Source organism: Acetivibrio ethanolgignens, assembly GCF_001461035.1.
In the GTDB taxonomy this organism is placed as follows: Bacteria; Bacillota; Clostridia; order Lachnospirales; family Lachnospiraceae; genus Velocimicrobium; species Velocimicrobium ethanolgignens.
Map to the genome: position 1 here is coordinate 1 of NZ_LNAM01000057.1, position 57,671 is coordinate 57,671.

Here is a 57,671-nt window from a genome sequence, read left to right on the forward strand (position 1 = left end):
CTTTCTTGGTCATGTGAAATCAGCCCCTTTGCGAAAAGTTTTTATTCCTCAAAGCTGATTATAAACAAGACAAGGTTGACGATATGATAATTTTAAGGTAAAATATATACATACTTTTGGAAAAAATTACAAAGGTGTAGTTGGTAAATTTATTTTTTTAGGAGGGAAAAAATGAAAAAGAAAATTGCGATGCTGCTCATATGCACAATGGTAGCTGGTGTGCTTACCGCATGTGGCGGCGGGGACACAACTTCTGCCGATACAAAGGCAGAAACAGAGACAAGCAGTGAGGCTGAACAGGGGAAACAGGAGGTAGAAGACATTACTTTAACAGTATGGGGACCACAGGAAGACCAGGTGGATGATAATAGTTTCCTTCAGGTTGCTGCAAAACAATTCGGAGAAGCACATCCTGAATGGAATATTACATGGGAATTTGGTGTATGCTCTGAAGGTGATGCAGGGAAAAATGTTACACAGGATCCGACAGCCGCGGCAGATGTTTATATGTTTGCCAATGACCAATTAGGTACTTTAATTGAGGCTAATGCCATCGCAAAGCTTGGTGGTGATACATTAGAAGAGGTAAAAGCTACCAACTCTGAAACTATGGTGAAATCTGTTTCCGATGCAGAAGGTAATGTTTACGGTGTACCTTTCACTGGGAACACATGGTTCCTATACTATGATAAATCCGTATATAGTGAAGAAGATATTAAATCTCTTGATACTATGATGGATAAGGGCACAGTTGCATTCCCTGTTACAAATACATGGTATCTTCCGGCATTCTATTTCGCAGTAGGCGGAACAATGTTCGGTGATGGTACAGATGGTGCTGCAGGAATTACCTTTGGCGGCGAACAGGGTGCAAAAGCTACTACATATATTGCAGAAGCAATTGCCAGTGGAAAGCTGATTGATGATGCCAGTGGTGAAGGTCTTGACGGACTTCGCAATGGTACTGTAGCAGCTATTTTTTCAGGTACATGGGATGCGGCCAATGTAGCAGAAGCTCTTGGTGAAAACTACGGTGCAGCTTCCCTTCCATGCATTACCATTGATGGCAAAGAATTACAGCTGAAATCCTTCTCCGGTTCTAAGGCATATGGTGTAAACCCTAATTCCAAAAACATGAAAGCGGCGTATGCTTTAGCAGCCTGGTTAGGCTCTTCTGATATGCAGGCACTTCATTATGAGCTTCGTAATGGTGGTGTAGTTCCGTGTAATACAGCACTCCTTGCTACTGATGAATTTGTAGGCAATCCTGCTGCCCTTGCACAGGACGCTACAATTGCAAACACATCTATTCTTCAGCCATCTATCTCTGAAATGGGTGCTTACTGGTCAAATGCAGAGTCCATGGGTAAAGGTCTTGCAAATAATGAAATTACTGCAAAAAATGCAGCAGAAAAGACCGAGCTCTGGAACGAAGCTATTAACAATACTGGGCTGTAATTTGGACGGATACGTTTAGAGAGAAGGCACTGGCGGTGGTTAGATAGTTCTGACTGCCGCCTTTTTAAATAGAGAAGGGAGTTGATGGTGTGGTAAAGAAACAACTGAAAAAAAAGACGCCTGCTCTTTCGAAAAAGGTGAATCCTGATTCGCTAATCAGTGCGTTAAAAAATGGTAATCCAATTGTCTGGCTTTCCTGTCTGATTATGGGACTTGGAAATATTGCTATGGGACAGCTAATTAAGGGCTTCCTGTTTCTGGCAATTGAAATTGCTGTAATTTACTTTTTAGTAATGTCAAATGGTGGATTTTATTGGATTTCCATGCTTCCAAGCCTGGGAGACCGCCCTATGCAGGAAATATGGAATGATGACAAGGGGATTTATGAATATATTCAAGGGGATAATTCCCAATTAATTCTGCTTTATGGAATTGCGTCTATTTGCATTATTATTGTATTTATCATTATTTGGCGGACGTCTGTGTGCAGCGGCTATAAAGCATTAGACAGCAAGAGGAACCAAAAACATATACCGGGATTTATGGAAGATGTGAAGTCTCTTTTTGATGAAAATGTGCATAAGCTTTTAATGGCAACACCATTTACCTGTCTGCTTATTTTTACAATTCTGCCTCTTTTGTACATGATTTGTATGGCTTTTACGAACTATTCTAAAGAAGGCGATCATCTGGTGTTGTTTGATTGGGTGGGCCTTCAGAACTTTGAAATTTTGTTTTCTGCAAACTCTACGGTGGGTAAGCAATTTTGGAGTGTTCTTGGCTGGACGATTGTGTGGGCGATTTTTGCAACGTTCTTAAACTTTATTTTCGGAACACTTATGGCAATGGTTATTAACCGTAAGTCTATTAAATTGAAAGGCTTGTGGAGAGGCTGTCTTTCTATGACTATCGCTGTGCCGCAGTTCGTTTCACTGATGGTGATCCGTTCCATGATGCAGCCGGAAGGGATCATCAACCGTATGCTGATGAATAATGGTTATTCTAAGCTTCCGTTCCTGACAGATGCTACATGGGCGAGAGTTATGGTTATTATTGTTAATCTGTGGATTGGTATTCCATATACCATTATGCAGGTAACAGGTATTTTACAGAATATTCCTGAGGAGCAGTATGAGTCCTCACGTATTGATGGAGCAAATGTGGTGCAGCAGTTTGTACATATTACACTGCCTTATATGCTGTTTGTGCTGACACCTTATCTGATTACACAGTTTACTGGAAATATTAATAACTTTAATGTCATTTATCTCTTGACAAGAGGTGAGCCTGTAGCGGTAGGAAATACAGCGGGTGCGACAGACCTTCTGGTAACGTGGCTGTATAAGCTTTCAGTAGACCAGCAAAAATATAACATTGGTGCTGTAATCGGTATTTTTACCTTTATTGTGTTGACTGTTATTTCTTTAATCACGTATCGAAACAGCGGTTCTTACAAAGATGAGGAGGTATTAAAATAATGGCTAAAATGAAAAAAGGCGGAATGCGTCAGAAAAGAATGGCAGGAGATATCGCAATTTATATTTTTCTGATAATTGTTTGTATTATATGGATGCTTCCTTTCTTATGGCTTGTTATGCAATCCTTCCGGGATGGAAAGGGGCAGTTTATCAGTACCTTCCTGCCAACACAGTATACGTTAAATAATTATAAAGCACTATTTACAGAATTTAGTGTTATGAATTTCCCAAGAATGTTTATGAATACTTTTGTGATTGCATGCTTTACCTGCGTGATTAGTACCTTTTTTGTATTGTCTGTAGCGTATTGTACCAGCCGCTTGAAATGGAAAATGCGTAAGCCTTATATGAATATGGCGATGATTTTAAATCTGTTCCCGGGCTTTATGACCATGATAGCCGTATACTTTATTTTAAAGGCATTGGGAATGACGGAAGGTAACAAAATTCCATTGGCGCTGATTATTGTTTTCTCAGCAGGTGCCGGAACGCAGTTTTATGTTATGAAGGGGTATATGGATACTATTCCAAAGGCATTGGATGAAGCAGCAGCTTTGGATGGATGTACAAGATGGAAGATTTTTACAAAGATTACCCTGCCCCTTAGTAAGCCGATGATTGTATATCAGATTATTACTTCCTTTATGACACCATGGATAGATTTCGTATTTGCAAAGGTTATTGTTCGTACAGAATCAAAATATTTTACGGTATCCATAGGTTTGTGGAATATGTTAGAAAAGGAATATGTGGACACATGGTTTGTACGTTTCTGTGCAGGTGCGGTTCTGGTTTCCATTCCAATTGCAATCCTGTTTATGGTTACCCAGCGATTCTATAGAGAAGCAATGGGTGGAGCCGTTAAGGGGTAATATTTATGGATAAGCAAAGGGCTTTAAGGAAAAAAGGACTGGATAGAGGCGAGATTTTTCTTTTGGGAATGATATTTCTTACCCTTGGACTGCTTGGGAGAGGCCTTCTTCAGAACAGGGTCCTGGGAATTGGTACAATTTCGAATCAGGAGCTTTTACAGTCAATGGAGGATAACCGTCATATTATGTGGCTGGCATCGGGAGCACTTTTTTTACAAGGGATAGAGACCTGTGCTGTACCGATTTTTGCACTTCTCAGTATAGAAAAGATTCTGCATGCAGAAGATTTGAAGTATGATATGCTTTGGGTGCTAGGCGTAGCAATGCTTAGTGAAATACCTTATCATCTTGTCCTGGGAGGAAAAATCCTAGGCTGGGAAAAGAAAAATCCCGTATTTGGAATTTTCTTTGGTTTGCTTATGCTTTGGTTTTACCAACAATATCAGAAAAAGTCACTGAAGAATATAGTAGTTAGGATTACTCTGACTCTGGCGGCAGCTGGCTGGTGTTTGATGTTTCGCATAGAGCACGGAGGATGTCTTATATTTCTTATCTCTGTTTTTTGGATTTTTAAGGAAAAGCCAGCCTATCGGAATCTGGCTACCGCCCTGGCAGCAGCACTATGTAGCCTTGTTTCTCCATTTTTCTTAGTCTCCCCTATGGGCGTTATGGTAAATTATTTTTATAATGGGGAAGAGGGGAATTTGAATAGAAAGGTAAGGTATTTGGCATATCCGATGCTGTTGCTGGTTGTGTGGGTAATAGGTAAAGGAATTGATTAAAAATGAAAAAATATGTATTTGGCAGACAGGATTTTTCGAATCTACGAAGAGCACAGGAGAATTGCTTTTTGCTCACCAATGGTTTGGGAGGCTATTCTTCTGTGACAGCAGCAGCTTCTGTATTACGGTGTGATCAGGGAATTCTTGTGGCAGCAGCCAAGGCGCCCAATGAGAGAATTACCAAGGTGCATCGGATGAGAGAATCATTGCAGATGGGAGAAGAGAAAAGGATATTATCTACGCAGGAGTTTGCAGATGAAACACCGAAGGAAGAGGGGTTTCGATATATTTCCTATGTTTCCTATGAAAGAGTTCCGAGCTGGAATTACCATATAGAGGGAGTTTCCGTAAAAAAGATATTGGCTATAGGACGGGAAAAGAATACAGTAGCAGTGCTTTACACGTTAGAAAATCGTTCCCCGGATATAGCAGTGTTCTGTGTGGAGCCCTTCTTAAAATTTGCACCCAAGGAAGAAGCATTGCAGGAAGAAAAAGAGATTTCCTACAGGAAGGGAAGGGTGACAGACGGAAAGTATTCCATGTTTGTTCGAACGAATGGAAGAATAGAAGAGAAGGAAACATTTTGGCAGCTACTTTCCTATCCAGAGGATGAGAAGGATGGAAGACCGGGAAAGGGATTGTGTGCCTGTTGTTTTTCAATTTTGAAAGAAGTAAAGCCGCAGGAGATTGTAAGTCTGGAAATAGTATTTTCTGTAGAGGAGCTTCCACTTTCCGGTGAAGAAATCCTAAAGGAAACGGTTAGATACCAGGAAAGCCTTGAGGAAGCTCTGAAATTTTCAGATCCTGTTGCCAGAGAATTAGCAATCCGTGGTGATGATTTTATAGTCAGAAGAGATTCTACGAAGGGAAAGACAATTTTGGCTGGCTATCCTTTGTTTAGTGATTGGGGAAGAGATACCATGATTGCACTTCCAGGGTTGACCCTTTCTACAGGCAGATTTGAAGAGGCAAAAAGTATTTTAAAAACCTTTTTGACCTATGAAAGAGACGGCCTTATTCCGAATCTTTTTCCGGAAGGGGGAGAGGAGCCTCTATATAATACAGCCGACGCAGCACTTTTACTTCTTGACTGTATATGGCAGTATTATATAAAAACTGGAGATAAAGCCTTTGTAAAAGACGCATGGAGGAAAATGGAGCATATTATTGCCTGCTATCGCCAGGGAACCCATCATGGGATTCGGATGGATGAGGATGGTCTTATTTTTGCAGGAGAGGGCTTAGACCAGGTGACATGGATGGATGTGTGTGTGGAGGGGATACTTCCTACACCCCGGCATGGAAAGCCGGTAGAAATCAATGCTTACTGGTATAATGCACTGCGAATCATGGATACACTGGCAGCAGAATTTGGGTTTGAAAAAAAAGATTATCTGGAATTATCTGAAAAGGTGAGGCATTCTTTTAGAGAGAAATTTTTTATACAAGAAAGAGGGTATTTAAGGGATGTTTTGTGTGGAGGGAGAGCAGAAGAGCAGCTACGCTGCAATCAGCTTTGGGCGGTAGCTCAAAGCTTTACCATGCTTACGCCAGAGCAGGAGAAAAGTGTAATTGATACGGTGTATCAAAGACTTTATACCTCCTGTGGAATCAGAACTCTGGCAATAGAGGATCCGGAATTTCGCGAAGCTTATAGTGGAGTGCAAAAGGAGCGTGATATGGCATACCACCAGGGAACGGTATGGATATACCCTATGGGGGCATATTATCTTTCTTATCTTAAGGTACATGGATATTCTAAGGAGGCCGCCAGATATGTAAAAGAACAGTTAAATGCACTAGTTCCTATGTTAATACAGGGATGTGTCGGACAGCTTCCGGAAATCTATGATGGTAAATTTCCTGTGGATGGGAAGGGGTGCTTTGCACAGGCATGGAGTGTGGGAGAAATGCTGCGGGTTTATGAGAAACTGGAAGAGATCCAAAAAGATTCACTTGAAATATCTTCGTCCTTATGAAGCGTAAATGTCCTATTGCGTTTGGAAAGCATAAAAAAGGGTTGCCGATTTAAGAATTTTTGTTCGTTAAAGCGGCAACTCTTTTTAAAATCGTTATCAGCTATTTTAACTAATTTTTCTTCAAGTTAATTGGGCCCTTTGTCCCTTAGCTCCGCGTTTTCGATTGCGGATTTTTTTTGCATTGAGGATTTTACCGTCCCATAGGAAGGTTTCGGTATCCGCTGGAAGGCAGGTAGAAAAGGCAACGAAATCTTCCTTTTCCAATGTAATGGCTTTGACACCGCGGCTGGTCTTTTTGAGCTCTGATACCTCCTCCAGAGGAAACCCCAGGGAAAGGTGGCTTTGGGTAATTAAAATAACCTTGCAGTTACCGGAAAGAATGTCACTGGCAGAAAGCTGTGTAATACCTGCAATTTCATCTTCCTTATCAAGCTTGGTAGAGGCAATGACAGAACGGTTAGTTTCAAATTCAGCACCGGATACCAGCTTGATAAAGCCATTCTTTGTAGTAAATAAAAGCTGACTTTCAAAAAGCGCTTCAAAGGAGGAATAAAGAAGGATATCCTCCTTATCCACCTTGCATAGTGTATGAATTAGTGTACCCTTATCCTTAATCTTACAGCGTGGGATAGAAGAGGCCTTGACCTGGTACATATTACCCTGGGCTGTAAACAGACAGAGGCGGTCGGTATTTTGCATCGTTACAATGTGAGCATATTCCTTAAGGGTATCCTCGTTGACACGGGAAAGGGAAGGTGTATCTAAGGATTTGGTATAGCCGAAGCGGTCGATTAATATATTAATCTCCTCAATCTTTACCTCTTCCACATAGGCTGTATTTTCAATGTTCGTAAGCTGTGTTCGTCTTGGATAGGAAAATTGTTTTTTGTATTCCTTTAAGCGGAGCTTAATCTGTCTATGAAGCTCTTTTTTATCACCAAGAATTTTTTCATATTCCGCAATCGCAGCAGTCAGGGAATCTCCTTCCTCATGAAGCTTTAAAATTTCCAGACCAATTAATTTGGAAAGGGGCATAGAGAGGATGGCATCTGCCTGACGTTCAGTGAAATTCATCCGGGTAGCCTCCAGCTTGGACTCATAGGATTTAAAATGGATATCCGTGATATTTCCTTCTGTTAAGCATGCCTTCGCCTGCTTAACGGAAGAGCTTCCACGGAGAATTTCAATAATCAGGTCAATAACATCCGTTGCCCGGATAAGACCATCGACGATTTCCAACCGGTTTCGGGCTTTTTTTAGCTGATATTCGTATTCCTTTGTATAAAGAATCTCCTGGAAACCGATAAATTCACGGAGCATAGCTGGAAGGCTGAAGGTAATCGGCTGCTGTTCCTTGACAGCAAGGAGATTAACACTGTAGGTATCCTCCATAGTGGTTTTTTTATACAGGCCATTTAAGAGGTTTTCTACATCACGGTCTTTTTTTACTTCAATTACAATGCGGATACCCTCCTTGGAGGACTCGTCCCGCACATCGTAGATTTCATCGAAAACCTTGTCTTTCATCAGTGCAGAGAGGCTTTCTACCAGCTTGGTTTTGTTGCCGGCGGTAGTATAAGGAATCTCGGTGATAATAATATTGGTTCTACCATAGTCTCCTTTTTCAAGCTCTGTTTTAGCACGGATTTTAAGGCGACCCTCGCCGATGGCATAAATATCCTTGATTGCCTCTTCATTGACGATAATGCCACCAGTTGGAAAATCCGGACCCGGAATATAGTGCATCAGCTTTTCCAGAGAAATATCGGGATTATCCAGACAGGCAATAGCACCGTCGATGACCTCGCCCGGATTATGAGGAGGAATGTTGGTTGCCATGCCTACAGCGATACCGGTAGTTCCGTTAATCAAAAGATTTGGAAGCATAGAAGGCAGCACTGCCGGTTCCTGCTCGCTTTCATCAAAGTTTGGAAGAAATTCCACCAGCCCCTTATCCAGGTGGGAAAGCATGGTCATGGCAGCAGAGGAAAGACGGGCTTCGGTATATCGCATGGCAGCTGCACCATCACCGTCGATGGAGCCGAAGTTTCCATGACCGTCTACTAAAGGCAGTGAAAGAGAGTAATCCTCGGTCATATGCACCAGGGCATCGTAGATGGAGCTGTCACCATGAGGATGATATTTACCCATGGTATCGCCGACGATTCTGGCACTTTTACGGTGTGGCTTGTCCGGAGACAGTCCCAGCTCGTTCATTGCAAAAAGGATTCTTCTTTGGACCGGCTTTAAACCATCCCGCACATCCGGCAGGGCTCTGGCGATAATAACGCTCATGGCATAATCGCGGTAAGAGGTTTTCATTTCCTCTGAAAAATCCAGCTGTATAATATTTTCCTGTGTCTTACTCATAGCTTATCCTTTCTAAATATCAAGTCTTGCGTACTTTGCTTCCTCCATAATAAACTGACGTCTAGGAGGGACATTGCTGCTCATCAAAGTGGTAGTAATCTCATCAGCCTCTACGGTGTCGCTGATGGATACCTGAGCGAGAATACGGGTTTCCGGATTCAGCGTAGTTTCCCAGAGCTGCTCGGCATCCATTTCACCAAGCCCTTTGTAACGCTGCACGTTTAATATTTTATTTCCCGGTATCTTTTTAAACTTTTCCAGCTCAAAATCATTGAAAATGTACCGGGCTTCTTTTTTCTTTTTCTTCTTGTCGGTGGCTTCGTATTCCACCCGGTAAAGTGGTGGAAGACCACGGTAAATCTTACCTTCGTTAATCAGCTCCGGCATAAACCGGTAGAAGAAGGTTAAAAGCAGAGTGCTGATGTGGGCTCCGTCGACATCGGCATCGGTCAGAATAATAATCTTATCATAGCGGAGCTTATTGATATCAAAATCATCTCCGATACCACAGCCGAAGGAGGCAATCATGGATTTGATTTCATTATTTAAAAGTATTTTTTCCAGAGTAGCCTTTTCCACATTAAGAATTTTTCCACGCAGCGGAAGAACAGCCTGAGTACGGCGGTTTCTGGCAGTTTTTACCGTACCTCCCGCAGAATCACCCTCGACAATGTAAACCTCACATTCCTCCGGCTTCTTAGAAGAACAGGATGCCAGCTTGCTTCGGGTATCTACATCATTTAATTGCTTTAATACGGCATTTCTTGCCTTATCACCGGCCTTTCTGGCATTGTAGGATTTCATGGAATTATCCAGGATTTTCTTTAATTCTTCTACGTTTTTATCGAAGTATCGTTGTACCTCCTGGGTAAATACATCCTCTACTGCACTTTTGGCATCGGTGTTGCCAAGCTTGGTTTTGGTCTGACCTTCAAACTGCGGATCCGGGTGCTTGATAGAAACAATGGCTACCAGCCCATTACGGATGTCTTTGCCATCAAAGTTTTCGTCCTTTTCCTTTAGAACACCCAGCTCTCTTGCGTACTGGTTCATAACGCGGGTCAGGGCTGTTTTAAAGCCGGTAACCAGAGTGCCGCCGTCTACAACGTTGATACGGTTGCAGTACGCATTAATCTGCTCGGAAAAGCTGGTGGTATATTGAAAGGCCAGTTCTACCTCAATATCACCGCTTTTTCCCTCGGCATAGACTACTTCACTGTGAAGAAGCTCTGCATCACGGTTTAAGTAAGCAACGAAGCTTTTAATACCATCGACTTCATGATAGGTAATGTCCTCTTCATTTATTTCATCGACAAAATGAAGAGAAAGATTCTTATTTAAAAAAGCCATTTCCTTTAATTTCTTTTTGATGGTTTCCGGCTTAAATTCTGTGGTTTCAAAAATAGTGTCATCCGGGTAAAAGGTTACCTTGGTTCCGGTGTCAGATTTATTGCATTTCCCCACAACAGGCAAAAGACCATTTTCCAGCTTCACGGTCGGATGACCGCCATTTTCGTATTCATCACGGTAGATATGTCCGTCTCTTCGTATTTCGACAATCATTTTGGTAGAAAGGGCATTTACAACGGATGCACCTACACCGTGAAGACCGCCGGATACCTTATAGGCACTGCCACCAAATTTGCCTCCGGCGTGCAGGATCGTGTAAACCACCCGGACAGTAGGTATTTTTTTTGTCGGGTGGATATCCACCGGGACTCCACGGCCATAATCGCGAATGGTAATGCCGCCGTCCCTTTGCAGGGTAATATCTATCTGGGAGCAGAAGCCGGCAAGATGCTCATCGATGCCATTATCCAAAATCTCCCATATTAAATGATGAAGACCGCGACTGCCAGTGCTTCCGATATACATACCAGGGCGCTTGCGGACAGCCTCCAGTCCCTCCAGAACTACAATTTGACTTCCGGTATACTGTTCCATATTCTTCCTCCATAGCTTTATACCATTAAAAATAATCACTTTTTGAAGTATAACATAATTGGAAAAAATACGCAAACGCAAGAAAAAAATCTTGCATTGATAAGAATTTAGTGCTATAGTAACACCTAAAAAAGAATTGAAAAAGGAGGACATCATGAAGACACCATTTGTAACCTTAGAGCAGGTAAAAGAAATTACAAAGACCTATCCAACGCCTTTCCATCTTTACGATGAAAAGGGCATCCGGGAGAATGCGCGAAAGCTTAACCAGGCCTTTGCCTGGAACAAGGGATTTAGGGAGTACTTTGCAGTCAAGGCAACGCCCAATCCATTTCTGCTCAAAATATTAAAGGAAGAAGGGTGTGGAGCAGACTGTTCCTCCTTAACGGAGCTGATGCTTTCTGAGGCAGTAGGTCTTACCGGACATGATATTATGTTTTCTTCCAATGTAACACCGCCGGAGGAATATAAAAAGGCCTATGAGCTGGGAGCGTACATAAATCTGGATGACTATACCCATATTGATTTTCTGGAGAAGCTGACCGGTATTCCGGAGACAATTTTCTGCCGGTATAACCCGGGCGGCGTCTTTGGCATGGGAACGGATATTATGGATACACCGGGAGAAGCAAAATATGGCTTTAAAAAGAACCAGCTTTTAGAAGGTTTTCTTCGCCTTAAAAGAATGGGGGCAAAGCATTTTGGAGTACATTCTTTCCTGGCAAGTAATACAGTATCCAATGACTATTATCCGGAGCTGGCACGGATTTTATTCGAGCTGGCAGTAGAAATTAAAGAAAAGACCGGCATAAGCCTTGAGTATATCAATCTTTCCGGTGGCATTGGTGTACCGTATTATCCGGATCAGAAGCCAAATGATATTATGGTTATTGGTGAAGGGGTAAGAGAAAAATTCGAGGAGATTTTAGTGCCGGCAGGACTTGGAAATATTGCATTGTTTACTGAGCTTGGACGTTTTATGCTGGCACCCTATGGCTGTCTGGTAGCCCGGGCAATTCATGAAAAGCATACCTACAGAGAATATATTGGTCTGGATGCCTGTGCAGTAGACCTGATGCGTCCAGCTATGTATGGAGCATATCATCATATTACCGTGCTTGGAAAGGAAAATGAGCCTTGTGAGCATTTTTATGATGTAACCGGCTCTCTTTGCGAAAATAATGATAAGTTTGCAGTAGAGCGAATGCTGCCGGAAATTAACGTAGGAGATTACCTTGTGCTTCACGATACTGGTGCCCATGGCTATGCAATGGGATACAATTATAATGGAAAGCTAAAGCATGCAGAGCTGCTTTTAAAGGAGGATGGCAGTGTACAGCTGATTCGCCGCCCGGAGACGCCAAAGGATTATTTTGCTACCTTTGATTTCTGCGATGTATTAAAGGATATAAAATACTAAATAGGAATTGCAAAAAGAGGAAACATATGATAATATATAAACACAAGTTTATAAAATAAACAAAAGCTTAAATAGGGAGGCGAGAATATGACAGGACGCGAGGAGGAAATCTTTGAATGGATTAAAGAGAATCCGATGATTTCCCAGCAGGAGATAGCTGACCGTGCCAACATTACCCGTTCTTCCGTAGCTGTCCATATTTCCAATCTGATGAAAAAGGGAAAGATAAAGGGAAAGGGCTATGTAGTCTCTGAGGAAAGCTATATTACGGTTATTGGCGGGGCCAATATGGATATATCGGGAACGCCGGCATCATCGCTTTTGATGGGAGACAGTAATCCTGGACGTATCAGCATCAGCCGTGGAGGCGTTGGGCGTAATATTGCAGAAAATCTCTGCCGCCTGGGTGAGCAGGTGGAATTCATTACGGTTCTGGGGGATGACCTCTATGGACAGGAAATTATGCGAAGCTGCCGGGAGCTGGGGATTGGGATGAAACATACCCTGGTAGCACCGGGAGAAAATACATCCACCTATCTTTGTGTGAATAATGAAAAGGGAGAGATGGAGGTTGCGGTCAATGAAATGGATTTGTACCGACTTCTGACTCCTGAATATCTGGAGACAAAGCTGCCTGTAATTAACCGGGGAGAGCTTCTGGTGATTGACGCGAACCTGACAGAGGAGGCAATTTTATTTCTTGCCAGGCATTGCAGCGTACCGATTCTGGCAGAGCCGGTATCAGCAGCAAAGACAAGGAAGCTGCTTCCGGTATTGGATAAGCTTTATGGAATTAAGCCAAACCGCCTGGAGTTAGAAACCCTGACCGGAATTATGATTAATTCGGAGGAAAGCCTTAAAAAAGCTTCACAGGAGCTTTTGAAAAAGGGTGTTAAGGAGGCCTATATTTCTCTAAGTAATAAGGGTGTACTTTCAGTAGACGCAGAAGAAACTTTACAGCTTCCATGTATGGAATGCAAGGTGGTCAACAGTACCGGCTGTGGTGATGCTTTTATGGCGGCAGCAGCCTGGGCGACAGTGAGAGGCTTAAGTCTTGAGGAAAAGACCAGAGCGGGTCTGGCAGCTTCGGCTATCTGCATTGAAGCAGAGGGAGCAATCAGCACCTGGCTGAAGGAAGAAACCTTAGTAAGTAAGATACAGGAAAATAAATAGGGCTTGCACAAAGAATGTGCGGAAATGGAGGAAAATATGAATTTAGAAAAGTATTTAAGCGTATCGGAAGAAGTAAAGCAGGCACTGGCTGAAGGAAAGCCGGTAGTAGCACTGGAGTCTACCATCATTTCTCATGGTATGCCATATCCAAAGAATGTAGAGACTGCCCTTGAGGTAGAGAGAATTGTACGGGAAAACGGAGCTATTCCTGCAACGATCGCTATTATTCAGGGAAAGATGACAGTTGGTATTTCCAGGGAGCAGATTGAATATCTGGGTAAAAAGGGACTTTCTGTACCTAAAGCAAGCCGCCGTGACCTTCCGGTGCTTTTATCCAAGGGAATGGATGGAGCAACTACTGTTGCAACTACTATGATTGCAGCCTCTCTGGCTGGTGTTAAGATATTTGCTACCGGCGGTATCGGTGGTGTTCACAGAGGTGCAGAGACTACCATGGATATCAGTGCTGATTTAGAGGAACTGGCTATGACAGATGTAGCTGTTGTATGTGCCGGCTGCAAGTCTATCCTGGATATCGGCCTTACCTTAGAGTATCTGGAAACCAAAGGAGTTACCGTTATTGGATATGGTACAGAGGAGCTTCCTGCCTTCTATACCATCCACAGCGGCTTTAAGGCAGATTACCGTCTGGATACTCCGGAAGAAGTGGCGAAAGCCTTCCATGCAAAGCAGGATTGTGGCTTAAAGGGAGGTATGCTGATTGGTAATCCGATTCCAGAGCAGTATGCTATGGACTTAGATTACATTAATTCTAACATCGATGCAGCAGTTAAAGAATGTGAGGAGCTTGGTATCAAGGGTAAGGATACGACACCATTCTTATTAGACAAGATTCAGAAGCTGACTGGTGGAAGCAGTCTGGAGGCTAATATTCAGCTGGTATATAATAATGCAGCAGTCGGAGCTAAGATTGCAAAGGCTTATGCAGAAGCAAAATAAAATTAAGAAGGGGCTGTAAAAACAGCCTTGAAATGAGGTCTTTGCTCACAATTGTGGACAAAGACCTTTGTTTCGATCAGACGATGATCTATCCTGAGGATATGTCAGACTAAATATCAGTGACATTACGCAAAAGCCATCAGGCACAGTATCTTGTGAGTGAGAGCACAGGAGAGTGTCAGGTGGCTTTTTTACGCGTTGTATTTTTGGCATGCAGTCAAAACGAAGACCAGTGTTTCGGTGTTGCAGACGAAGCCAAAAGGGTGTATAATTACATAGAAAAGGCATTTGTCAGAGCGATTAGAAAGCAATCGGGTAAATCGCAGCCTCATGGCTTTCTTTTTGCTCTGGCCATCAACAATCAACAACAAAAGGAGGAACCTAGAAATGAAACGTAAAAGTTTACTGACCAAATCTCTGACACTGGGACTTGCCCTAGCAACCGCGGCGGCATCGATGAGCACACCCGGCGGACTTGTGGTGCCGGTGACGGCGTATGCACAGGAGGACACGCAGAACACGCCTACAAATGATTCTGATTCTACGGCAGACAAAAAAGAGCTTACCGGAACTGTAAAACTTGAAGGAACAATGACTGTCGGAGAGACATTGACGGTGACTGTAGAGGGTGGCGATGCCAGCAGTGAAGGATATGAATATTTCTGGTATAGAGTGGGGATTGCGGACGGAAAGGAGCTGTCAGCAGGAGATATTCATGGCGCAGAAAATAATAAATATACATTACAAGTAGCCGATGCCGGATGTAAAATCTGGGTAGGGGTTCGACATAAGGATCGTAGCGGATTTTTGGATAAGAAGACAGATGAGATAGTCGCATTGAAGGAGTGCAAGATTTCTTTAGGCGAAGCGGCAAGCGTTTTCGGTGAGGTTACAGAGCCTTATGGAAAGAAGTCACTTGCGGTCACCATCCCCGAAGCGGCAAAATCTGAGCCGGTTGAGTATAGTGTAGACGGAGGGAAAACATGGGAAGATCTTTCCGTTGCTTCAGACTCAGGCAAAGCGTCTATTCCTTTGGCAAATAAGGCGTATCTTACTGAGACCATTTGGGTTCGCGTAAAACAGAATAATACCACAGGAACAGCAGCAAGCGCTCCTGTAAAATATGCGAAGCCTATCAGAGCTACTCTGATACTGGGTATATCAATTGATAATGCGTTGAAGTACGGGGAAGAAATTACTGCGAAGGTAGAATTCATCTACGAGGAACAGAAGGATGCTGCACTCAAGTATCAGTTTTATTATGTGAAGAATGGACAGACTACTCCGATTGGAGCTGCAAGCTCGACAGCTACTCTCAAATTGGACAAGGCAGACTATATTGGTGCTAAGATCAAAGTGAAAGTGACAGCGGAGGGCTATGATGGCCAGGCTGAACTCACGACAAATGCGACTGTGGGAAAGGCAGATGCGCGTCCGGTCGCTGATCCTTCTATTGAAAGCAAAGAGCAAAAGGATGAAACCTACACTTACACGCTGACAGCTATGGACGGTGCAGGCGCAAAGTATGCAGTGATAGAAGGTACTTATGCAACTGTTCAGGAAGCGCAAACTGCTCAAAAGCATATTCAATGGAAGAATGAGAGGGCATTTGACGGCTTAGAAGCAAACAAAGCTTACACGTTCTTCGTCACCTATGATCAGCAAGATACTACACATGAGCTGAGCGAGATCAAGTACCTGAATGTCACAGTAGATAAGCTCAAGCATCCTGCACTGACGTTAAAGGTGACAGTTGAGCCAGAGGGTGGAGACGGAGATAAGAAGGTTACTATTGGGAAAGTAGATGGTGCGGAGTATAGCTTTGAAGGCGATGAAGCCGATAAGTATAAGGGAGGAGACTCTGACAATGAGCGTACTTTCAAGAAAGATGAGATTGATACAAATCCTATCATCACCGTTGCCATCCGCTATAAGGTCGATGAGAGGTATGAGGCAACTGCTTCGCTGAAACGGACGTTCGATCTGAGAAAGGAGATACAGGAGGCTCCGAATGCTGCAGGAGTCACATTTTTGCTAAATGCAGACAAGACAAAGTACATGCTCAGGATCGCAGACCCTAATGATCTGAATGGTGCAGCAGCAGAGTATAGTCTTGATGGTCAGACATTTAAGGCAAAGGCTGAGATAGAAAAAAAGGAGTTTGGCGCCAATGAGACCATTCATCTGTATGTCAGAAAGAAAGAAACCGAATCGAAAAATGCATCCGGTGTAGTTCTTACAACAAAGACTACCGGGAAGGCATCAGCAGCGCCGACAATTACAGGTAAAGACAACGCAGCTACCTTCAAGGACACGCTTGAGGTGACGTTGGAAGCTTCTGCCGGCTCTGATATTTACTATACGACAGACGGCTCAAATCCGACGATTTTTTCTAAAAAATATGGCGCTCCGTTTTCAATCAGCGAAACGACAACTGTCAAGGCAATCACTGTAGAAAATGATAAGATTGCAAGTTCTGCTACGAGCGAGACCTTTACGAAGGAGAGTGCACCTGTGGATCCTCCAAGCTACGGCGGTTCTGCCACAACGATGGATGACAAGAAGAAAGACGGTGCGACAGAGACTAAAACTGAGACGAAAAAGGACGGCACACTGGTGACCACGACTGAGACAAAGGCCGAGGATGGATCTGTGACTGCAACGGTAGAGTTGAAGAACGATGCCGCAGGCGTAAAGGCAACGGTGAATGTAGCTAAGGATGCAGACGGAAATATAACGGAGGCAAAGGCAGCCGTTACACAGACATCCGCGGATCAGACGGCTAGACTCTCAGCAGGTCTCATCGCACAGATCACAGAGGCAGCAGGCACGAAGGCTGTAGAGATCAAAACAAAGATCGTTGATGCCAACGGAAATGCTGTATGCAGGCTGACGGTAGATGCGGCAGAGCTGACCGCAGGAAAGAAGATGGCAGTCTTAAAGATCGACGATAGGACCGGAGAGATGACTTTGGTCAATAAGATCATCTATGAAGTAGAAGCAGACGGCAGCATTGATGTGAGTGGTCTCAAAAAAGCAAGCTATGTACTCGTGAACACGAGTGAGGCGGATGCCCTCAGCAAAGCAGTATTAAAGACTGTGAAGCTGAAGACAGCGAAGAAGAGCGTGGTTGTAGGCAAAAAGACAAAGGTTACGCTGGATGGTGGTTTGAACATGGCGAATGTAAAAAAGATCACCTATAAAACGAGCAAGAAGTCTGTTGCTACAGTTAACAAGAGCGGTACGATCACAGCTAAGAAAGCCGGAAAAGTGACCGTTAAGGCTACCGTTACCTTAAATAACGGAAAGACAAAGACTGTACAGATGACAGTTACAGTAAAAGTTTCGAATAAGAAGTAATGAACGGAAATCACACTGCCGGAGAACGGTTTTTAGCGGTTCTTTGGCAGTGTACTGTAATTTGAAGATATAGTAGAGCATATGTGCTAGATATTTGTTTTCTGATTATGACAGAAGGGAGTTATTTATGAAAGAATTGCCATATCTATCTGTAATAGACTTCCAGAGACAACAATATATAAAATTATTGGACTGGAAGGAGCTGATTAGCAAGTGATTGATTTTTATAAATTTGTTTTTGCGCGAATAGAGCGTAAGTATAAAGTTTTTTTTGTATTTCTTACCTTATTGCTATTCGTTCTTCCAGTAACACAGATATTAGTTCCAATTATACAAAAGAAAACTATTGATGTAGTAATGAATGGTGATACATTTGAAAATGAAATCATTCTTATTTGTATTGTCAGTTTTATTGGAATTGCCATCGAATTATTGGCTGTCTGTATTCAAAACAGTATACTTTTTTATCTTGAACGAAAGCTGCAGTTTGAAATGATTATTTCTGCTCTTCTCCAAAAGAATAAGATTATTAAGGAACGAGGAGCAGGAGCTTATATGGTGTCTTTATTTGGAGATACTGAGCATATTGCGAGGATTATTTATAATAATAGTTTTGCAACAGCAATTCAGGTGATGGCAACAATATTCATGCTTTTTTACTCACTAAAGTGGTCTACTTTTTTTGCACCATTAATAGTATTTTCCTATTTGTTGCTTCTAGCAAGTAATTTTTTTTGTGGCCGGTATCATAGCTCTAGGTTTTCCCAAGGGCGAGAGAAGGTTATGGAGATTAATCCCAAGGTTTTGGAATTGATTGAGAACAGAATAACCGTATTGGGGTACGGTAATGCAAATGAAAGAATAGAAAATTTGAGAGAAGACTTTGAAACTAGAGACGGGTATTTTAAAACAGCATCAGTAATTGAAGAGTTATCCGTTCTTTTTAATTCAGCCATAAAGACGATTTCGATGGTTCTTTTTTTTATTATTTCTATGATACAGATTAATAACTCGTTAATGAGTTTATCTTCCTTTGTTGCTTTGTTGACGTGCTTTTCATATGTTTTTTTACCAGTTAATTCTATTAAGGCAATTATTATGGGTATTGAAAAGTATAAGATAATGAAAAGTAAAATTGAAGCTGGGTTGCTACGATCAGCTAATAATTATCTTCCTCGTGATAATTCGCTGGTAATGAGCAGTTGCTCTTTTGGATATAATAAAGATGAGCTGACGGTCAAAGACATAACAATAGATTTTTCAGAAAAAGTAGGAATAGTTGGTCTTTCAGGCAAGGGTAAATCAACTATTGTTGGAATATTATATGGTGAAAATATACCAATATCCGGATGCTGCACATGTGGAATGGTAGATACTGATAAGATACATAAAAATATTATTTATTCCATTATTAGATACTACAAACAAGATTCTGACTTTTTTGATGAAGACTTACTGTATAATATAACTCTTGGTAAAGAGGGAGTATCCTATGAAGAATACAGATTGATAGTTAAGAATACTTTCGAAGAACTAAATAAATTTGTTAAATCTCAGGGAAAGGAGGGGGAAGCAAATGTAATATTTGAGTTGTTCTTTGTAGGAGGATGTGAGTATTATAAGAAGGGAAATATTGAGAATGTTTACCGAGAGCTAATTGATTTATCTCAGGAGCAAATTTTGATGTTGGCAGAGGTTTATGCTTCTAAATGCTATTACGTACGTGAAAAGTATATAGCATTAATTCGTGATTTGAATATAGAAGGATTAGGTAACAGAAGAATAGGAAGACGGGGAGAAAGAATATCCGGAGGAGAAAAAAACAGAGTGGCATTAGCTAGATTTTTACTTCCTGAATATGGTAAATATTATGTTATAGATGAACCCTTTACTAGCTTGGATGTAATAAATGAGAAGGAATGCTTCGAGGTTTTAATTAAGTATACAAAAAACATGACAGGTGTTCTTATTTCGCATAAAATGAATATCATTAGTCAATGTTGTAATAAAATATATGTTGTGGATAATAATACAATTTGTGGCTTCGGAACTCATGAGTATTTATTAAAAACAAATGATCTGTATCGTAAATTAAATAATAATGAGAAAATCAAGCTTCTGTAGATAAAACCGTGATAGATGCCGTTAATGTGGATGTTGCTGAATCGCACCCGTCAACAAGAATAGAAGCATATCCGATTCATTTGAAATGGGAGATGTAGAATAATTCTTAGATTGAAGAAAGCACCAGATGATTTGTATTGTCCTTTGGTGCTTATTATAAATTCCTTCCATGGTACTGTATTGTTACTACATAAACTGTTTTGTTTGGTTCTTCAATGCGAAAAATGATGATATAGTTATCAATCAATAACTGTCCGTAACCCATTATTCTACTATAAAAAGGAAGTTGGTTTTATAAAATAAGCATAGTGATGAGCATCGTAATTTTAGGAGTAATGTTCGCTGTGTGAAAGGATTGTAGTTATATTGATAAATGCGAAGGAAGTCAGCATTGCCGGTGCAATACACCTGATGTATACGAGGTGATAGAACGCATTCAAAAGGAGAGGAGATAGAGGTCATTGGGTTTCATAAGAAGTATTAATAACTACCATTAGAAATCCATAGTAGAAAAGAGCTGTTAAATAAGGTAAAATGTAAGCAGCTTATAAAATACAAATGTTGGCCGTTGACCCGGCAGGATGGAGGAAATAATGGATTACAAGAGTGCAGGAGTGGATATTGAGGCAGGCTATCGTTCCGTAGAGCTTATGAAGAAGCATGTACAGGAGACCATGAGAAAAGAGGTTTTAACAGGCCTTGGTGGATTTTCAGGAGCCTTTTCCATGGACAGCTTTAAGAATATGGAGCATCCTACCTTAGTATCTGGTACGGATGGCGTAGGTACTAAGCTTAAGCTGGCTTTTGAGCTGGATAAGCACGATACCGTAGGTATTGACTGTGTAGCTATGTGTGTCAATGATATTGCCTGTGCAGGTGGTGAACCGTTATTTTTCCTTGATTATATTGCCTGTGGCAAGAATATGCCGGAGAAAATTGCTACGATTGTAAGCGGTGTGGCAGAGGGCTGTAAACAGGCAGGAGCTGCCTTAATTGGTGGCGAGACTGCAGAGATGCCGGGATTTTATCCAGTAGATGAATATGACCTGGCAGGCTTTGCTGTAGGTATTGTAGACCAGAAGGAGCTGATTACCGGAGCTGATTTAAAGGAAGGGGATGTACTGGTGGGCATTGCCTCCTCCGGCATTCACAGCAACGGCTATTCTCTTGTGCGAAAGGTTTTTGATATTAAAAAAGAGGTATTAAATGCATATCATGAGTCTCTTTCCACTACTCTGGGTGAGGCACTTTTAACCCCAACGAAAATTTATGTAAAGGCATTGAAGGCATTAAAGGACGGCGGTGTTACCGTAAAGGCCTGCAGCCATATTACCGGTGGTGGCTTTTATGAGAATATTCCGAGAATGCTTCCAGAGGGTATCCGTGCTTTTGTAAATGTTGGAAGCTATACGGTACCGGCTATTTTTAAAATGCTCCAGAAGGACGGCGGTATTTCGGAGGAAATGATGTACAATACCTATAACATGGGTATCGGTATGATGGTTGCTGTTGAGCCGGAGGAGGCTGATAAGGCAGTGGCACTTCTTAAAGCTGCCGGGGAGACTGCTTATATCGTTGGTGAAGTTAAGAAGGGTGAAAAGGGAGTGACCTTATGCTAAGGCTGGCAGTGCTGGTAAGCGGCGGTGGAACAAATCTGCAGGCCATTATTGATAAAATTGAGAATAAGACTATAAACGGTGCCGAAATTGCCGTTGTTATCAGTAATAAAAAGGATGCCTATGCCTTAGAGCGTGCTAAAAATCATGGAATTGAGGGAAAATGTATTTCTCCTAAGGATTATGGACACCGGGAGGCTTTTAACCAGGCTCTTTTAGAAGCCCTGGAAAGCTATCAGGTGGATCTGGTGGTGTTGGCAGGCTATCTTGTTATTGTACCGGAAAATGTGATTAGGCGGTATCGGAACCGGATTATTAACATTCATCCCTCCCTGATTCCTTCCTTCTGCGGAGACGGCTATTATGGCCTGAAGGTTCATGAGGCTGTTCTGGCAAAAGGCAATAAGGTGACGGGAGCTACAGTGCATTTTGTAGATGAGGGCACGGATACCGGCCCGATTATTCTTCAGAAGGCTGTGCATGTGGAGGAAGGCGATACACCAGAGATTCTCCAGAAAAGAGTTATGGAGCAGGCGGAGTGGAATATTCTGCCGGAGGCGATTAACTTAATTGCAAATGATAAAATTGAAGTAGTTGACAATCTTGTACGAAGAAAATAAAAAAGGCAGATGAGGAAATATGTGGATTGTACCAGGGAAAAAAAAGGCCTATATGAAGGTCCTGATTGTAGGAAGCGGTGGACGTGAGCACGCCATTGCAGCTAGTGTGGCAAAGAGCCCATTAGTTAAAAAAATCTATTGTGCACCAGGCAATGCAGGGATTAGTGAGCTGGCAGAATGCGTGGATATTGGTGCAATGGAGATGGAAAAGTTAGCAGATTTTGCAGAAGAAAAGGAAATTAATTTAACCATTATCGGTATGGACGACCCGTTGGTAGCGGGTATTGTGGATGTCTTTGAAAAGCGGGGACTTCGTGTATTTGGACCAAGAAAGAATGCAGCAATTTTAGAGGGTTCTAAGGCGTTTTCTAAGGATTTGATGAAAAAATACAATATTCCGACGGCAGCCTATGAAACCTTTGACAATGCTGAGGCTGCCTGCGAATATTTGGAAACAAGCGAATATCCTATCGTTTTAAAGGCAGATGGACTAGCTCTTGGAAAGGGCGTGCTAATCTGCAATACAAAGGAAGAGGCAAAGGATGGCGTAAAGACGCTTATGCTGGATAAACAGTTTGGCTCTGCCGGAGATAGGATTGTAATTGAGGAATTTTTAACCGGCCGTGAGGTTTCTGTACTTTGCTATTGTGATGGAACCCATATCCTTCCTATGACCTCTGCTCAGGATCACAAGAGAGCAAAGGATGGTGACAAGGGCTTAAATACCGGTGGTATGGGAACCTTTTCTCCAAGCCCTTTCTATACACCGGAGGTAGATGAATTTTGTAAGAAATATGTATACCAGCCGTCTATGGATGCAATGAAGGCAGAAGGACGGGACTTTACCGGTATTATGTTCCTGGGATTGATTTTGACGGAAAAGGGCCCAAGAGTGTTAGAGTACAATGCCCGTTTTGGTGATCCGGAGGCTCAGGTGGTGCTGCCGCGGATGAAGAATGATATTATTGAGGTGATGAATGCCTGCATTGATGGCCAGCTGGACAAGATTGAGCTGGAGTTTGAGGATAATGCAGCTGTTTGTGTTATTTTAGCATCTGATGGCTACCCGGAGAAGTATGAAAAGGGCAAAGTGATAAGCGGTCTTGAAAACTTTGAGGACAAGGAGGGCTACTATGTATTCCATGCCGGGACAAAGAAAACGGACGAAGGCATTGTGACTAACGGCGGACGTGTCCTCGGTGTAACTGCAAAGGGAAAGGACTTAAAGGAAGCGAGAGCTAATGCCTATGAAGCAACGAGATGGATTGATTTTTCCAATAAATATATGAGAAACGATATTGGAAAAGCCATTGATGAGGTATAGACAAAAGGAATCAAAAAATGAGGAGGTGCTTTCAAGTGTACGATTTTACTGAAGTGGCAAATTATGATGCAGAGCTTGCCAAGGCGATGGAGCTGGAGCTTTCCAGACAGCGAAGCCATATTGAGCTTATTGCGTCAGAGAATTTTGTAAGTAAGGCTGTCATGGCAGCGATGGGAAGCCCACTGACGAACAAATACGCAGAGGGGTATCCAGGAAAGCGTTATTATGGTGGCTGTGAATATGTAGATATGGTAGAGAACCTGGCCAGAGACCGGGCGATGAAGCTGTTTGGCTGTACCTATGCCAATGTGCAGCCACATTCCGGAGCTCAGGCCAATATGGCAGTATATTTTGCTCTGGTTAAGCCGGGCGATACGGTAATGGGCATGAATCTGGCCCATGGTGGTCATCTGACCCATGGAAGCCCGGTAAATATGTCAGGAAGCTACTTTAACATCGTTCCTTATGGTGTCGATGAAAATGGCTATATTGACTATGATGAGGTAGAAAGGATTGCTCTGGAATGCAAGCCGAAGATGATTATTGCGGGAGCTAGTGCTTATGCAAGAAAGCTTGATTTTAAGCGGTTTCGTGAAATCGCGGACAAGGTTTCTGCTTATCTTTTCGTGGATATGGCACATATTGCCGGACTGGTGGCAGCAGGACTTCATGAAAGCCCGATTCCGTATGCCCATGTTGTAACAACAACTACCCACAAGACCCTGCGGGGACCAAGAGGCGGTATGATTTTGTCCAGTGCTGAGTTCGCTGAGGAGCATAAGCTTAACAAGGCTATTTTCCCTGGAACCCAGGGCGGCCCGCTGATGCACGTTATCGCAGGCAAGGCTGTATGCTTTAAAGAAGCCTTAGACCCATCCTTTAAGGTGTATGCACAGACGATTATTGACAATTGCCAGGCTCTGGCAGAGGGGTTAAAGAAGCGTGGCTTCAACCTGGTATCCAATGGTACGGATAATCACCTTTTGCTGGTAGACTTGCAGAGCAAGGGCGTGACCGGTAAGGATGCAGAGCAGCTTTTGGATGAGGTAAACATTACATGTAATAAAAATGCAATTCCAAATGATCCGGCTTCTCCATTTGTAACCAGTGGTATCCGTCTGGGAACGGCAGCTATCACAACCAGAGGTATGCAGCCGGAGGATATGGATGTTATCGCAGAAGCTATCTCCCTGTGCATTGACGGCGGCGAGGAGAATAAAGAAAAGGCAAAGAAGCTGGTAGCAGAACTGACGGAGAAGTATCCGTTGTATTAAGACGAATATATAGAAGATAAAATGCCTGGGAAGCTTATTTGATTTCCCAGGCACTTTTATAAGAAAAATTATCCAACCGGAAACCTTACACTTGCCTTGAACAAATCCCCATCTGTCGTTATTGTAAGCCTGCCGCCCTGAAGCTCAGTAAAGCTTTTTACAATTGCCAGGCCCAGGCCGGAGCCTTCCGTGCTTCTGGACTTGTCACCGCGGACGAAGCGGTCGGTGATTTCGTCGATAGAGAAGTTAAGCTCGGCGGCAGAGATGTTTTTCATGGTAAGAGTGACATCTGTTTCTCCCTGGCAAAGCTCAATGTAAGCACGGGAATGAGGCAGTGCGTATTTGGTAATATTAATCATAAGGTTTTCAATAATCCGGTAGGTTTTTTCGCTGTCCAGCATAAGACATACTTTATCCTCCGGCAGCTGATAGCGGAAGTCGATAAAGGAAGCATTGATAGCATCCTCCAGTTTTTTAAAGCCCTTCTGGATGCGGGAAATAGCTGTGCCAAGGGAAGAAAAGATGCCAAGGTCCTTCTGGATAGTAACATTTAAGTTGCCCTCTGCCATTTCATCGGCGGCGGATAAAAGCACCTGATATTTTTCCTTTAGCTCCAGAGCGTATTTCTTGAGGAAAAAGAAAAGAAATACCGAGTAAACTAGCAGACCGAAGGTACCAAAGAACCAGGTAAGGCTCAAAAGTCCGGCAATAATGAACTGGATGCCAACAAGCTTCAAAAGCTTTTTGTCAAGGTCATCACTAAAGTCAACGGAGCGGATAACTCCTAAGAGCCAGGCAGGGAAAGCTTACAGATTAGAGGGGGAAAACGAAAGAATTTATTAAGATTTGTAAGGCTTGCTATCCAGGAGCCTCTTTGATATAATGATATAGGATAAATCAACAGAGGAGGAAGGGTATGGGGTTTTCTGAAGAGCTGCTCGTTTATGAGCAGATGAAGGCAGACGTTAAGGTGCTGGAAGGAAAGCTGGCAGATAAAAGGGAAGAATTTTATAGATTAGAGCAGGAGTTTACGCAGCTTTGTAAAAGCATGGAGAAGGAAAAGACAGATTTTGACAAGCTGAAAAAGGCTTCGCTTTCCCAGGTAATAGCTAAAATTGCTGGCAACTATGATGAAAAATGTGACAAGGAATACCGGGAATATATTGAGGCAAAAAGAAAATATGATGATGCACAGTTTCAGGTAGAGGATGTAAAGCGGCAGATAGCTAGAATAGAGGCAGAGATGGATAGCTTAAAAACAGCAATTCCACAAAAGCTGAAAGAACTGCGGGAAAGCTATCCGGAGGGCAAGGAGCTGGGAGAAAAGCTGGATGCAGAGAAAGAAAAGCTTTTATGCCAGAAAAAGGAGATTTCAGAGGCTGTTTCTGCGATAGAAAGAACACGCGATTATGCCCAGGAAGCACTGCTTTCTCTGGATAGTGCCGGCTTTGCTGCTACCTTTGATGTTGTTGGAGGCGGTGGTGCACTGGCGGATCTGGTAAAATATTCAGCTCTTGAGAAGGCTTGTGGACTGGTGAGCAGTATGCGGGCGGCTGTAGAGGCGATGAAAAGGGAGCTTTCAGATGTAAATATTGCTTTTAGTGAGGAGATTGATAGGATAGATAACGGAACCCGCTTCTGGGATATAGCTTTTGACAATATCTTTACAGACTGGGCAGTGAGGGACCGGATTGAAGAGAATAAGCATAAGCTTGTTGGGTATGTAGATAAACTGGATTCGATACAGGAAAGGCTGGAAAAGCAGATGGCTGATATGAACGAGGAGCTGGAAAACTATAATTTTTAAAATAATTTCAATTAATCTATAGGAAAGGTAGGGTGCTACAATGAAATTTATGGATATGCTCTATGAAAGAGTGGATTTTGAAGGAGTAGAAAAGGAATTCCTGGCACTGATGGAGGAATTTAAGGGAGCAAAAAGCGGTGAGGAGCAGTTTGGCGTACATGAAAAGTTTTACGGACTGTGTGACCGTGTCATGACAAATATAACGATTGCCCAGATTCGCCACGATATTGATACAACAGATGAGTTTTACAGCAAAGAACAGGATTATTATGATGAGATTCAGCCAAAGATTGGGAATCTGATGGTTTCCTATCAGAAGCTTTTATACGAATCACCATACAGAGCTTATCTGGAGGAGAAAATCGGACCGGTGGCTTTCAAAAATATGGAGCTGGCGATGAAATCTACCGATGAACGGCTGATTCCGCTGATGCAGGAGGAAAATGCCCTGACTACCGAGTATGATAAGCTGATTGCCGGTGCAAAGATTGACTGGGAGGGCGAGACTCTTAATCTGTCACTGTTGCAGAAGCATATGAAGAGCCCGGACAGAGAGGTTAGAAGAAAGGCATGGGAGAAGTATGCCGCCTTTTTTGAGGAAAATGCAGAAACCTTGGACACTATCTATGATAAGCTGGTAAAATGCCGCACTGCCCAGGCAAAAGAGATGGGCTATGAGAATTATCTGGAGCTTGGATATTACCGCATGAATCGTAACTGCTATGATAAGACAATGGTAGAAAGCTTCCGGAATCAGATAAAGACTGTGTTTGTGCCATTTGCAGAAAAGCTTCATGAGAAAAGAAGAGAGCGTCTGGGGCTTTCCAAGCTTTCTTATATTGATGAGGGTATCTATTTTAAGGAAGGCAATCCTGCTCCAACCGGCACACCGGAGGAGATTATGGCAGCCGGACAGAAGATGTATAGTGAGCTGTCTAGCGAGACAAAGGAATTCTTTGACTTTATGACAGAGAACCAGCTCTTTGATGTACTGGGAAGAAAGACAAAAAAGGCTGGCGGCTACATGACCTATCTTCCGCTTTATCATGCACCGTTTATTTTTGCAAACTTTAATGGAACCAGTGGAGATGTGGACGTTATTACCCATGAGTGCGGACATGCTTTCCAGGGCTATTTATCCGGCTTTGATAAGATTCAGGAGCATCGGGATATTACTATGGAGACTGCAGAGATTCACTCCATGTCCATGGAATTTTTTACCGAAAAGTATATGGAGCTGTTCTTTGGGGACAAGGCAGATGCTTACCGCACGATGCACCTGGAGGATGCAGTGGCCTTTATTCCATACGGCTGTATGGTAGATGAATTCCAGCATATTGTATATGAAAATCCGGAAATGACACCGGCAGAGCGGCATGCGGCATGGAAGAAGCTGGAAAAGGAATATAAGCCTCATCTGGATTATGAAGGAAGTCCATTCTTTGAGAAGGGCGGTTTCTGGCAGAGGCAGCTGCATATCTATGACTATCCGCTTTATTATATTGATTACTGTCTCGCTCAGAGCTGTGCCCTCCAGTATAAGGCATGGATGGATGAAAATTATGAGGAGGCATGGAAGAGCTACTTAAAGCTTTGCCGTCTGTCTGCTTCCGATTTTTATACCAATATGGTAAAAGAGGTTGGTCTTAAGCTTCCATTTGAGGATGGCTGCATTCAGGAAATTGTAGATAAGATTGAGAAAAAATTATGGAACGAGTAAACCATGAATTTGACCCTGTTTTTGATGAAGGTTCCCAAATATTGATTTTGGGAACTTTCCCATCTGTAAAATCAAGAGAGACGAGATTTTTTTATGGACATCCCAGAAACCGTTTCTGGACGGTGATGGCAGCATTGACTGGTTGGGAGGTTCCGGTAACGATAGAGGAAAAAAAGAAGCTTTTGCTGGAAAATCATATTGCTATCTGGGATGTAATCGCGAGCTGCGAAATCCAGGGTTCCAGTGACAGCTCCATAAGGAATGTGGTGCCCACGGATTTGAACCGGATTTTTGAAAAAGCTCCCATCAGGGCCATTTTTGCCAATGGAGGTAAGGCCTATGAGCTTTATATGAGATACAGCTATGAAAAAACAGGGCGTGAAATCAGAAGGCTTCCATCGACCAGCCCGGCAAATGCAGCCTTTAGTCTGGAACGGCTGGTTGAAGAATGGAAAAAAGCAATTTTAAAGGAAAGTGAAAGGCATGTCGGAAAAGAACAATGAACTTCGCATGACTGAGGGAAATATAGGAAAACAGATATTGGCTTTTTCTCTGCCGCTGATTATTGGCAATCTATTTCAACAGCTATATAATACAGTAGATTCGGTGGTAGTAGGCCAGTATGTAGGAAAAGAGGCACTGGCAGCTGTTGGCTCCAGCAATTCCCTGATTAACCTTATGATAGGTATCCTTACGGGCATCGCGACAGGAGCCGGTGTTATCATTGCCCAGTATTATGGAGGAAAAAAGGAAGAGAAGCTTTCCTGGGCAGTACATACAGCGATGACGATTAGTATCCTTGGGGGAATTCTCATGACTTTTCTGGGTATAGCGGCATCAGGACCGATTCTTCGTTTGATGGGAACCCCGGAGTCTGTTATGCCAAGCTCAACTACCTACTTAAGGATATTCTTTCTGGGCTCGGTCTTTAATCTGATATATAATATTGGCTCCGGTATTCTGAGGGCTGTAGGCGATTCCAAAAATCCGCTGTACTATTTAACCTTTGCCTCTCTTGTAAATATCGGATTGGATTTGTTATTTGTTATCGTATTTCCCATGGGTGTGGCAGGAGCAGCCTGGGCAACGATTACAGCTCAGGCGGTGTCAGCTCTTTTGGTGTTGGGGAAGCTTATGACCTGTAAAACTCCGTACCGAATATACTTAAAAAAGCTTCGCATTGACAGGATTATGGCAGGACGGATTATCCGTTTTGGTGTACCTGCCGGCCTGCAAAATTCGATTATTTCCCTGTCTAATGTTATTGTCCAGGCAAATATCAACAGCTTTGGTGATGCAGCGATGGCAGGCTGTGGGGCCTATAATAAGGTAGATGGCTTTGTGCTTTTGCCGATTATGAGCCTTAGTATGGCAGTTATGACCTTTGTGGGACAGAATGTCGGTGCGGGTAAATACGACCGGGCAAAAAAAGGACTCTGGGCCACCTGTGGTATTACGATGGTATATGTTATCGCTGTTTCCGTAATACTGTTCCTTTTCCGGATACAGGCAATCAGTCTGTTCTCTAACGATGCAGAGGTTATTGAAAATGGTGTTCTTATGATGATTATCCTGATGCCGTTTTACTGGATAATTGCTCTGGTAAATATTTGTACTGGAGCCTTTCGCGGGGCAGGACACTCCTTTATGGCAATGATGGTTATGATAGTGAACCTGTGTGGTGTCCGTATGCTTTGGATCTGGATTACTGTGCCGATGGTTTCAAGGCTTTCTACTGTACTGTGGGGATATCCGGTCAGCTGGATTACGGCATTTTTATGCTGCCTGTTCTTTGTGAGAGGCAGATGGATACAGGTCTATAAAAAAGAAAAAAAGTAATGGAGGAAGAAAATGAAGATTATTTTGGCGTCAGCTTCTCCAAGAAGAAGAGAACTGATGGACTTAGTAGAATTGCCTTACGAGGTTATTCCAAGCACAAGAGAAGAGGTAATTACCAGTACAATTCCGGCTGATGTGGTAAGGGAGCTTTCTCTTATGAAAGCAGAGGATGTAGCAGAGAAGGCTTTACTAGGAGAAGAAGAGCTTGCTTTAGTTATCGGAGCAGATACGGTAGTTGCCTGCGACAATGAAATCCTTGGAAAGCCGAAAAACGAAGAAAATGCAAAAGAGATGCTTCGTAAGCTGGCAGGACGCAGTCACAGTGTGTTTACAGGTATTGCTCTTTTGTGGATAAAGGATGGAAAAATCGTAAAGACTGTGAATAAAGCCGTGGAAACGAAGGTACTCGTGGAAGCTATGTCAGAAGAAGAAATTGCAGCCTATGTAGCGACCGGGGAGCCAATGGACAAGGCAGGAGCTTATGCGATTCAGGGCAAATTTGCACCGTATATCAGTGGAATAGAAGGCGATTATTATAATGTAGTCGGTTTCCCAATCTGTACGGTTAGAAAGGAAATCAGAAAAGAGGTAGAGATATGAGCAAAATATTTGATGAGCTAAAGGTTTATCTGGAAAGGGGCGATGCCTTAAGTGAGGCACAGCGAATCTTTGAATGGGACTCAGCAACACTGGCTCCAAAGCTGGCAGATGAGAACACTGCCAGAGTAGTAGGCATATTGTCGGATATGTATTTTAAGACCTATGTAAATGAGGATGTAAAAAAGTGTTTAGAGGAGCTTGCAAAGCCGGAGGAGCTTGACAAGCTTACACCGGCTGAGAAAGCTCAGGTAAAGGAGCTTCGCAGGCTGGTAAGTGACTTGGAAAAACTCCCTCCAGAGGAGTACCGGGAGTTTTCTGAGCTGGTGGCAAGAGCTATGGGTATCTGGGAGGAAGCCAGAGAAAATGATGACTATGGGAAGTTTGCTCCGGTATTGGAAAAAATTATTGAATTTCAGAAAAAATTTGCAGGCTACCGGATGGACCCGGAAAAACACAGCTGCCTGTATGATGTACTTTTAGATGAGTATGAGTCCGGGTTTACCGTGGAAAAGCTGGATGAGTTTTTTGAGGTTATCCGGAGCGAGCTGGTTCCTTTTATCAAGGAGGTTGTAGAAAAGGCGGCCTCTGTGGATAAATCCTACAATGAAAAGCACTATGATGTGGATAAACAGAGGGAATTGAGCCATATGCTGGCAGAGTATGTGGGCTTTGATTTTGATAGGGGTGTTATGGCAGAAAGTGCCCACCCATTTACAACGAATTTCCATAACAAGGATGTTCGTATTACCAATCATTTTTATGAAAACAATCTGGAAAGTGCTATTTTTTCTGTAATTCATGAGAGTGGACATGCTCTGTATGAAATGCAGGTGGCCGATGAATTTACGCAAACGCTGGTAGGAGAAGGTACCTCTATGGGGATGCACGAATCCCAGTCCCGTTTCTTTGAGAACATTGTAGGAAGAAACGAACAGTTCTGGAAACCGTTGTATGGAAAGCTTACCGATATGTTTCCGGAGCAGCTTGCCAGTGTGTCCCTGGAGCAGTTTATTTTAGGCAGCAATAAGCCAGTGCCTGGGCCAATCCGTACCGAAGCAGATGAGCTTACCTATGCGTTGCATATTTTAGTACGTTATGAAATCGAAAAGATGATTTTCAATAACGAGGTAGGTGTCGATGAGCTTCCAAAGGTATGGAAGGAAAAATATGAGGAATACTTAGGGATTACACCAACGAATGATGCAGAGGGTATTCTTCAGGATGTCCACTGGTGCGGTGGCGATTTTGGCTATTTTCCATCCTATGCACTGGGAAGTGCGGTAGCAGCCCAGATTTATTATCAGATGCAAAAGGTGCTGCCTTTTGACGAGTGCCTGGAGCAGGGCAAGCTGGAGCCAATCCGTGCGTATCTAAAGGAGCATATTCACAGATTTGGAAAAAGTAAGAATACGAATGAAATTCTTCGGGATATGATGGGTGAGGAATTTAACCCGGAATATTATGTAAAATATCTGAAGGAGAAATATACAAAGTTATTCCGCTAGCTCCTCCCATCGTTCCATCAGTACCTCCAACCGCTCTTCCAGAGCGGTTTTTTCTTTGTTAAGCTCCATCAGGCGGGAGACATCAGTAAAAATCTCTTCCTGGGTCAGAAGCTCGTTAATTTCTTCATTGCGAAGCTCTAATTTATGGATTTCATCCTCACATTTTTTCAAATCATTGAGACGCTTCTGCTGACGGGCTTTTTCTTCCTTTTGCTGCTGCCAGTCAAGCTTGGTACCAGAGACCGGGGCAGCTGGCTGGGAAGATATACTAAAGGAAGCGGCTGCTTTTGAGGCAGAGGTATCGGAAGCAAGAGCTGCCGCCTCTAAAAGTCCCTCCTTCTGCTTTTCCAGGTAATAATCATAGTTTCCGGCATAATTAATCAAATGCTCTTTTGTTAAATCCAGAATCCGGGTAGCTGTCTTATTGATAAAATAACGGTCATGGGACACATATAAAACAGTGCCGGCATAGTGTGCAATGGCATTTTCAAGAATTTCCTTGGAAACAATATCCAGATGGTTGGTTGGCTCATCCAGAATCAGGAAGTTGGCCTCGGATAGCATAAGCTTTGCTAAGGAAACGCGGCCTCTTTCTCCACCGCTTAAATCCTTGATTCGTTTGAATACATCATCTCCGGTAAATAAAAAAGCAGCAAGAACATTGCGGATATGGGTATTGTCCATATAGGGATAGGCATCCTGTAGTTCGTCAAAAAGAGTCTTTTCCATGTTTAGGACATGATGCTCCTGGTCATAGTAGCCGATTTCTACCTTGGTGCCGAGGCGGATTTCTCCGGCATCTGCAGGAAGCAGGTCATTGATAATCTTTAAAATCGTTGTTTTCCCGGTTCCGTTTGCACCGATGATGGCCACCTTTTCTCCACGCTTAATATCAAAATTAAGATTGGAAAACAGGTGGTTTGAGCCAAAGGCTTTGCTTAATCCCTTTACGGTCAGTACATCATTACCACTGGTGATAGATGGCTCCAGGGAAAAGTGGATTTCAGCCTCATGAGTAATTGGTTTTTCTACAAGCTCTATTTTATTTAACAGCTTTTCACGGCTTTCAGCACGCCTAATGGATTTTTCACGATTGAAGGAGCGGAGCCTGGTGATAACCTCCTCCTGGTGCTTAATTTCCCGCTGCTGGTTATAGTACTGTTTTAGCTTTGCTTCGCGAAGCTGAGCTTTTTTCTGGGCATACTGGGTATAGCTGCCGGAATACATCTGGGCCTTCTTATGCTCCAGCTCGATGACCTTGGTTACAATGCGATCCAGAAAATAACGGTCATGGGCGACGATGACAACGGCTCCTTTATAGTTTAGTAAGAAGCTTTCCAGCCATGCAATAGAGTTAAGATCCAGGTGGTTAATCGGCTCGTCCAGAAGGATAAGGTCGGGAGTGGACAAAAGAAGCTTTCCTAAGGCCACCCTGGTTTTCTGACCGCCGGACAGGGTGCTGGTAGTGCGGTTAAAATCCTCCTCGGCAAAGCCAAGCCCCCTTAATACACCGACAATTTCGCTCTCACAGGCATAGCCATTCTTTTGCTCAAATTCGTGATTTAAGCGGGTATAGGTGGAAAGAAGCTGCTCCAGCTCTTCGCCGGCAGCATGCTTCATTTTAAGCTCTGTACTGCGGATTTCTTCCTGGAGATCGAAAACCTCCTGCTTGACCTTACACATTTCCTCATAAATCGTACCAGAAGCGGAAAGCTCCTGGTGCTGGGCCAGATAGCCAATCGTGGTATCCTTAGCGGTAATAACCTCGCCGGAATCGGTAGAAAGCTCACCGATGATAATTTTTAAGAGGGTAGATTTACCAGCACCATTGCTTCCTACAATGGCAGCTTTTTCCTGGTCATTTATATGAAAGGAAACATCCGATAAAATTTCCTCTGTTCCAAAGGACTTGTAGATATTCTGACAAGATAGTATCATAAAATTCACTCCGTTTCATTGGCATCAAACACATTATAAATGAGAAGGTAAAGCAGTGTCAAGGTTGACAGATATTTAAGGTTTATAATATAATAGATTCATATATGTAGATAAATTAGTTGGGAGGCATATAAGTGGCTGGTAAAGTAATCTCATTAGCGGTAATCCGGCGGCTTCCACGATATTATCGGTATCTTGGGGAACTGTTGGAGAATGGTGTAGTAAGAATTTCGTCCAAGGAATTAAGCGAAAGGATGCAAGTAACAGCATCCCAGATTCGGCAGGATTTAAATAATTTTGGTGGATTTGGGCAGCAGGGTTACGGTTATAATGTAGAATATTTGTATACGGAGATTGGGAAAATTCTTGGTCTGGATAGACAGTACAATATGATTATTATTGGAGCCGGTAACTTTGGACAAGCTTTAGCAAATTATACTGCTTTTGAACGAAGAGGTTTTATATTAACGGGTATTTTTGATGTAAATCCACGACTGGAGGGAATATCTATCCGCGGTATTCCTGTTCGGATGATGGATGAGCTTAAGGATTTTGTAAAAGAAACTCCAGTGCATATTGCGGCTTTAACGATACCAAAGGCAAAGGCACCGCAGGTGGCACAGGATTTAGTTAAGCTGGGGATAAAGGCGATTTGGAATTTTGCTTCTACAGATTTACACCTTCCGGAGGGAGTTGTATCCCAGAATGTGCATTTGACAGAGAGCCTGATGCAGTTATCTTATAATCTTAAGAATCTGGAGGAAGAAGAAGGTAAACAATGATTGCCGGTATCGGAATGGATATGGTAGAGATTCATAGGGTGGTAAAGGCCTGTGAAAGAGCGGCTTTTTTGAAAAAATATTTTACCGAGGCAGAACGGGAATTGATTGCGGTAGATTTAAAGAGAGCAGCAGATAATTTTGCTGTGAAGGAGGCTGTATCAAAAATGTTTGGTACAGGCTTTCGGGAAATCTCACCGATAGACATAGAGTGTCTCCGTGATAAGCTTGGGAAGCCTTATGTAAATTTGTATGGAAAGGCAGCAGAGTACAAAAGACTTCTTTCCATTGATGAAATTTATGTAACGATTACCAATACCCGGGAGCTTTCGGCAGCAGTTGCGGTAGGTGAAACAAAGAATGAAATATCTTATGAGAGCAGGACAGATGAAGGAGATTGACAGGTATTCCATAGAAGAGATTGGGATACCTTCTCTTGTATTGATGGAAAAAGCAGCTGGCGAGGTAGCAAAGCTGCTTTCTGAAGCTACGGACAAAGAAGAAGCTATCCTGGCTGTCTGTGGTACGGGGAATAACGGTGGAGATGCTGTAGCGGCAGCACGAATTCTCTATGAAAGAGGAAGAAATGCAGCCATCTGCTTGATTGGAAGAGAAGAAAGAGCTACTGAGGAAATGAAAAGGCAGCTTCTGATTGCCAGAAACTGTGGTGTGCCTGTGCGGGGCAAAGAGGCTCTGGATGAATATACTATTATTATCGATGGTTTATTTGGCATAGGGCTTTCCCGCGAGATAGAGGGAGAGTACCGAGGGGTTATTGAAAAAATCAATGCTGGTAACCATCGAGTTATTGCTGTAGATGTGCCTTCCGGCATCCATGGGGATACCGGAAGGGTAATGGGAGCCGCCATCCGTGCAGAAAAGACGGTGACCTTTGGCTATGGAAAGCCAGGACTTTACCTTTACCCGGGATGTGAATATGCCGGAGAACTGTATGTAAAAGATATTGGTTTTTCAAGGAAGTCACTGGAGCAGGTGAAACCGGATTGTTTTTTTTATGATAAAGAGGATTTGAGACTTTTGCCCCAGAGGAGGGCTTATTCCAATAAGGGAAGCTATGGCAAGCTTTTAATCATTGGTGGAGCCGAAGGGATGGCTGGAGCCTGTATTTTGGCGGCGAAGGCAGCACTGCGGAGCGGAGCCGGACTGGTAAAGATTCTGGCAGCGAAGGAGAACCGGGAGATTGTGCAGGCAAGTCTTCCGGAAGCGATGTTTGCTCCGTGGGAGATGGCTGAAAAAGAACTTTCCTGGGCCGATGCAGTAGTACTGGGACCGGGACTTTCTCAAAGCGAAAAAAGCCGGGAGCTGTTTTTAATGCTTTGGGAAAAGGAAGATATCCCGCTGGTTTTAGATGCAGATGGACTGAATCTACTTGCGAAACTGGGAGGAATGGATTATAGTAAGAGAAGCAATGTAATTTTAACCCCTCATTTAAAGGAAATGGAACGGCTTTCCAGAATTTCGACAGAGGAAATCCGTGAAACACTGATAGAAACAGTGAAGTACTATGGAAGAAGGAGTTCTGTGCTGGTACTGAAGGATGCGAGAAGTGTTGTTTCTGATGGAGAGCGGGTGTACCTTAATGTATCTGGAAACCATGCTTTAGCAAAGGGAGGCTCCGGAGATGTACTATCCGGTATCATTGGCGGGCTGCTTGCTCAGGGAGCAAGGCTGTTTGAAGCGGCAAGCCTGGGGGTATATGTACATGGTCTGGCGGCGGAGCATTTTGTAGAAGGAAGCAGCGGGTACTCCCTGCTGGCAGGTGAACTTACAGAGGAGTTAAGGTGGATATTGCCCTGAGGGAATATCCGGAAAGGAAGAGATTAGAAATGAAGGAGTATTATCGGGTTCAGGCCGAGATTGACCTGGATGCTATCTGCCGAAATATTCAGAACACAAAAAAGATAATTAAGCCGGGAACTAAGGTTATGGCTATTGTAAAAGCGGATGGCTATGGACATGGAGCAGTGCCGGTGGCGAAGGCCTTAAGCTCTCTTGTAGATGCCTATGGCGTAGCTATTGTCGAAGAAGGTGTAGAGCTCCGTGAAAATGGAATTACAAAGCCGATACTGGTGCTTGGATGTACACCGCCGGGACTTATACCACAGCTTTTGGCTTACGATATTATAGCTGCGACAGCAGACTATAAATTTGCAGAGCTTTTATCCGAAGAAGCACAAAAACAGAATAAGACAGCAAGACTTCACATTAAGCTGGATACTGGGATGAGCAGGATTGGCTTTTCTCTCACGGAGGAAAGTGTAGCTGCGATAAAGAAAATAAGTAAACTTCCAGGAATTGAAATCCACGGCTGCTTCAGCCATTTTTCAAAAGCAGATGAGACAGATAAGGCCTATGCGAAAAACCAGCTGGAGGGCTTTTTATGGATGCTTGGAAGACTTGAAGAGGAAGGAATTACAATTTCGGTGAAGCATATTTCCAACAGTGCCGGTATTATGGATTTACCAGAGGCGAATCTTGACATGGTGAGAAGTGGTATTTCTACCTATGGCCTGTATCCGTCGGAGGAGGTTAAAAAGGAGAAGCTTCCCCTAGAGCCTGCGATGTCAGTCCATTCATGGATTACCTTTGTAAAGGAGGTGCCGACAGGTACCTTAATAGGCTATGGCGGCACTTATATAACAAAGAAGCCAACCAGAGTAGCTACTGTACCTGTTGGCTATGGAGATGGCTACCCAAGAGCCCTGTCTAACCAGGGAAGAGTACTGATTCAGGGAAAAGCCTGCCCTATTATAGGAAGAGTCTGTATGGATCAGTTTATGGTAGATGTAAGTGAGATTTCTGTGGTAAAGCCGGGGGATGAGGCGATTCTTCTTGGAAGGGCTGGCGAGGAGGTCATTACTCTGGAGGAAATTGGCAGTATGAGTGCTTCCTTTAATTATGAAGCTGCCTGTGATGTTGGAAAGCGGATTCCACGGGTATACCGTTATCAGGGAAAAAAAGCAGGTACCTGTGATTATTATCATACGGCGAAGGAAGCTTATTCGCTGGAATTTTAAATTACTTTTACAGTTTATGGAATACGAAAGGAAAAAGTGGGCGATACTATAGCCGACGTCAAATCCATAAACGGAGTGTGAAAGAATTTGGTAATAAAACGAGGCGATATTTTTTATGCGGATTTAAGACCGGTAGTCGGCTCTGAACAGGGTGGTGTGCGGCCGGTGTTAATCATACAAAATGACATGGGCAATCGGCACAGTCCGACTGTCATCTGTGCAGCAATTACCTCCAAAATGAACAAGGCAAAGCTTCCGACCCATGTAGAGCTGGATGCTGCTAAGTATGCCATTGTAAAGGATTCGGTGATTTTGCTGGAGCAGGTAAGGACAATAGACAAATCCAGACTTAGGGAGAGAGTGTGTCATCTGGACGCCGAGATTTTAAAGAAGATTGATAAGGCATTGATGATAAGCTTTGATATAGCTACATAGGTCTGGACATAAAAAGGAGAGAAAAAGATATGGAAGATGGGAACCCCTTGTATATTGGGATTTTAGCAGCATTTATTTTAGTAGAGGCTGTTGTGTCCAGTGCAAAAGCTGCTTTTGAGGACAGCAACGAAGAAAATGAGAGGTATTTAAATACCCTTTCTCTATTTTTAACCCTGTTAAATATGGGAATTGGTGTTTTAGCCGTTCATTTAACAGAAATGGAAATTTGGAAAAAGCTTCTGTTCGGGCTTTTCTTAGCGTTTGTAGTCATGCTGTTTGGTTCCGTGCTTCCGGCTAAGCTTACAAAGCGGGATACGGAAAAAGCACGGAAAAGATATGAAGGAGCACTGGCAGTACTGTCCAATATCATATTGCCTTTTACATTTTTATTGGAGGCAGTCACAAGAGGCATTCTGTTTTTACTTCGGATAAAGCCGGAGGAGCTTAAGGATAATGTAACAGAAGAGGAAATCATTTCCATTGTTAATGAAGGCTCCCGTCAGGGTGTGCTGGAGGACAATGAGGTAGAGATGATTTCCAACATCATTGAGCTGGATGAAAAGGAAGCCCGGGATGTTATGACGCATCGAAGAAAGGTCGTCTCTGTCAGTACGGAGATGACCGTTGAGGAAGCTTTAAAATTCATGCTGGATGAAAGCTACTCACGATATCCCCTTTATGAAGGTGAAAAGGATAATATTGTGGGAGTTCTCCATTTGAAGGATCTGACCCGGTATTATGTCATGGGACGGGATAAGAGCATATCCCTGAAGGAAATCGCGAGGGAACCGTATTTTGTACCGGATACCCAGGCAGTGGATACGCTTTTTGATAACATGCAGAAGAATAAAATACATATGGCGATTGCAGTAGATGAATATGGACAGATGGCTGGTATTGTAGCGATGGAGGATATTCTGGAGGAAATCGTTGGTAATATTTTTGATGAGTATGATATTGATGAGCGGATGATTATAAAGCAGGGGAATAACCGTTATATCATGAAAGGGCTTACTCCGATAGATGAGGTGGAGGAGGCTCTGGGAATTGAGATTTTACAGGATGATTTTGATACCTTGAATGGGTGGCTTATTTCCCTTCTGGGACATCTGCCACAGGATAAAGAAAAATCTGTAGTTATGGCAGAGGGTTATCGATTCCAGATTATAGATGCAAGAAACAATATGATTCGAAATGTAAAGGTTGTGAAGGAAGAACAAAAGGAAGGATAATAAAAAGCAGCAGATAGGGGTATCTGCTGCTTTTTGGCAGCCGGTATTGTAGGGAGAACCGACTGCCAAAGCGTATAATAGGGTGGGAGTAGAAAGTAACTTGTGTACTTTCTGTAAATCATTATAATGATAAAATGTGTCAATAGTGTGAAAAAAATATGAAAAATTGTTGACATTTTTATATCAAAGGGTTATACTTGTCAAAGAAATATAAAGAAAAGGAGGTAAACATTATGATGAATAAAGGAATGAAAAATGTAACAAATTGTATATTGCAGTCTTCATGTAAGTTTACCTCAGTGACAGGAGAATAGTATCTTGCGTATAAGCATATAGGCAGGTTTTGCGTCCGTGGTATAGTTACCACGGACTTTTTGCGTATCCAGAGCTTTTAGACGCAAACTGTGACTGGGGATGGAGAGAGGAGGATTGACTTGAAAAAACTGACTGATTATATAAAAAAATACTGGCTGTCCTATCTATTTGCTGTTGCGTGTATGGTGACAGCGATAGGGTTGGATATGCTGTTCCCGATGATTACAAAGACGATTGTAGATGAGGTTTTAAAAAAGGGAAAAATGGAGCTTCTAAAGGGTTGCCTCATGGGAATCCTGTTGATTGGAATTGGTCGCTGTGTGACCGGCTACGCTAAGGAATACACCTTTGATATTGTAAGCTCTAAGATTGCAAGGGAGCTTCGGAAGGATTTATTTTCTCATATCCAGAGGCTTTCTATGAGCTATTTTGTTAATACGAATACAGGTACCTTGATGGCCAGAGTAAAGGATGATATTGATGCGGTATGGGCAGCCCTTGGCTACGTGGGAATGCTGATTCTTGAGATTATAATACATACTGTGATTGTTATATACTGTATGCTCCGCCTCAGCCCGGGGCTTACGATTATCCCATTGATTGTAATGCCGATTATGGGAACTTGTGCCATTTTTATGGAGCGGAGGCTGAATAAGATCTATGAGGAAATCAGCGAGGAAAATGCAAAGCTGAATACTGTTGCTGAAGAAAATCTGGCAGGTGTGCGTACGGTAAAGGCTTTTGCCCGTGAGAAATTTGAGATTCAGAAATTTTTGTCCCACAACAGCCGCTATTATGAGCTGAATATGCAGCAGTCCAAAGCTCTGGCAAAATACCAGCCTTATTTTCAGTTTGCAGGAAAGCTGATTCCTATGATTTCTGTTGTGATAGGTGGAGTTTTTGTTATTCGAGGGGAAATAACCCTGGGGACCTTAGTTGCTTTTCAGGAGTATTCCAGAAATATTGTCTGGCCGATGGAAACCATTGGCTGGGTCGCGAATGATTTTTCTGCTGCTGTGGCTTCTTATAAGAAAATCAGAAGGATTTTTAAAGAAGTACCGGAGATTAAGGAGCCGGAGAATGGAAAGGAGTTAAAAAATCCTGTTGGCGATATTACCTTTGATAAGGTATCCTTTTGCCTGGAGGAAAAGGAAATTCTTAAGGATATCAGTTTTCATGTGGCACCGGGAAAGACCCTTGGCATCATGGGGGCAACGGGGGCTGGAAAGAGCTCAATTATAAATCTTCTGGAACGGTTTTATGATGTGACAGAGGGAAAAATTCTTTTTGATGGAGAGGATATAAGAGATATTTCTCTGAAAAGTCTCCGGGGAAGTATGGCTTTGGTGATGCAGGATGTATTTTTGTTTTCTGATACGATTGAAGAAAATATTAAGATGGGCAAACGCTGTGAGGTAGATGCTAAAAGAATTCAGGAGGCAGCCCGCTTCGCCCAGGCAGATGATTTTATCGGGGAGATGGAGGAAAAATATTCTACAGTTGTAGGGGAACGGGGCGTTGGATTGTCTGGTGGACAAAAGCAGCGAATCAGTATTGCCAGGGCAGTAGCAAAGCGGACACCAGTACTGATTATGGATGACTCAACCTCTGCTCTGGATATGGAGACAGAGCATCAGATTCAGCGGGAATTAAAGGGGCTTACGGGTACAACAAAGCTGATTATTGCACATCGGATTTCTGCAGTGCGTCATGCCGATGAAATTCTGATTCTTAAAGAAGGACAGATTGCTGAGCGTGGTACCCATGAAGAGCTTTTGGAAAGGAAGGGGCTTTATTATGAAACTTATAAGGCCCAATATGGAAGCTATCAGGAGGTGATAGAGGGATGGCAGTAAATTCATTTCGGAGGGATGAAGCAACAAATACAGCAGGGAAAAAAGAAACCCTGGTGAGATTATTTGCCTATCTGTTCCGTTACAAGCTTCAGATTGCAGGAGTGCTTCTGGTAATGGGAACAACCATAGGGATTTCTTTAATCAACCCGCTTTTGATTGAACGGGCCATTGATGTATATATCAAAGGAAAAGACTTGCAGGGGCTTTTACGGCTGGGGATGTTTACCCTTTTACTCAATCTTGTTTTTGTAATTCTGGTAAAGGTGAGAATGTATGTTATGGCATATATCACCAACAAGATTCTGCTGGAAATCCGGCAGGAGCTATATGAGCATATCCAGACCCTGTCCTTTCAGTTTTTTGACAGCCGGCCGACGGGAAAGATTCTGGCCCGGATTATCGGGGATGTAAACTCCCTGAAAAATGTACTGACAAATAGTGTTACAACACTGATACCGGACTTTATTACAATCGTCGGTGTTGTTCTGATTATGTTTGTTAAGGATGCAAGGCTGGCAGCGGCGGCACTTTCCAGTCTGCCGCTAATGATAGCCGGTATCTGGCTGATTGGAATCAGGTCTCGTAAACGGTGGCAGGCTTATCGAAAAAAAGGCTCTAATGTAAATGCCTATGTTCATGAGGGGATTTCTGGTATGCATGTGATTCAGAGCTTTTCTGCTGAGCAGGAGACAAAGGACACCTTCGACAGTCTGGTAGAGGATTATCAGAAGAGCTTTGCTGATTGTGTATATCTGGCAGATATGCTTGGTCCGGTAGTTGATTTATGCTGGGGCATCGGGGCAATGATGCTTTATTTGGCGGGAATTCGTCTGGTAGGGGCAATTTCTGTAGGAACTCTGGTAGCCTTTGGTTCCTATATATGGATGTTCTGGAGTCCGGTTATGAATCTGAGTAATTTTTATAACCAGTTGATTACAGATATTGCTGGTGCGGAGCGGATTTTTGAAATCCTGGATACGAAGCCGGAGATTTTGGATGACAGGGAAGCTATAGAACTGCCAGAAATCCGGGGTGAGGTGGTATTTGATCATGTAGGATTTTCTTATGATGAGGGTACACAAAATGAAACGAAGGTTTTAGAGGATGTAAGCTTCTGTATAAAACCAGGAGAGACGATTGCACTGGTAGGACCGACTGGAGCAGGAAAGACAACGATTGTAAATCTTATCAGTCGTTTTTATGAAATTCAGAAGGGACATATTTATATTGATGGCTATGATTTACAGAAGGTGAAGGTAGAGAGTCTGCGGCAGCAGATGGGAGTTATGACCCAGGATAATTTTATTTTCTCCGGTACGGTAAAGGAAAACATCCGTTACGGAAAAATGGATGCAAGGGATGCAGAAATTATAGCGGCAGCAAAGGCTGTGAATGCTCATGAATTTATTGAAAAGCTGGAAAAGGGCTACGATACAGAGCTGAAGGAGCGTGGTGCAGGACTCTCAATTGGACAAAGGCAGTTGATTGCTTTTGCCAGGACGATGGTTTCTATGCCTAAAATCTTAATTTTGGATGAAGCAACCTCCAGTATAGATACCCATACGGAGCTTTTAGTACAGAAGGGTATAGAGGTACTTCTGGCAGGAAGAACTTCCTTTGTCATTGCCCACCGCCTGTCAACAATTCAGAAGGCAGACCGCATCTTTGTTATTGACAAGGGTGGTATTATAGAACAGGGGACAGCAAAGGAGCTTTTGGCGAAGAAAGGGGAATACTATAAGCTGTACATGGCACAGTTTAAGAATTTGTCATAAAGGAGATTTATATAACATGGAACGCGACTATCATTTTGATAATTATAAAGCTTTTTTAATTTTATTAGTGGTAATTGGACATTTTATTTATCCGTTGCAGGAAGCTGTGAGTTGGACTCAGTATCTGCGGAAGGCAATCTTTTTATTCCATATGCCGGCTTTTATTTTTATCTCAGGATATTTTGCAAAACACAATGATTGGGAAAAGCTGGTAAAAAAATTTTTAGTTCCATATGTGATAATGCAGTTAGCAGTCTTTTTTATCCGGTTTCTTACACCTTTGAAGGACAGTAGATTTACTCTGGTTCAACCCTACTTTACCTTATGGTTTCTTCCCTGCTTGTTTTTCTGGCGGTTACTGATAGAACCGCTTTCCAGGGTGAAGGGAATTATCCCTTTCAGCTTCCTGGTAGGAATCCTAGCTGGTTTTGACCCTAAGATTGAGGAAATCTTTTCTTTATCACGAATGATTTGCTTCTTCCCGTTTTTCATTATGGGATATCGGTTCAATAAGGAAGCATTTCAAAGATATGCAAAAAGAGGAGAAGTAAAGGTAGCATCACTGGTAGGAATTATATTGATATTTGTAGTACTGGTTGGTTTTGCCCCTTACATTGATATGGAAAATTTTCTGTTTAGAGGTAGTTATACGCCAGAGCATCCATTCACAGGAGCGATTATGCGATGTGGACTTTATGCTGGAGGATTAGTACTTACTTATTTGTTTATGGTGCTTCTTCCCTTGAAAAAATGTCCGCTTTCCTGGCTGGGAAAGAAAACTATGAGTGTTTATCTTTTTCATGGGATTCTGGAACGAATATTTGAAGAAAGCCCCCTGGTTCCTTATTTTGAGAGTACCGAGGGGGCTGTCATAGTTATTTTATTTTCCGTACTTTTGACTTTTATCCTTGCAGGAAAGCCGTTTTCATCGCTGGCAGAAAAAATGGCGAGCCTGCCAATAGAGGGGTTAGTAAAGAAACTATAAAAATGCTTTAATTCTTTCAATCAGCATCTTTATAGCGACCTCATTCATACCGCCTCGGGGAATGATAATATCAGCATATTTCTTTGTTGGCTCTACAAACTGCTCATGCATTGGCTTTACAGTCTCACAGTATTGGGTAATGACAGACTGAAGACTGCGGCCACGCTCCTCTACATCCCGGAGAATGCGGCGGATAATCCGCTCGTCGGCATCTGTGTCGACAAAAATCTTAATGTCCATCAGATTTCGAAGCTCTACATTTTCAAAAATTAAAAATCCCTCAACGATAATCACCTTGGCCGGATGAATAGTCGTTGTTTCCTTAGCCCGGTTATGGATGGCATAATCATAAATCGGCTCTTCAATGGATTGACCGGACTTTAAGGTTAGTATATCCTGAATCAGCCGTTCGGTATCGAAAGCAGTAGGATGGTCATAGTTTAATTTACATCGTTCTTCAAAGGGCATATCATCATGAGCCTTATAATAACAATCGTGGCTGATAAGCTCTACGCTTCCGGCAAATTCTTCCTTTAAGCGGTTAGCAACGGTGGTTTTTCCGGAGGCAGAACCGCCGGCAACTCCAATAATTACAATATCATGCATAGGAAAGCTCCTTCCAAAACAGTTTTACTGTAAATTATTTTAGCATAGCAGTGGACATGCCGCAAGGAGTTGTTTCTTTTTTGTAAAAAATTTGCTAAAATAGGTATAAAAGAAAGGAAGGATATTATGACAATCGAAGAAAAAGCGTTAAATTATCTGGAAAAGGATACATTGGCCCATATTGATATGATAGAGGTCATCAAAAGAGGCTTTGCAGATATACATTATGCAGGAGATGACGGTGTGGCAATGGCAGAAAAAAAGGGTGGTGTGCAGTATTTGTCTGTAACGCATCCAAAGGCAGGAGAACGGCTTTTATCCTTTTTTAATGAGAGAGTGCCTGTGATGGTACATCAGGATTTTTTGGCAGACCGGGCAGTTGAAAAGCTTAAACTAGCCGGGTACAATAAATGCCGTGAATTTACCTATCTGAAAAAGGAAAAGACCTATACAGAGGTAGAGGGAATTGAGATTTGCAAGCTTTCTATGGAGTGGCTTGATAAGGTGTCAGAGATTTACCATCTGATAGATAATCCAGAATATATAAGGCTTTTACTGGAGGAAGGTGTTATGCACGGAGCCTTTATTGAGGGAGAGCTGGCCGGCTTTATCGGCATGCATACAGAAGGCTGCATGGGACTTTTGGAGGTGCTGCCAGAGTACCGCCGCAGGGGAATCGGAGAAATCCTGGAGCGGTATATGATAGACTGGAATCTGGAAAGGGGCTTTGTACCGTTCTGTCAGGTGTTTACAGATAATGAGGCATCCCTAAGGCTACAGGAAAAGCTGGGATTAACACCTTCTGACAAATACCTGTGGTGGGTATATTAAATGAGAAAAGGTTGGCTGAAAAAATAATGAAATTCGGTTGATTTCTGTTCTTAAATGAGATATATTAAAAATACACCTGTCTCACATTTGCTTTGAGTGTGGCAGAATGTGGAAATAAAGAAGGAGGAATTGTATTATGGACAGATTAAAAGATAAGGTTGCTATTGTTACAGGATCCACAAGTGGAATAGGCATCGGTATTGCAAAGCTCTATGCTGCAGAAGGGGCTAAAGTAGTTATCTGTGGACGCAGGGAAGAAAAAGGCCAGGCTGTAGTAGATGCAATTGTCAGAGAGGGCGGAGAGGCCTCCTTTCATTTTATGGATATTACTGATCCGGTCAGTGTTGAAAAGCTTTTTTCTGATACCGCTGAAAAATACGGAAAAATTGATGTTTTGGTTAACAATGCTGCCAATGTGGCATTGAAGGACGGCCGTGTAGATGAACTAACCTTGGAAATGTGGGATGCTATTTTTCAGAGTGATATGCGTGGTACTTTTTATGCTACCAAGTGTGTGATTCCCTATATGGAAAAAAATGAAAATGGCGGTTCTATCGTCAATATCGGTTCTATGGCTTCCTGTGGCGGTGACCTTGGTTCTACTGCTTATGCCTGTGCAAAGGCTGGTGTCGATATGTTGACAAAATCTACAGCTCTTCAGTATGGAAAGAAGAATATCCGCTGCAACTGTGTCCGTCCTGGCCTGATTGTCACACCACAGAATGAAGCACATGTGCCACAAGCTCTGAAGGATATTTTCTTAAGTAATATTATGGTAAACCGTTATGGGTGTCCGGAGGATATCGGATATCTATGCGTATATCTTGGTTCGGATGAGAGTAATTATGTAACAGGACAGGTTATGACAGTAGATGGCGGCTTGAATGCCCATGTTTCTACGGTTGCCCAGTTTAAAGAACTGAGCTCCCGTACATGGTAAGAGCCAAAACAGTGTAAGATGAGGCAGGAGGCCTTTAGTCTCCTGTCTTTTTTTCGCTTTACAGAAAAGGCAGTTTCGTATAAAATAGAAAGATAGAAAAGAGGTTTTGCTATGGAGGCCTATACCGGATTTGCACAGGTGTATGATGAGCTCATGGATAACATTCCCTATGAGAAATGGGGTAGCTATCTTTTAGGACTTTTAAAGGAATATGGTGTTAACAAGGGACTGGTGCTGGATATGGGCTGCGGCACCGGGAGTATTACAGAGCTTTTACATGAAGCAGGCTATAACATGATTGGTATTGATAATTCTGAGGATATGCTGTCGATTGCCCGGGAAAAGGCAATGGATAAGGGAATGGATATTCTCTATCTTTTACAGGATATGCGGGAATTTGAGCTTTATGGTACGGTAGCTGCTATTGTCAGTATCTGTGACAGTATGAATTATATTACAGAGGAAGAGGAACTTTTAGAGGTATTCCGTCTGGCTAATAACTATCTGGATCCAGGCGGGCTCTTTATTTTTGATTTGAATACACCATATAAGTATGAAGAGCTTTTGGCAGATAATGTAATTGCAGAAAACAGAGAGGATTGTGCTTTTATCTGGGAAAACTATTATGATAGGGAAAACCGGATAAATGAATATGATTTAAGCATCTATGTAGAAGAGGAGGAGGATTTGTTCCGCCGTTACAGTGAGGTGCATTATCAGAAGGCGTATCCGTTGGAGCTTGTAAGGAAGCTTCTTGAAAAAGCAGGGATGGAGTTTGTGACGGCCTATGATGCCTTTACAAGGGAGCCGCCTAAGGCAGATAGTGAACGGATTTATGTAATTGCCAGAGAGAAAATGCAGGAAGGAAAGCTTTATCTTTCTTAAGAGAATGCAGAATAGAAAGGGAAAATTATGAGTGATTATATTGTAAGAGCAACGGCAGCGGATAATCAGATTCGTGCCTTTGCAGCAACGACAAAGGAGCTGGTAGAGCGCGCCAGAAGTGTGCATAATACAAGTCCGGTGGCAACAGCAGCACTGGGGCGTCTTCTCACAGCAGGAAGTATGATGGGAGCAATGATGAAGGGGGAAAAGGATATACTTACCCTTCAGATTAAGTGCAGTGGACCTATCGGAGGCTTGACAGTAACCGCTGATAGCAAGGCCAAAGTAAAAGGCTATGTGAATAATCCGGAGGTAATGCTTCCCCCAACTAGTAAGGGAAAGCTGGATGTTGGCGGTGCCTTAGATTTAGGAATTTTAAGTGTTATTAAGGATATGGGCTTGAAAGAGCCATATGTAGGGCAGACTCAGCTGGTTTCCGGTGAAATTGCAGAGGATCTGACCTATTATTTTGCAAGCTCTGAGCAGGTACCTTCCTCTGTGGCACTGGGAGTTCTGATGAATAAGGATAATACGGTGCGGCAGGCAGGAGGCTTTTTAATTCAGCTGATGCCTTTTGCAGAGGAGCGGGTAATTGCCGGACTGGAAAAGAAGATTGCGGAAATTCATTCCATTACAGAACTTTTAGATAAAGAAATGAGTCCGGAGGCGATTTTGGATTATATTTTAGGTGATTTTGGTCTGGAGATTATGGATACGGTAGAGACTTCTTTTTACTGCAACTGTACAAAGAAACGTGTGGAAAAGGCTATTGTAAGTATTGGAAGAAAGGATATTCAGGAGATGATTGACGATAATGAGCCAATCGAAGTAAACTGCCACTTCTGCAATACCAGCTACCATTTTTCTGTAGAAGAATTAAAGGAAATTTTAAAACGGAGCCACTAAAGTAAGCAAGGAATTTCGAAAGAATGACATAGATATGACACAGGAGTAGAATAAAATCTGGAGTATACTGGAAAAGATACGAGGGAGGCAGACAAATGAAGAGAAAAATGGTAATGGCAGTGTTGCTTGCAGTTGGACTTACCGGCATCTGTCAGTTTTCCGATAACGTAGGAGTGACAATACCGTATACAGCCTATGCGGCAAATGCTGGTACAGTGACAGGAAGCAGCTTGAGAGTCCGCACCGGAGCAGGTACGGATAAAGCAGCCTTAACCTATAATGGAAGCAGTGTAATGCTTTCCAAAGGAACAAAAGTTACGATAAAAAAAGCAGTTGAGGAGGGAGAGACAACCTGGTATCAAGTATCCTTTTCCTATTCTGGGAAAACTCTGACAGGATATGTGTCTGGTGATTATGTGAAGGTAACAGAGGAGACAGACGACAGTAGTAGCAAAGCTACTGATAGTACAAGTACCACAGCAGCTGCCAGCTTAAATGCACCGGCCAGGGTGATGGCAGACAGTCTAAACGTGAGAAAAACAGCCTCTACCAAAGGAACAAAGGTGACTTCTTTAAAGAAGGGTGCAAGTGTAAAGGTTTTAAAGGAAAAGCTTGTCAGTGGGAAAAAATGGTATTATATTTCCTGCACGGTTAATAAAAAGACACAAAAGGGCTATGTATTGAGTGATTATGTCAGTCTGACTCTATCAAAAAATCTGGCTGGTACGATTAACAGCTCTTCTGCTGTTAAGATAAGAAAGGGAGCCGGTACAGACAAGCCATATTTAAAGGTGAGTGATAAGACAGTATCCTTAAAGAAAGGTACGGATGTTGTGGTAAAAAAGGAAGCAGTTGATACAAAAGGAAACAAATGGCTGCAGATTTCCTTCTATTATAATAATAAGCTGTATTCCGGTTATGTGAATGCAGAAAAGATAAAGCTTTCCGGAGTAATTACTGTGACAGGTAAGGTTACTGGTACCGATGCCCTTAATGTGCGGGTAGCAGCTGGAACAGATAAAAAGCAGCTTACCTATGGAAAGACGGCAGTGAAGCTCAAGAAAGATACCAGCATTAATATTCTGGGACAAACGGAGGTAAAAGGAACTATATGGTATCAGGGAAGCTTTTCTTATGAAGGGAAGACCCTGAAAGGTTTTGTATCTAGTGATTACATCAAGATAACCCAGACAACAAATGTACCTGCATCTATAAAGAAGGCTGCTGATGGAGAAACAGAAGAAAAGCCGGATGCAAATACCAATACTGATGATACCAATACTGATAATACCAATACCGATAATGCGAATACTGACAATACGAATACGGATACCAGTGAGGTTACAGATACCAACCCTGGTATGGAACAGCCGATGTCAAGTGTAGAGTTTGAAGCCTATATGACAGAACAGGGCTTCCCTGAGACTTATAAAAATAATCTCAGGGTACTTCATGAAAAGCATCCAACTTGGATATTTAGGGCATATCAGACAGGGCTTGACTGGGAAACTGTCATTACCAAGGAGTCTAAGGCAGGACTGAACCTGATTAGTAAAAATAAGGCAAATGGCTGGAAATCTTACGCAGAAAAGGCATATGACTGGGCAACAGATACCTTTATTCCATATGATGGAAGTACCTGGGTTACAGCATCGACAGAAGCTATTGCTTATTATATGGATCCTAGGAACTTTCTGACGGAAAGAGCGATATTCCAGTTTGAGGCTCTTGAGTACCAGAGCGAATACGAAACAGTAGATGGCGTAGAAAAAATTCTTGCTAATACACCGTTATATCAGAAGACTTTTACCTATATAGATGATGTAACAGGAGAAACAAAGGAAATTACCTATGCACAGGCCTTTATGGATGCGGCGGCAGCTTCTGGTGTTAGTCCATATCATTTAGCTTCCAGGGTGAAGCAGGAGGTAGTCATTGGAACAACGAGCTTAAGCAGCTCTGTAAGCGGCATGGTTTCTGGCTATGAGGGATATTATAATTTTTACAATATTGGGGCAACCCATAGTACTCAGAGCGGTGGAGCTGTTGCTAACGGACTCGCCTTTGCCAAAGGAGATTCCAGAACGACGGCAGCAGGAAAAATTGAATATCTGATTCCATGGGATAACCAATATAAGGCTATCGTAGGTGGAGCAAAATATATTGGAAAGCAGTATATTAACCGTGGACAGAATACGATTTACCTGCAGAAGTTTAATGTAACAGCGACTTCGACCTACAGCCACCAGTATATGGCCAATGTGGAAGCGGCTAATTCAGAAGCTACGAAGCTGTATAATGGCTATGTTTCTATGCTTGACAGTATGCCGATTGTATTTAATATTCCGGTATATCAAAATATGCCGGAAAGTGCAGCGGGTACACCAGGTATTGTACCGAGCCCGAATAACTGGCTGAAAATGCTGAAACTTGGAAACTACAGCCTAATGCCGGAATTTAGTGCAAAGGACGGAGGTAAAGTAGCGTACTCGCTGAATTTGACGGGTTTAACAGACAGCAGTCTTTTACTTACTGCTGTTCCGGTATCCAGTAAGGCGGCAGTAGAAGTAAGACTTTTGGTAAATGGAAACGAAAGCAGTCTTGGAAATGGAACTACAGCTACGATACCAGTGAATACAGGAACCAGTGAACTAAAAATTGTTGTTACAGCTGAAACAGGTGTAACCAATACGTATACAATTACAATTATAAAATAGCAGGAAGGCACAGTATGAGAATTGGATTAGTCAGGCATTTTAAAGTGCATTGTCCCCACAAAAGAATGATGACATCGGAGGAATTCAGAGAGTGGTCAGAGCGTTATGAGCATTCCCGGGTAATTAAGAAGCCGGTGGAGATGTATGGTATCGAATGGGATATCTGTTACTCTAGTGATTTGCCGCGGGCAGTAACTACGGCCCGGGAGGTTTACAGCGGAAATATCTATTTTGATAGGCTGTTGCGGGAGGTGGATAATGCACCCTTTATTCACTCAGAAAGGATTCGCCTGCCTTTTGAAATATGGCATGTCTGCGGGCGGCTGGCTTGGCTGTTCCGCTCTAAAAGCCAGCCGGAGTCGATTCAGGGAACCAGAAGACGGATTAACCAGTTTCTGGACCAGATTGACTGGTCAAAGGAAAATGTGCTGATTGTGTTTCATGGATTTATGCTGTATAATTTCCAGAGGGAGCTTAAAAAGAGAGGCTTTGAAGGAAAGACAGTTCGGCACGTAAAAAATGGATATCTCTACGAATATGTAAGAGAAGATGCAAAGAAAAGATAGAAGTAACGGACCGGTTAACCTTGCAAACCGGTCCGTTGTGTGTTATAGTATCTGTATAACAAATATAACTGTAAGGTGGTGATAATGTGCTTGTTACGATAGATTTTAACAGTGAAGAAGCAATCTATGTGCAGCTTAGGAATCAGATTATCATAGGAATTGCTGCAGAAGAGATCCAGGAGGGGGACAGCCTGCCATCCGTGCGGGAGCTTGCTGACAATATTGGAATTAATATGCATACAGTAAATAAAGCCTACAGTATATTAAAGCAGGAGGGATACCTGAAGCTGGACCGGCGTCGGGGAGCAGTTATCGCTGTTGATGCAGATAAGCTTCAGGCAAAAGAAGACATGGCAGAGGCTATGCGGGTAATTATGGCTGAGGGCATCTGTAAAAATATATCCTGCCAGGAAATTCATGAGCTGGTGGATCAGGTTTATGCAGAATTTAAAAAGGAGGGATGATAATGCTTTGCGATAAGTGTCATAAAAGAGAAGCAAAGGTATACTATACAGAAATCATAAATGGAGAGAAAAAGGAACAGTATCTGTGTGAGGAATGTGCAGCAAAGTACACCTCCTTTCAGATAGAAAAGGCTTCCTCGGATAGTGGTCTTGGCGGTCTTTTGAGTAGCATTTTAAGTAATTATTATGGAGAAAAGTCAAAGGCTCCGGCATCGAAAGAGGCTACGATGGTGTGCAAATCCTGTGGCATTACCTATCAGGAGGTATTGGAGGCAGGAAAGCTTGGCTGTGCAGACTGTTATAAAAGCTTTGGGGAGATGATTGAGAGAACCCTGCGTCAGATACAGGGGGCAGACACTCATATCGGTAAGTCTCCGACAGCCTTTTGCGGTGAAGTGAAGAAGGAAAAGAGGATAAAAAAAGAGCCTCCAAAGAAAGAACCGGATATGCTGGAAAAGCTTTCTTTCCAGCTGCAGCAGGCCATTGAACGAGAAGAATTTGAGGAGGCTGCAAGGCTCAGAGATGAGATTCGGGCATTAAAAAAGGAGGTAAGGGATGCTTAAATGGTATGACGAAAATGGTGAATTTACCGATGTTGTGATATCCAGCCGCGTCAGGCTGGCAAGAAACTTAAAGAAGTATCCTTTTTCTACCCGTTTATCCCAGGAGGGAGCAAAGGCTTTAGTAGAAGAGGTAAGTGGAAAGCTAAAGGATGCAAAAGGTGAGGATGGCACTCTTTTAGCCTGCAGCTTGGATACAATGGATGATGTAGAAAGAACAGCGATGGTAGAGAGGCATATTTTAAGTCCGATGCTTGCAGAAAAAAAGCAGTCAGCGGGACTTTTGATGTCGGAAAATGAGGCTATCTGTGTTTTAATAAATGAAGAGGACCATCTGCGGATTCAGGGAATGGCCGGTGGTATGAACATACAAAAGGCCTTTGAGAGAGCTAACCGCATTGATGATATGGCAGAGAAAGCAATGGAATTTGCCTATGATGAAAAATATGGATATCTTACCTCCTGCCCGACCAATGTAGGAACCGGAATGAGGGCTTCCTATATGATGTTTTTGCCAGCATTGGGAGCGGCAGGTAAGATTAACCGTCTGGCTGATGAGGTCGGAAAGTATGGAGCTGCACTCAGAGGTATGTATGGTGAGGGTACCGAAGGTACCGCTAATATTTATCAGATATCGAACCAGAAGACATTAGGAAGCTCCGAGGAGGATATTATAGAAAATCTCAATAATATTGCTCTGCAGGTGATACTTCAGGAGCGAAAACGGAGAGAATATGTACTGATGAATAATTTTGAGGTTATTGAAGATCAGATTTACCGCTCCTATGGAGTACTAAAATATACGCGGCAGATTGGAGCAAAGGATGCCATGACTCTTCTGGCACAGATAAAGCTGGGCTTTGATACCGGTATTTTAAAGAGTAATGAGCCGGTTAATATTTTCCGTATGATGATGGATATTCAGCCATCGAACCTGCAGTGCCGTCTGGGGAAAAATACAGGCAGCATGAAACGGGATAAGGCGAGGGCGGCATATTTGAACCAGAACCTGCCTAAGCTGTTATAAATAATAGGAGGACAAAACAGTGTTTGAAAATTTTACAGATAATGCAAAAGAAGCTGTGGAAAATGCTACAATGATTGCATATGAGCTTTCCCACAACTATGTAGGCACAGAACATCTTTTGATCGGTCTTTTGTCTTCACCAGGAGTGGCTTCCAGAGTCCTGGAGGAAAATGGTGTAGAAAAGGAACGTCTTTTGGAGCTGATTCAGCAGTTGATTGCTCCGAATACCAATGTTGGAACTGCAGAAAGAGATAATTTTACACCACGCTCCCAGCGGATTCTGGGACAGAGCTACCGGGAGGCAAAGCGTCTCGGCTCTGGTATGGTGGGTACAGAGCATCTTTTAATTGCCCTGATTAAAGAGCAGGACTGCATTGCGGTACGGCTTTTGAATACGCTGGGGGTTAATGTACAGAAGCTTTATGTAGATTTGATGACAGCAGTCGGACAGGATGTTGGAGCTGCGAAAAACGAATATATGGCAAATAAGGGTAAGGGAAAAGGAAGGTCCAATACACCTACCCTGGATCAGTACAGCCGGGATTTAACTGCTCTTGCAAAAGAAGGGAAACTGGACCCGGTTATTGGACGGGAAAACGAAATACAGAGAGTTGTCCAGATACTAAGCCGGCGGACGAAAAACAATCCATGTCTGGTCGGTGAGCCGGGGGTTGGAAAAACGGCAATCGCAGAAGGACTTGCCAGCCGTATCGTAGAAGGTAATATCCCGGATACGATTAGGGATAAGAGGCTTTTGACCTTGGATTTATCCGGTATGGTAGCAGGCTCTAAGTATCGTGGTGAGTTTGAAGAGAGGATTAAAAGGGTTATCAGCGAGGTTACGAATGATGGCAATGTGCTTCTCTTTATTGACGAGCTGCATACAATTATTGGTGCCGGTGGTGCTGAGGGGGCTATCGATGCCTCCAATATTTTGAAACCATCTCTGGCCAGAGGTGAGATTCAGCTGATTGGAGCAACGACAAGAGAAGAATACCGTAAATACATTGAAAAGGATGCCGCTCTGGAGCGAAGATTCCAGCCGGTATCTGTAGAGGAGCCTTCGGAAGAGGAAACGGTACTGATTCTTAAGGGCCTTAGAGAAAGCTATGAAAATCATCATAAAGTAACGATTACAGATGATGCTCTGACAGCTGCGGCTAAAATGTCTGCCCGTTATATCAATGACCGTTATCTGCCGGATAAGGCCATTGATCTGATTGATGAAGCAGCCTCTAAGCTACGTCTGTCAACCTATACCGTATCTCCAAAGATAAAGGAGTTAGAAGAGTTAAATGCCCAGCTGGAGAAGGAAAAGGAAGAAGCAATTAAGACTGAGGCCTATGAGGAAGCAGGCGAGCTTAAAAAGAAGCAGCTACAGAACCTTGAAAAAATTGAGAAAATGAAGGCGAAGGATGAAAAGGAGAAAAGGGAAAAGATTCTCTATGTGACAGAGAATGAAATTGCAGATATTATTTCTTCCTGGACAAAGATACCGGTAAAGAAGCTGGCAGAAGAAGAGAGCGAGCGGCTGATGAAGCTGGAGAGGATTCTTCATGAGCGTGTTGTAGGTCAGGAGGAGGCTGTAACGGCTGTTGCGAAGGCTATCCGCCGGGGACGTGTAGGCCTTAAGGATCCGAACCGTCCGATTGGCTCCTTTTTATTCCTGGGACCAACAGGCGTTGGTAAAACCGAGCTTTGCAAGGCTCTGGCAGAGGCAATGTTTGGCAGTGAAAATGCAATGATTCGTGTTGATATGTCCGAATATATGGAAAAGCACAGCGTTTCTAAGCTGATTGGGTCCCCTCCTGGATATGTGGGCTATGATGAAGGTGGGCAGCTGAGTGAAAAGGTAAGGCGGAACCCATATTCCGTGATTCTTTTTGATGAGATTGAGAAGGCACACCCGGATGTATTCAACATTCTTCTGCAGGTACTGGATGACGGACACATTACCGATGCCCAGGGACGACAGGTCAGCTTTAAAAATACAATTATCATCATGACCTCTAATGCAGGTGCTGAGAGAATTATTTCACCAAAGACGATGGGCTTTGCCTCAGCAGTTGATATGGAGGCTGATTACAAAAAGATGAAGGAAAGCGTTATGGAAGAGGTAAAGCGGCTCTTTAAGCCGGAGTTTATCAACCGTATTGATGAAATTATGGTATTCCATCCGCTGACGAAGGAAAACATCCGTGAAATCGTAAGCATTATGCTGAAAAATATCAGTAAGAGAACCCAGAGTCAGATGAATATTACCCTGAAACCGACGGCTGGAACCATTGACTATCTGGTAGAGAAGGGATACGACCAGAAGTACGGTGCAAGACCACTTAGGAGAGCAATCCAGACTCAGATAGAGGATAAGCTGGCCGAGGCCGTTTTGGAAGGAAATGTAAAATCAGGAGATACAGTTTCTGTACGATTAAAAGGAAAAGAAATTGTATTTTCAATTAAAGAGTAGTATAATAAAGTATCAAAAACACAAAAGCACAGTAATAGGAGGATAAAAGTAATGGCAGTAGTAGAAGGACTGATTCGCAAGGAGGATAACCAGACATTAAGCTTTGGAGATTATACATTAACCACAAAAACCAAGCTTTCTGATTTTGAGTTTGAGGGAGACTTGTATAAAATCAAGACTTACGATGAAATTACAAAGCTTGAAAAGAATGGAATGTTTGTTTATGAATCTGTTCCTGGAACCAGCGTTTTTAATTTTAAGCAGACAGAGGAGGAAACCACATTTACCGTAGAGGGAAAAGAGGATGCACAGATTACTCTGGAGCTGGAGCCTGAGCAGGAGTTTGAGACCTTTGTGAATGGAGAAAGCATGGGTATTATGAAAACCAATCTTGGCGGTAAGCTTATGCTGAGTGCTTCCCTGGAGGAGAATACAGCTGTTATCATGAAGGTAGTTAAAGTAAATGGCTAAAGTAAAGCAGATATTTTTTTGCAGGGAGTGCGGGTACGAATCCAGTAAGTGGCTGGGACAGTGCCCGGGCTGCCGGCAGTGGGATACTTTTGTGGAGGAGCCAGTGTCAGCGAGGACAGGAAGCTCAGCAAAAAATGGAATGACAAAAAATGGAATTTCAGCCGGAGGTCGCAGGCCGGAGCCTTTGTCCAATGTGGATATGAAGGAAAGTCCGCGGATGCTTACCGGAATCGGTGAGCTTGACCGGGTACTGGGCGGTGGTATTGTTGTAGGTGGTCTGGTGCTGGTAGGAGGAGATCCGGGAATTGGAAAATCTACACTTCTTTTACAGATGTGCAGACAGCTTGCTGCTAACCAGATAAAAGTATTATATATCTCAGGAGAAGAGTCTCTACAGCAGATTAAAATGCGTGCGGAGCGTTTAGGGGGCTTTAGCGGCGAACTTTTTTTATTTAGTGAAACGAATCTTGATATTATTGAAGAGACGATTAAAGAGCAAAAGCCTTCTGTAGTAATTATAGACTCGATTCAGACCATGTTCCGTGAGGATATTTCATCTGCACCGGGAAGTGTAAGTCAGGTACGGGAAACTACAGCGACCCTGTTGCAGCTGTCTAAAAATTTTGGGATTTCTATTTTCATTGTTGGTCATG

At 42.9% G+C, this 57,671-nt stretch carries 47 protein-coding genes (1 of these 47 running past the window's edge); 42 read left to right on the forward strand and 5 right to left on the reverse strand.

What is annotated here, in order from left to right:
- The first annotated feature begins 171 nt into the window (after positions 1-171).
- From ASU35_RS03760 to ASU35_RS03780, 5 genes are all read left to right on the forward strand, one after another.
- A complete protein-coding gene (locus ASU35_RS03760) occupies positions 172-1,458 on the forward strand; it encodes an extracellular solute-binding protein (RefSeq protein ID WP_058351726.1) in 1,287 nt (428 codons plus the stop codon).
- A gap of 89 nt (positions 1,459-1,547) precedes the next feature.
- Positions 1,548-2,936 carry a carbohydrate ABC transporter permease gene (locus ASU35_RS03765; protein WP_172794592.1) on the forward strand — a complete coding sequence of 463 codons (1,389 nt, stop codon included), beginning with the start codon at positions 1,548-1,550 and terminating at the stop codon, positions 2,934-2,936.
- Positions 2,936-3,808: a sugar ABC transporter permease gene (locus ASU35_RS03770; RefSeq protein WP_058351727.1), complete on the forward strand. Its 873-nt coding sequence runs from the start codon at positions 2,936-2,938 to the stop codon at positions 3,806-3,808. Before ASU35_RS03765 ends, ASU35_RS03770 begins: the two co-directional genes overlap by 1 nt.
- A gap of 5 nt (positions 3,809-3,813) precedes the next feature.
- Positions 3,814-4,590 carry a TraX family protein gene (locus ASU35_RS03775; protein ID WP_058351728.1) on the forward strand — a complete coding sequence of 259 codons (777 nt, stop codon included), beginning with the start codon at positions 3,814-3,816 and terminating at the stop codon, positions 4,588-4,590.
- A gap of 2 nt (positions 4,591-4,592) precedes the next feature.
- Positions 4,593-6,569 carry an amylo-alpha-1,6-glucosidase gene (locus ASU35_RS03780; protein WP_058351729.1) on the forward strand — a complete coding sequence of 659 codons (1,977 nt, stop codon included), beginning with the start codon at positions 4,593-4,595 and terminating at the stop codon, positions 6,567-6,569.
- A 120-nt stretch (positions 6,570-6,689) separates the two neighbouring features.
- Here ASU35_RS03780 and ASU35_RS03785 read toward each other — a convergent pair whose 3' ends face one another.
- Positions 6,690-8,939: a DNA gyrase/topoisomerase IV subunit A gene (locus ASU35_RS03785; RefSeq protein WP_058351730.1), complete on the reverse strand. Its 2,250-nt coding sequence runs from the start codon at positions 8,937-8,939 to the stop codon at positions 6,690-6,692.
- A 12-nt stretch (positions 8,940-8,951) separates the two neighbouring features.
- Positions 8,952-10,883 carry a DNA gyrase/topoisomerase IV subunit B gene (locus ASU35_RS03790; protein ID WP_058351731.1) on the reverse strand — a complete coding sequence of 644 codons (1,932 nt, stop codon included), beginning with the start codon at positions 10,881-10,883 and terminating at the stop codon, positions 8,952-8,954.
- A gap of 151 nt (positions 10,884-11,034) precedes the next feature.
- Here ASU35_RS03790 and ASU35_RS03795 point away from each other — a divergent pair, with 151 nt between their 5' ends.
- From ASU35_RS03795 to glyA, 10 genes are all read left to right on the forward strand, one after another.
- Entirely contained in the window at positions 11,035-12,303 is a 1,269-nt protein-coding gene (locus ASU35_RS03795) for a diaminopimelate decarboxylase (protein ID WP_058351775.1), read from the forward strand.
- 87 nt (positions 12,304-12,390) lie between these two features.
- Entirely contained in the window at positions 12,391-13,476 is a 1,086-nt protein-coding gene (locus ASU35_RS03800; protein ID WP_058351732.1) for a PfkB family carbohydrate kinase, read from the forward strand.
- 36 nt (positions 13,477-13,512) lie between these two features.
- Complete coding sequence (locus ASU35_RS03805) at positions 13,513-14,436, forward strand: pseudouridine-5'-phosphate glycosidase (protein ID WP_058351733.1); 924 nt, start codon at positions 13,513-13,515, stop codon at positions 14,434-14,436.
- Positions 14,437-14,618: 182 nt separating this feature from the next.
- A complete protein-coding gene (locus ASU35_RS19640; protein WP_058351734.1) occupies positions 14,619-14,834 on the forward strand; it encodes a hypothetical protein in 216 nt (71 codons plus the stop codon).
- A complete protein-coding gene (locus ASU35_RS03815) occupies positions 14,824-17,796 on the forward strand; it encodes an FN3 associated domain-containing protein (protein ID WP_058351735.1) in 2,973 nt (990 codons plus the stop codon). The genes ASU35_RS19640 and ASU35_RS03815 overlap by 11 nt, the downstream gene beginning before the upstream one ends.
- A 213-nt stretch (positions 17,797-18,009) precedes the next feature.
- A complete protein-coding gene (locus tag ASU35_RS03820) occupies positions 18,010-19,920 on the forward strand; it encodes an ATP-binding cassette domain-containing protein (RefSeq protein WP_058351736.1) in 1,911 nt (636 codons plus the stop codon).
- A gap of 593 nt (positions 19,921-20,513) precedes the next feature.
- Positions 20,514-21,539 (forward strand): phosphoribosylformylglycinamidine cyclo-ligase, encoded by a 1,026-nt coding sequence (purM, locus tag ASU35_RS03825; RefSeq protein WP_058351737.1) that lies wholly within the window; start codon positions 20,514-20,516, stop codon positions 21,537-21,539.
- Entirely contained in the window at positions 21,533-22,156 is a 624-nt protein-coding gene (gene purN, locus ASU35_RS03830) for a phosphoribosylglycinamide formyltransferase (protein ID WP_058351738.1), read from the forward strand. Before purM ends, purN begins: the two co-directional genes overlap by 7 nt.
- A gap of 52 nt (positions 22,157-22,208) precedes the next feature.
- Positions 22,209-23,480, forward strand: coding sequence for a phosphoribosylamine--glycine ligase (gene purD / locus ASU35_RS03835; RefSeq protein ID WP_058351776.1), 1,272 nt, complete (start codon positions 22,209-22,211; stop codon positions 23,478-23,480).
- Between the two features lie 35 nt (positions 23,481-23,515).
- Positions 23,516-24,754: a serine hydroxymethyltransferase gene (gene glyA, locus ASU35_RS03840; protein WP_058351739.1), complete on the forward strand. Its 1,239-nt coding sequence runs from the start codon at positions 23,516-23,518 to the stop codon at positions 24,752-24,754.
- Between the two features lie 68 nt (positions 24,755-24,822).
- Here the strand turns inward: glyA and ASU35_RS03845 are convergent, their stop codons facing one another.
- Positions 24,823-25,491, reverse strand: coding sequence for an ATP-binding protein (locus tag ASU35_RS03845; protein WP_058351740.1), 669 nt, complete (start codon positions 25,489-25,491; stop codon positions 24,823-24,825).
- A gap of 179 nt (positions 25,492-25,670) precedes the next feature.
- Here ASU35_RS03845 and ASU35_RS03850 point away from each other — a divergent pair, with 179 nt between their 5' ends.
- The 6 genes from ASU35_RS03850 to ASU35_RS03875 are packed head-to-tail and all read left to right on the forward strand — an operon-like array spanning position 25,671 to position 32,225.
- Positions 25,671-26,561, forward strand: a complete 891-nt coding sequence (locus ASU35_RS03850) for a hypothetical protein (protein WP_058351741.1) — start codon at positions 25,671-25,673, stop codon at positions 26,559-26,561.
- Between the two features lie 40 nt (positions 26,562-26,601).
- Positions 26,602-28,281 carry a M3 family oligoendopeptidase gene (locus ASU35_RS03855; RefSeq protein ID WP_058351742.1) on the forward strand — a complete coding sequence of 560 codons (1,680 nt, stop codon included), beginning with the start codon at positions 26,602-26,604 and terminating at the stop codon, positions 28,279-28,281.
- Positions 28,269-28,784: a DNA-deoxyinosine glycosylase gene (locus ASU35_RS03860; protein ID WP_058351743.1), complete on the forward strand. Its 516-nt coding sequence runs from the start codon at positions 28,269-28,271 to the stop codon at positions 28,782-28,784. Before ASU35_RS03855 ends, ASU35_RS03860 begins: the two co-directional genes overlap by 13 nt.
- On the forward strand, positions 28,765-30,120 hold the full coding sequence (locus ASU35_RS03865) for an MATE family efflux transporter (protein WP_058351744.1): 1,356 nt from the start codon (positions 28,765-28,767) through the stop codon (positions 30,118-30,120). Before ASU35_RS03860 ends, ASU35_RS03865 begins: the two co-directional genes overlap by 20 nt.
- Positions 30,121-30,132: 12 nt before the next feature.
- On the forward strand, positions 30,133-30,720 hold the full coding sequence (locus ASU35_RS03870; RefSeq protein ID WP_058351745.1) for a Maf family protein: 588 nt from the start codon (positions 30,133-30,135) through the stop codon (positions 30,718-30,720).
- Positions 30,717-32,225: a carboxypeptidase M32 gene (locus ASU35_RS03875; RefSeq protein WP_058351746.1), complete on the forward strand. Its 1,509-nt coding sequence runs from the start codon at positions 30,717-30,719 to the stop codon at positions 32,223-32,225. The genes ASU35_RS03870 and ASU35_RS03875 overlap by 4 nt, the downstream gene beginning before the upstream one ends.
- Here the strand turns inward: ASU35_RS03875 and abc-f are convergent.
- On the reverse strand, positions 32,214-34,163 hold the full coding sequence (gene abc-f, locus ASU35_RS03880) for a ribosomal protection-like ABC-F family protein (protein ID WP_058351747.1): 1,950 nt from the start codon (positions 34,161-34,163) through the stop codon (positions 32,214-32,216). The genes ASU35_RS03875 and abc-f overlap by 12 nt on opposite strands.
- Before the next feature lie 134 nt (positions 34,164-34,297).
- Here abc-f and ASU35_RS03885 point away from each other — a divergent pair, with 134 nt between their 5' ends.
- The 9 genes from ASU35_RS03885 to ASU35_RS03925 all read left to right on the forward strand — a co-directional run bounded on the left by ASU35_RS03885 (position 34,298) and on the right by ASU35_RS03925 (position 44,578).
- The gene (locus tag ASU35_RS03885; protein WP_058351748.1) at positions 34,298-34,945 is read left to right on the forward strand and encodes a redox-sensing transcriptional repressor Rex; all 648 of its coding nucleotides are present in this window, start codon (positions 34,298-34,300) and stop codon (positions 34,943-34,945) included.
- Complete coding sequence (gene acpS, locus ASU35_RS03890; RefSeq protein WP_058351749.1) at positions 34,942-35,343, forward strand: holo-ACP synthase; 402 nt, start codon at positions 34,942-34,944, stop codon at positions 35,341-35,343. Before ASU35_RS03885 ends, acpS begins: the two co-directional genes overlap by 4 nt.
- Positions 35,303-36,760 (forward strand): NAD(P)H-hydrate dehydratase, encoded by a 1,458-nt coding sequence (locus ASU35_RS03895; protein WP_058351750.1) that lies wholly within the window; start codon positions 35,303-35,305, stop codon positions 36,758-36,760. The genes acpS and ASU35_RS03895 overlap by 41 nt, the downstream gene beginning before the upstream one ends.
- A gap of 29 nt (positions 36,761-36,789) precedes the next feature.
- Positions 36,790-37,980 (forward strand): alanine racemase, encoded by a 1,191-nt coding sequence (gene alr / locus ASU35_RS03900; RefSeq protein WP_058351777.1) that lies wholly within the window; start codon positions 36,790-36,792, stop codon positions 37,978-37,980.
- Between the two features lie 87 nt (positions 37,981-38,067).
- On the forward strand, positions 38,068-38,415 hold the full coding sequence (locus ASU35_RS03905) for a type II toxin-antitoxin system PemK/MazF family toxin (protein WP_058351751.1): 348 nt from the start codon (positions 38,068-38,070) through the stop codon (positions 38,413-38,415).
- 29 nt (positions 38,416-38,444) lie between these two features.
- Complete coding sequence (locus ASU35_RS03910) at positions 38,445-39,647, forward strand: hemolysin family protein (protein WP_058351752.1); 1,203 nt, start codon at positions 38,445-38,447, stop codon at positions 39,645-39,647.
- A gap of 434 nt (positions 39,648-40,081) precedes the next feature.
- Positions 40,082-41,818: an ABC transporter ATP-binding protein gene (locus ASU35_RS03915; RefSeq protein WP_058351753.1), complete on the forward strand. Its 1,737-nt coding sequence runs from the start codon at positions 40,082-40,084 to the stop codon at positions 41,816-41,818.
- Complete coding sequence (locus ASU35_RS03920) at positions 41,809-43,593, forward strand: ABC transporter ATP-binding protein (RefSeq protein ID WP_058351754.1); 1,785 nt, start codon at positions 41,809-41,811, stop codon at positions 43,591-43,593. The genes ASU35_RS03915 and ASU35_RS03920 overlap by 10 nt, the downstream gene beginning before the upstream one ends.
- 16 nt (positions 43,594-43,609) lie before the next feature.
- Complete coding sequence (locus tag ASU35_RS03925) at positions 43,610-44,578, forward strand: acyltransferase family protein (RefSeq protein ID WP_058351755.1); 969 nt, start codon at positions 43,610-43,612, stop codon at positions 44,576-44,578.
- Here ASU35_RS03925 and udk read toward each other — a convergent pair.
- Complete coding sequence (gene udk / locus ASU35_RS03930) at positions 44,573-45,184, reverse strand: uridine kinase (RefSeq protein ID WP_058351756.1); 612 nt, start codon at positions 45,182-45,184, stop codon at positions 44,573-44,575. The genes ASU35_RS03925 and udk overlap by 6 nt on opposite strands.
- A 126-nt stretch (positions 45,185-45,310) precedes the next feature.
- On the opposite strand from udk, the gene ASU35_RS03935 reads away from it, so the two are divergent.
- The 12 genes from ASU35_RS03935 to radA form a co-directional block, all read left to right on the forward strand.
- Positions 45,311-46,015, forward strand: a complete 705-nt coding sequence (locus ASU35_RS03935) for a GNAT family N-acetyltransferase (RefSeq protein ID WP_058351757.1) — start codon at positions 45,311-45,313, stop codon at positions 46,013-46,015.
- 136 nt (positions 46,016-46,151) lie between these two features.
- Positions 46,152-46,955, forward strand: coding sequence for an SDR family NAD(P)-dependent oxidoreductase (locus ASU35_RS03940; protein ID WP_058351758.1), 804 nt, complete (start codon positions 46,152-46,154; stop codon positions 46,953-46,955).
- A 111-nt stretch (positions 46,956-47,066) separates the two neighbouring features.
- On the forward strand, positions 47,067-47,840 hold the full coding sequence (locus ASU35_RS03945) for a class I SAM-dependent DNA methyltransferase (protein WP_058351759.1): 774 nt from the start codon (positions 47,067-47,069) through the stop codon (positions 47,838-47,840).
- A gap of 27 nt (positions 47,841-47,867) precedes the next feature.
- Positions 47,868-48,746 carry an Hsp33 family molecular chaperone HslO gene (gene hslO / locus ASU35_RS03950; RefSeq protein WP_058351760.1) on the forward strand — a complete coding sequence of 293 codons (879 nt, stop codon included), beginning with the start codon at positions 47,868-47,870 and terminating at the stop codon, positions 48,744-48,746.
- A gap of 95 nt (positions 48,747-48,841) precedes the next feature.
- Complete coding sequence (locus tag ASU35_RS03955) at positions 48,842-51,463, forward strand: SH3 domain-containing protein (protein WP_058351761.1); 2,622 nt, start codon at positions 48,842-48,844, stop codon at positions 51,461-51,463.
- Positions 51,464-51,477: 14 nt separating this feature from the next.
- Positions 51,478-52,029, forward strand: a complete 552-nt coding sequence (locus ASU35_RS03960) for a histidine phosphatase family protein (RefSeq protein ID WP_058351762.1) — start codon at positions 51,478-51,480, stop codon at positions 52,027-52,029.
- An 86-nt stretch (positions 52,030-52,115) separates the two neighbouring features.
- Complete coding sequence (locus ASU35_RS03965) at positions 52,116-52,493, forward strand: GntR family transcriptional regulator (RefSeq protein ID WP_058351763.1); 378 nt, start codon at positions 52,116-52,118, stop codon at positions 52,491-52,493.
- Between the two features lie 2 nt (positions 52,494-52,495).
- Positions 52,496-53,056: a UvrB/UvrC motif-containing protein gene (locus ASU35_RS03970; protein WP_058351764.1), complete on the forward strand. Its 561-nt coding sequence runs from the start codon at positions 52,496-52,498 to the stop codon at positions 53,054-53,056.
- Positions 53,049-54,080: a protein arginine kinase gene (locus tag ASU35_RS03975; protein WP_058351765.1), complete on the forward strand. Its 1,032-nt coding sequence runs from the start codon at positions 53,049-53,051 to the stop codon at positions 54,078-54,080. Before ASU35_RS03970 ends, ASU35_RS03975 begins: the two co-directional genes overlap by 8 nt.
- Positions 54,081-54,099: 19 nt before the next feature.
- Positions 54,100-56,547 (forward strand): ATP-dependent Clp protease ATP-binding subunit, encoded by a 2,448-nt coding sequence (locus ASU35_RS03980; RefSeq protein ID WP_058351766.1) that lies wholly within the window; start codon positions 54,100-54,102, stop codon positions 56,545-56,547.
- 51 nt (positions 56,548-56,598) lie between these two features.
- Positions 56,599-57,018 carry a hypothetical protein gene (locus tag ASU35_RS03985; protein WP_058351767.1) on the forward strand — a complete coding sequence of 140 codons (420 nt, stop codon included), beginning with the start codon at positions 56,599-56,601 and terminating at the stop codon, positions 57,016-57,018.
- Positions 57,011-57,671, forward strand: partial view of a DNA repair protein RadA gene (radA, locus tag ASU35_RS03990; protein WP_058351768.1) — the 5' end (the start) only. The gene runs 722 nt beyond the window's last position; the window shows 661 of its 1,383 coding nt (coding positions 1-661); the start codon lies at positions 57,011-57,013; its stop codon lies off the right edge, out of view. Before ASU35_RS03985 ends, radA begins: the two co-directional genes overlap by 8 nt.

Coding starts and splice junctions, on each gene's coding strand:
- acpS (WP_058351749.1), top strand. CDS start 34,942: ATGATTGCCGGTATCGGAATGGATATGGTAGAGATTCATAGGGTGGTA.
- ASU35_RS03920 (WP_058351754.1), top strand. CDS start 41,809: ATGGCAGTAAATTCATTTCGGAGGGATGAAGCAACAAATACAGCAGGG.
- abc-f (WP_058351747.1), bottom strand. CDS start 34,163: ATGATACTATCTTGTCAGAATATCTACAAGTCCTTTGGAACAGAGGAA.
- ASU35_RS03970 (WP_058351764.1), top strand. CDS start 52,496: ATGCTTTGCGATAAGTGTCATAAAAGAGAAGCAAAGGTATACTATACA.
- ASU35_RS03945 (WP_058351759.1), top strand. CDS start 47,067: ATGGAGGCCTATACCGGATTTGCACAGGTGTATGATGAGCTCATGGAT.
- ASU35_RS03960 (WP_058351762.1), top strand. CDS start 51,478: ATGAGAATTGGATTAGTCAGGCATTTTAAAGTGCATTGTCCCCACAAA.
- ASU35_RS03770 (WP_058351727.1), top strand. CDS start 2,936: ATGGCTAAAATGAAAAAAGGCGGAATGCGTCAGAAAAGAATGGCAGGA.
- ASU35_RS03895 (WP_058351750.1), top strand. CDS start 35,303: ATGAAATATCTTATGAGAGCAGGACAGATGAAGGAGATTGACAGGTAT.
- ASU35_RS03955 (WP_058351761.1), top strand. CDS start 48,842: ATGAAGAGAAAAATGGTAATGGCAGTGTTGCTTGCAGTTGGACTTACC.
- ASU35_RS03910 (WP_058351752.1), top strand. CDS start 38,445: ATGGAAGATGGGAACCCCTTGTATATTGGGATTTTAGCAGCATTTATT.
- ASU35_RS03855 (WP_058351742.1), top strand. CDS start 26,602: ATGAAATTTATGGATATGCTCTATGAAAGAGTGGATTTTGAAGGAGTA.
- udk (WP_058351756.1), bottom strand. CDS start 45,184: ATGCATGATATTGTAATTATTGGAGTTGCCGGCGGTTCTGCCTCCGGA.
- ASU35_RS03760 (WP_058351726.1), top strand. CDS start 172: ATGAAAAAGAAAATTGCGATGCTGCTCATATGCACAATGGTAGCTGGT.
- ASU35_RS03865 (WP_058351744.1), top strand. CDS start 28,765: ATGTCGGAAAAGAACAATGAACTTCGCATGACTGAGGGAAATATAGGA.
- ASU35_RS03975 (WP_058351765.1), top strand. CDS start 53,049: ATGCTTAAATGGTATGACGAAAATGGTGAATTTACCGATGTTGTGATA.
- purM (WP_058351737.1), top strand. CDS start 20,514: ATGGATTACAAGAGTGCAGGAGTGGATATTGAGGCAGGCTATCGTTCC.
- alr (WP_058351777.1), top strand. CDS start 36,790: ATGAAGGAGTATTATCGGGTTCAGGCCGAGATTGACCTGGATGCTATC.
- ASU35_RS03805 (WP_058351733.1), top strand. CDS start 13,513: ATGAATTTAGAAAAGTATTTAAGCGTATCGGAAGAAGTAAAGCAGGCA.
- ASU35_RS03785 (WP_058351730.1), bottom strand. CDS start 8,939: ATGAGTAAGACACAGGAAAATATTATACAGCTGGATTTTTCAGAGGAA.
- ASU35_RS03780 (WP_058351729.1), top strand. CDS start 4,593: ATGAAAAAATATGTATTTGGCAGACAGGATTTTTCGAATCTACGAAGA.
- ASU35_RS03815 (WP_058351735.1), top strand. CDS start 14,824: ATGAAACGTAAAAGTTTACTGACCAAATCTCTGACACTGGGACTTGCC.
- ASU35_RS03875 (WP_058351746.1), top strand. CDS start 30,717: ATGAGCAAAATATTTGATGAGCTAAAGGTTTATCTGGAAAGGGGCGAT.
- purN (WP_058351738.1), top strand. CDS start 21,533: ATGCTAAGGCTGGCAGTGCTGGTAAGCGGCGGTGGAACAAATCTGCAG.
- hslO (WP_058351760.1), top strand. CDS start 47,868: ATGAGTGATTATATTGTAAGAGCAACGGCAGCGGATAATCAGATTCGT.
- ASU35_RS03850 (WP_058351741.1), top strand. CDS start 25,671: ATGGGGTTTTCTGAAGAGCTGCTCGTTTATGAGCAGATGAAGGCAGAC.
- ASU35_RS03870 (WP_058351745.1), top strand. CDS start 30,133: ATGAAGATTATTTTGGCGTCAGCTTCTCCAAGAAGAAGAGAACTGATG.
- ASU35_RS03940 (WP_058351758.1), top strand. CDS start 46,152: ATGGACAGATTAAAAGATAAGGTTGCTATTGTTACAGGATCCACAAGT.
- ASU35_RS03935 (WP_058351757.1), top strand. CDS start 45,311: ATGACAATCGAAGAAAAAGCGTTAAATTATCTGGAAAAGGATACATTG.
- purD (WP_058351776.1), top strand. CDS start 22,209: ATGAAGGTCCTGATTGTAGGAAGCGGTGGACGTGAGCACGCCATTGCA.
- ASU35_RS03775 (WP_058351728.1), top strand. CDS start 3,814: ATGGATAAGCAAAGGGCTTTAAGGAAAAAAGGACTGGATAGAGGCGAG.
- ASU35_RS03860 (WP_058351743.1), top strand. CDS start 28,269: ATGGAACGAGTAAACCATGAATTTGACCCTGTTTTTGATGAAGGTTCC.
- ASU35_RS03925 (WP_058351755.1), top strand. CDS start 43,610: ATGGAACGCGACTATCATTTTGATAATTATAAAGCTTTTTTAATTTTA.
- ASU35_RS03790 (WP_058351731.1), bottom strand. CDS start 10,883: ATGGAACAGTATACCGGAAGTCAAATTGTAGTTCTGGAGGGACTGGAG.
- ASU35_RS03985 (WP_058351767.1), top strand. CDS start 56,599: ATGGCAGTAGTAGAAGGACTGATTCGCAAGGAGGATAACCAGACATTA.
- ASU35_RS03800 (WP_058351732.1), top strand. CDS start 12,391: ATGACAGGACGCGAGGAGGAAATCTTTGAATGGATTAAAGAGAATCCG.